General features: G+C 69.2%; 45 protein-coding genes, 1 tRNA gene and 8 pseudogenes (2 of these 54 only partly in view). 21 read left to right on the top strand and 33 right to left on the bottom strand.

Annotated features, from left to right (window positions below; translation table 11 throughout):
- Positions 1-233, bottom strand: partial view of an exodeoxyribonuclease VII small subunit gene (xseB, locus tag ACFJI0_RS05765; protein ID WP_382323745.1) — the 5' portion only. Its footprint begins 25 nt before the window's first position; the window shows 233 of its 258 coding nt (coding positions 1-233); its start codon is at positions 231-233; its stop codon lies beyond the left edge, outside the window.
- Positions 234-533: 300 nt separating this feature from the next.
- On the opposite strand from xseB, the gene ACFJI0_RS05760 reads away from it, so the two are divergent.
- From ACFJI0_RS05760 to ACFJI0_RS05745, 4 genes and pseudogenes are all read left to right on the top strand, one after another.
- Positions 534-1,682 carry an aromatic ring-hydroxylating dioxygenase subunit alpha gene (locus tag ACFJI0_RS05760; protein WP_382323744.1) on the top strand — a complete coding sequence of 383 codons (1,149 nt, stop codon included), beginning with the start codon at positions 534-536 and terminating at the stop codon, positions 1,680-1,682.
- A gap of 46 nt (positions 1,683-1,728) precedes the next feature.
- Positions 1,729-2,621, top strand: a pseudogene (locus ACFJI0_RS05755) (DMT family transporter).
- Positions 2,622-2,646: 25 nt separating this feature from the next.
- The gene (locus ACFJI0_RS05750; RefSeq protein ID WP_382323743.1) at positions 2,647-3,504 is read left to right on the top strand and encodes a sulfurtransferase; all 858 of its coding nucleotides are present in this window, start codon (positions 2,647-2,649) and stop codon (positions 3,502-3,504) included.
- A gap of 26 nt (positions 3,505-3,530) precedes the next feature.
- Positions 3,531-6,101, top strand: coding sequence for a PAS domain S-box protein (locus ACFJI0_RS05745; RefSeq protein ID WP_382323742.1), 2,571 nt, complete (start codon positions 3,531-3,533; stop codon positions 6,099-6,101).
- A 15-nt stretch (positions 6,102-6,116) separates the two neighbouring features.
- Here ACFJI0_RS05745 and ACFJI0_RS05740 read toward each other — a convergent pair.
- The 3 genes and pseudogenes from ACFJI0_RS05740 to polA form a co-directional block, all read right to left on the bottom strand.
- Positions 6,117-6,938, bottom strand: a pseudogene (locus ACFJI0_RS05740) (ZIP family metal transporter).
- A 63-nt stretch (positions 6,939-7,001) separates the two neighbouring features.
- Entirely contained in the window at positions 7,002-7,901 is a 900-nt protein-coding gene (locus tag ACFJI0_RS05735; protein WP_382323741.1) for a dienelactone hydrolase family protein, read from the bottom strand.
- Positions 7,902-7,977: 76 nt separating this feature from the next.
- A pseudogene (polA, locus tag ACFJI0_RS05730) lies at positions 7,978-10,819 on the bottom strand (DNA polymerase I).
- Between the two features lie 114 nt (positions 10,820-10,933).
- Between polA and ACFJI0_RS05725 the strand changes: the two are divergent.
- The 3 genes from ACFJI0_RS05725 to ACFJI0_RS05715 are packed head-to-tail and all read left to right on the top strand — an operon-like array spanning position 10,934 to position 13,074.
- Entirely contained in the window at positions 10,934-11,260 is a 327-nt protein-coding gene (locus tag ACFJI0_RS05725; RefSeq protein WP_382159612.1) for a hypothetical protein, read from the top strand.
- 13 nt (positions 11,261-11,273) lie between these two features.
- A complete protein-coding gene (locus ACFJI0_RS05720; RefSeq protein ID WP_382323740.1) occupies positions 11,274-12,281 on the top strand; it encodes a homoserine kinase in 1,008 nt (335 codons plus the stop codon).
- Positions 12,282-12,294: 13 nt separating this feature from the next.
- Complete coding sequence (locus ACFJI0_RS05715; RefSeq protein ID WP_382323739.1) at positions 12,295-13,074, top strand: BPSS1780 family membrane protein; 780 nt, start codon at positions 12,295-12,297, stop codon at positions 13,072-13,074.
- Here the strand turns inward: ACFJI0_RS05715 and rarD are convergent.
- Positions 13,049-13,963 carry an EamA family transporter RarD gene (rarD, locus tag ACFJI0_RS05710; RefSeq protein WP_382323738.1) on the bottom strand — a complete coding sequence of 305 codons (915 nt, stop codon included), beginning with the start codon at positions 13,961-13,963 and terminating at the stop codon, positions 13,049-13,051. The two genes, ACFJI0_RS05715 and rarD, sit on opposite strands and share 26 nt — an antisense overlap.
- A gap of 110 nt (positions 13,964-14,073) precedes the next feature.
- Here rarD and ACFJI0_RS05705 point away from each other — a divergent pair, with 110 nt between their 5' ends.
- Together ACFJI0_RS05705 and ACFJI0_RS05700 are read left to right on the top strand one after the other, a co-directional pair.
- On the top strand, positions 14,074-14,553 hold the full coding sequence (locus tag ACFJI0_RS05705) for an Lrp/AsnC family transcriptional regulator (RefSeq protein WP_382159624.1): 480 nt from the start codon (positions 14,074-14,076) through the stop codon (positions 14,551-14,553).
- Positions 14,554-14,556: 3 nt separating this feature from the next.
- Positions 14,557-15,675: a DUF418 domain-containing protein gene (locus ACFJI0_RS05700; RefSeq protein WP_382323737.1), complete on the top strand. Its 1,119-nt coding sequence runs from the start codon at positions 14,557-14,559 to the stop codon at positions 15,673-15,675.
- A gap of 53 nt (positions 15,676-15,728) precedes the next feature.
- Here ACFJI0_RS05700 and ACFJI0_RS05695 read toward each other — a convergent pair whose 3' ends face one another.
- The 3 genes and pseudogenes from ACFJI0_RS05695 to ACFJI0_RS05685 all read right to left on the bottom strand — a co-directional run.
- Entirely contained in the window at positions 15,729-17,975 is a 2,247-nt protein-coding gene (locus tag ACFJI0_RS05695; protein ID WP_382323736.1) for a PhoX family protein, read from the bottom strand.
- A gap of 116 nt (positions 17,976-18,091) precedes the next feature.
- Positions 18,092-18,439, bottom strand: coding sequence for a glycosyltransferase (locus tag ACFJI0_RS05690; RefSeq protein ID WP_382325533.1), 348 nt, complete (start codon positions 18,437-18,439; stop codon positions 18,092-18,094).
- Between the two features lie 112 nt (positions 18,440-18,551).
- Positions 18,552-19,271, bottom strand: a pseudogene (locus ACFJI0_RS05685) (glycosyltransferase); the annotation flags it as partial.
- Between the two features lie 184 nt (positions 19,272-19,455).
- Here ACFJI0_RS05685 and ACFJI0_RS05680 point away from each other — a divergent pair.
- Entirely contained in the window at positions 19,456-20,061 is a 606-nt protein-coding gene (locus ACFJI0_RS05680; RefSeq protein WP_382159636.1) for a hypothetical protein, read from the top strand.
- Positions 20,062-20,065: 4 nt separating this feature from the next.
- On the opposite strand, the gene ACFJI0_RS05675 is transcribed toward ACFJI0_RS05680, so the two are convergent.
- The gene (locus ACFJI0_RS05675; protein WP_382323735.1) at positions 20,066-21,712 is read right to left on the bottom strand and encodes an aminotransferase class III-fold pyridoxal phosphate-dependent enzyme; all 1,647 of its coding nucleotides are present in this window, start codon (positions 21,710-21,712) and stop codon (positions 20,066-20,068) included.
- A gap of 61 nt (positions 21,713-21,773) precedes the next feature.
- On the opposite strand from ACFJI0_RS05675, the gene asd reads away from it, so the two are divergent.
- On the top strand, positions 21,774-22,670 hold the full coding sequence (gene asd, locus ACFJI0_RS05670) for an archaetidylserine decarboxylase (RefSeq protein ID WP_382323734.1): 897 nt from the start codon (positions 21,774-21,776) through the stop codon (positions 22,668-22,670).
- Here asd and arsC read toward each other — a convergent pair whose 3' ends face one another.
- The gene (gene arsC, locus ACFJI0_RS05665; RefSeq protein WP_382323733.1) at positions 22,671-23,039 is read right to left on the bottom strand and encodes an arsenate reductase (glutaredoxin); all 369 of its coding nucleotides are present in this window, start codon (positions 23,037-23,039) and stop codon (positions 22,671-22,673) included.
- Between the two features lie 68 nt (positions 23,040-23,107).
- On the opposite strand from arsC, the gene ACFJI0_RS05660 reads away from it, so the two are divergent.
- A complete protein-coding gene (locus ACFJI0_RS05660) occupies positions 23,108-25,258 on the top strand; it encodes a PhoX family protein (RefSeq protein ID WP_382323732.1) in 2,151 nt (716 codons plus the stop codon).
- 10 nt (positions 25,259-25,268) lie between these two features.
- Here ACFJI0_RS05660 and ACFJI0_RS05655 read toward each other — a convergent pair.
- A pseudogene (locus ACFJI0_RS05655) lies at positions 25,269-27,693 on the bottom strand (UvrD-helicase domain-containing protein).
- Positions 27,694-27,923: 230 nt separating this feature from the next.
- Here ACFJI0_RS05655 and ACFJI0_RS05650 point away from each other — a divergent pair.
- Positions 27,924-28,901: a GMP reductase gene (locus tag ACFJI0_RS05650; protein ID WP_382159653.1), complete on the top strand. Its 978-nt coding sequence runs from the start codon at positions 27,924-27,926 to the stop codon at positions 28,899-28,901.
- A 307-nt stretch (positions 28,902-29,208) separates the two neighbouring features.
- On the opposite strand, the gene ACFJI0_RS05645 is transcribed toward ACFJI0_RS05650, so the two are convergent.
- A complete protein-coding gene (locus ACFJI0_RS05645; protein WP_382323731.1) occupies positions 29,209-30,093 on the bottom strand; it encodes an alpha/beta hydrolase in 885 nt (294 codons plus the stop codon).
- A 165-nt stretch (positions 30,094-30,258) separates the two neighbouring features.
- Here ACFJI0_RS05645 and ACFJI0_RS05640 point away from each other — a divergent pair.
- A pseudogene (locus ACFJI0_RS05640) lies at positions 30,259-31,102 on the top strand (NAD(P)-dependent oxidoreductase).
- A 26-nt stretch (positions 31,103-31,128) separates the two neighbouring features.
- Positions 31,129-31,204 (top strand) — tRNA-Ala (locus ACFJI0_RS05635).
- Between the two features lie 39 nt (positions 31,205-31,243).
- On the opposite strand, the gene ACFJI0_RS05630 is transcribed toward ACFJI0_RS05635, so the two are convergent.
- Together ACFJI0_RS05630 and ACFJI0_RS05625 are read right to left on the bottom strand one after the other, a co-directional pair.
- The gene (locus ACFJI0_RS05630) at positions 31,244-31,342 is read right to left on the bottom strand and encodes a helix-turn-helix domain-containing protein (RefSeq protein WP_382323730.1); all 99 of its coding nucleotides are present in this window, start codon (positions 31,340-31,342) and stop codon (positions 31,244-31,246) included.
- 331 nt (positions 31,343-31,673) lie between these two features.
- Positions 31,674-32,039, bottom strand: a pseudogene (locus ACFJI0_RS05625) (AraC family ligand binding domain-containing protein); the annotation flags it as partial.
- A gap of 108 nt (positions 32,040-32,147) precedes the next feature.
- On the opposite strand from ACFJI0_RS05625, the gene ACFJI0_RS05620 reads away from it, so the two are divergent.
- Positions 32,148-33,377: an MFS transporter gene (locus tag ACFJI0_RS05620; protein ID WP_382325531.1), complete on the top strand. Its 1,230-nt coding sequence runs from the start codon at positions 32,148-32,150 to the stop codon at positions 33,375-33,377.
- A gap of 15 nt (positions 33,378-33,392) precedes the next feature.
- On the opposite strand, the gene ACFJI0_RS05615 is transcribed toward ACFJI0_RS05620, so the two are convergent.
- The 9 genes and pseudogenes from ACFJI0_RS05615 to ACFJI0_RS05575 form a co-directional block, all read right to left on the bottom strand.
- Positions 33,393-34,988: an AMP-binding protein gene (locus ACFJI0_RS05615; RefSeq protein ID WP_382323729.1), complete on the bottom strand. Its 1,596-nt coding sequence runs from the start codon at positions 34,986-34,988 to the stop codon at positions 33,393-33,395.
- A 21-nt stretch (positions 34,989-35,009) separates the two neighbouring features.
- Complete coding sequence (locus ACFJI0_RS05610) at positions 35,010-35,567, bottom strand: MarR family winged helix-turn-helix transcriptional regulator (protein WP_382323728.1); 558 nt, start codon at positions 35,565-35,567, stop codon at positions 35,010-35,012.
- Positions 35,564-36,169, bottom strand: coding sequence for a carboxymuconolactone decarboxylase family protein (locus tag ACFJI0_RS05605; RefSeq protein ID WP_382323727.1), 606 nt, complete (start codon positions 36,167-36,169; stop codon positions 35,564-35,566). The genes ACFJI0_RS05610 and ACFJI0_RS05605 overlap by 4 nt, the downstream gene beginning before the upstream one ends.
- Positions 36,166-36,873 (bottom strand): ABC transporter ATP-binding protein, encoded by a 708-nt coding sequence (locus ACFJI0_RS05600; protein ID WP_382323726.1) that lies wholly within the window; start codon positions 36,871-36,873, stop codon positions 36,166-36,168. Before ACFJI0_RS05600 ends, ACFJI0_RS05605 begins: the two co-directional genes overlap by 4 nt.
- Positions 36,866-37,219 (bottom strand): ATP-binding cassette domain-containing protein, encoded by a 354-nt coding sequence (locus ACFJI0_RS05595; protein WP_382323725.1) that lies wholly within the window; start codon positions 37,217-37,219, stop codon positions 36,866-36,868. Before ACFJI0_RS05595 ends, ACFJI0_RS05600 begins: the two co-directional genes overlap by 8 nt.
- A 40-nt stretch (positions 37,220-37,259) precedes the next feature.
- Positions 37,260-37,649 (bottom strand): annotated as a pseudogene (locus ACFJI0_RS05590) (ATP-binding cassette domain-containing protein); the annotation flags it as partial.
- Positions 37,646-38,590 (bottom strand): branched-chain amino acid ABC transporter permease, encoded by a 945-nt coding sequence (locus ACFJI0_RS05585; protein ID WP_382323724.1) that lies wholly within the window; start codon positions 38,588-38,590, stop codon positions 37,646-37,648. The pseudogene ACFJI0_RS05590 and the gene ACFJI0_RS05585, both read right to left, overlap by 4 nt.
- A complete protein-coding gene (locus ACFJI0_RS05580; RefSeq protein WP_291120566.1) occupies positions 38,587-39,441 on the bottom strand; it encodes a branched-chain amino acid ABC transporter permease in 855 nt (284 codons plus the stop codon). Before ACFJI0_RS05580 ends, ACFJI0_RS05585 begins: the two co-directional genes overlap by 4 nt.
- 31 nt (positions 39,442-39,472) lie before the next feature.
- Complete coding sequence (locus tag ACFJI0_RS05575; protein ID WP_382323723.1) at positions 39,473-40,657, bottom strand: ABC transporter substrate-binding protein; 1,185 nt, start codon at positions 40,655-40,657, stop codon at positions 39,473-39,475.
- Between the two features lie 200 nt (positions 40,658-40,857).
- Here ACFJI0_RS05575 and ACFJI0_RS05570 point away from each other — a divergent pair, with 200 nt between their 5' ends.
- Both ACFJI0_RS05570 and ACFJI0_RS05565 read left to right on the top strand, forming a co-directional pair.
- A complete protein-coding gene (locus ACFJI0_RS05570; protein ID WP_382323722.1) occupies positions 40,858-41,613 on the top strand; it encodes an SDR family oxidoreductase in 756 nt (251 codons plus the stop codon).
- 69 nt (positions 41,614-41,682) lie between these two features.
- Positions 41,683-42,774: a DNA topoisomerase IB gene (locus ACFJI0_RS05565; protein WP_382323721.1), complete on the top strand. Its 1,092-nt coding sequence runs from the start codon at positions 41,683-41,685 to the stop codon at positions 42,772-42,774.
- Here the strand turns inward: ACFJI0_RS05565 and aqpZ are convergent.
- Positions 42,681-43,388 (bottom strand): aquaporin Z, encoded by a 708-nt coding sequence (aqpZ, locus tag ACFJI0_RS05560; protein WP_382323720.1) that lies wholly within the window; start codon positions 43,386-43,388, stop codon positions 42,681-42,683. The genes ACFJI0_RS05565 and aqpZ overlap by 94 nt on opposite strands.
- A gap of 136 nt (positions 43,389-43,524) precedes the next feature.
- On the opposite strand from aqpZ, the gene ACFJI0_RS05555 reads away from it, so the two are divergent.
- On the top strand, positions 43,525-43,986 hold the full coding sequence (locus tag ACFJI0_RS05555; protein WP_382323719.1) for a GNAT family N-acetyltransferase: 462 nt from the start codon (positions 43,525-43,527) through the stop codon (positions 43,984-43,986).
- A gap of 40 nt (positions 43,987-44,026) precedes the next feature.
- Here the strand turns inward: ACFJI0_RS05555 and ACFJI0_RS05550 are convergent, their stop codons facing one another.
- The 3 genes from ACFJI0_RS05550 to ACFJI0_RS05540 form a co-directional block, all read right to left on the bottom strand.
- The gene (locus ACFJI0_RS05550) at positions 44,027-45,469 is read right to left on the bottom strand and encodes an efflux transporter outer membrane subunit (RefSeq protein WP_382323718.1); all 1,443 of its coding nucleotides are present in this window, start codon (positions 45,467-45,469) and stop codon (positions 44,027-44,029) included.
- Between the two features lie 8 nt (positions 45,470-45,477).
- Positions 45,478-48,660 carry an efflux RND transporter permease subunit gene (locus ACFJI0_RS05545; protein WP_382323717.1) on the bottom strand — a complete coding sequence of 1,061 codons (3,183 nt, stop codon included), beginning with the start codon at positions 48,658-48,660 and terminating at the stop codon, positions 45,478-45,480.
- Positions 48,661-48,734: 74 nt separating this feature from the next.
- On the bottom strand, positions 48,735-50,033 hold the full coding sequence (locus ACFJI0_RS05540; protein WP_382323716.1) for an efflux RND transporter periplasmic adaptor subunit: 1,299 nt from the start codon (positions 50,031-50,033) through the stop codon (positions 48,735-48,737).
- A gap of 312 nt (positions 50,034-50,345) precedes the next feature.
- Between ACFJI0_RS05540 and ACFJI0_RS05535 the strand changes: the two genes are divergently transcribed.
- Positions 50,346-51,317 carry an SDR family oxidoreductase gene (locus tag ACFJI0_RS05535; protein WP_382323715.1) on the top strand — a complete coding sequence of 324 codons (972 nt, stop codon included), beginning with the start codon at positions 50,346-50,348 and terminating at the stop codon, positions 51,315-51,317.
- A 9-nt stretch (positions 51,318-51,326) separates the two neighbouring features.
- Here ACFJI0_RS05535 and ACFJI0_RS05530 read toward each other — a convergent pair whose 3' ends face one another.
- Both ACFJI0_RS05530 and ACFJI0_RS05525 read right to left on the bottom strand, forming a co-directional pair.
- Positions 51,327-51,839, bottom strand: a complete 513-nt coding sequence (locus tag ACFJI0_RS05530; protein ID WP_382323714.1) for a hemerythrin domain-containing protein — start codon at positions 51,837-51,839, stop codon at positions 51,327-51,329.
- Between the two features lie 76 nt (positions 51,840-51,915).
- Positions 51,916-52,620, bottom strand: a complete 705-nt coding sequence (locus ACFJI0_RS05525) for a hypothetical protein (RefSeq protein WP_382323713.1) — start codon at positions 52,618-52,620, stop codon at positions 51,916-51,918.
- Positions 52,621-52,798: 178 nt separating this feature from the next.
- Between ACFJI0_RS05525 and ACFJI0_RS05520 the strand changes: the two genes are divergently transcribed.
- The gene (locus ACFJI0_RS05520; protein ID WP_382323712.1) at positions 52,799-54,007 is read left to right on the top strand and encodes a phosphatidylserine/phosphatidylglycerophosphate/cardiolipin synthase family protein; all 1,209 of its coding nucleotides are present in this window, start codon (positions 52,799-52,801) and stop codon (positions 54,005-54,007) included.
- Here ACFJI0_RS05520 and ACFJI0_RS05515 read toward each other — a convergent pair.
- From ACFJI0_RS05515 to ACFJI0_RS05500, 4 genes are all read right to left on the bottom strand, one after another.
- Complete coding sequence (locus ACFJI0_RS05515) at positions 53,961-54,488, bottom strand: lysylphosphatidylglycerol synthase domain-containing protein (RefSeq protein WP_382323711.1); 528 nt, start codon at positions 54,486-54,488, stop codon at positions 53,961-53,963. The genes ACFJI0_RS05520 and ACFJI0_RS05515 overlap by 47 nt on opposite strands.
- Positions 54,386-54,958 (bottom strand): YbhN family protein, encoded by a 573-nt coding sequence (locus ACFJI0_RS05510; protein WP_382323710.1) that lies wholly within the window; start codon positions 54,956-54,958, stop codon positions 54,386-54,388. The genes ACFJI0_RS05515 and ACFJI0_RS05510 overlap by 103 nt, the downstream gene beginning before the upstream one ends.
- Positions 54,959-55,020: 62 nt before the next feature.
- Positions 55,021-56,235: a cardiolipin synthase ClsB gene (gene clsB, locus ACFJI0_RS05505; protein WP_382159707.1), complete on the bottom strand. Its 1,215-nt coding sequence runs from the start codon at positions 56,233-56,235 to the stop codon at positions 55,021-55,023.
- Positions 56,232-56,391, bottom strand: the final stretch of a protein-coding gene (locus tag ACFJI0_RS05500; RefSeq protein ID WP_382323709.1) for an endonuclease/exonuclease/phosphatase family protein. It continues 560 nt past the right edge of the window; the window shows 160 of its 720 coding nt (coding positions 561-720); its start codon lies beyond the right edge, outside the window; the stop codon is at positions 56,232-56,234. The genes clsB and ACFJI0_RS05500 overlap by 4 nt, the downstream gene beginning before the upstream one ends.

The following is a 56,391-nucleotide window of genomic DNA, read 5'->3' as shown; positions in this document are numbered from 1 at the left end:
GTGCCGCCTTCGAGCACCTTGATCTGGTTTTCCACGTCATCCAGCCGCGAGCGGCAGAACGCGAGCAACTCCGCGCCCCGCTGGTAACGGGTCAGCAACTGGTCCAGCGGCAGTTGTCCGGCATCGAGCTGGGCCACCAGTTGCTCCAGTTCTTCCAGCGCCGCCTCGTAGCTGGCGGGCGCATGGGGAGAAGGGGCCGCACGGGGGGCGCGGGAGGGGGAAGGTGTGGGCATGGATTCTGTGGGCTGAGGCCCTTCGCAAACCGCGGTACTTGCTTCGCCGCGCGGTGGGGCGGGCTGCATGGGCCCGGCCTTGGGGTGCTGAAGATGGCCTGGTGAAACCGGCATTTTATGCCCGGCAGGGATATTCCCCCCCGGGGTACAATCCGCTCTCTTTTTTTCTCCACACCTCTTCACTACGGACAGCCCCTGTCCGGAGGGACGCACCACCCCACCCATCCCGCGCGAATTCGTCTGACGAGCACAGCGCTTACCCTGCCCCTTCATAGGGGGAGTCTCTAGGTCAGGACCACCATGTCTGATTTAAGTCTTCAACTGCAGCAGGCCGCAAGCCAACTTCCGGTTTCCAGCTACTTCAGCGAGGCGCTGTTCCAGCGCGAAAAGGAAACGCTCTTCCAGCGCGGGCCCCGGTATGTGGGGCACCAACTCGCGGTTCCCCATGTGGGGGACTACCACGCACTGCCGCATGAGGCCGGTGGTCGCGCCCTGGTGCGCACCGACAAAGGGGTGGAGCTGGTCTCCAACGTGTGCCGCCACCGCCAGGCCGTCATGCTCAAGGGCCGGGGCAACCTCGGCGAGACCCGCAGCGGCAGCGCCGGCGGCAACATCGTCTGCCCTCTGCACCGCTGGACCTACAGTGGCACGCACGGTGAACAGGCCGGGCGCCTGCTCGGCGCGCCGCACTTCGAGCAGGACCCCTGCCTGAACCTCAACAACTACCCGCTGCGCGAGTGGAACGGTTTGCTGTTCGAGGACAACGGACGCGACGTGCAGGCCGACCTGGCGAACATGGGGCCACGCGCCGCGCTCGACTTCGAGGGCATGGTGCTCGACCACGTGGAGCTGCACGAGTGCAACTACAACTGGAAGACCTTCATCGAGGTCTATCTGGAGGACTACCACGTCGCCCCCTTCCACCCGGGCCTGGGTGGTTTCGTCACCTGCGAAGATCTGCGCTGGGAGTTCAAGCCGGCGTACTCGGTGCAGACCGTGGGCCCGGCCAACCTGCTGGGCAAGGCCGGCAGCCCGGTCTACCAGCGCTGGCACGAGCAGCTGATGCAGTACCGCCAGGGCAAGATGCCCGAACACGGCGCGATCTGGCTCACCTACTACCCGCACATCATGGTGGAGTGGTACCCGCACGTGCTCACGGTCTCGACCCTGCACCCCGTCAGCGTGGACAAGACCCTCAACATGGTCGAGTTCTACTACCCCGAGGAAATCGCGGCCTTCGAGCGCGAGTTCGTCGAGGCGCAGCGCGCGGCGTACATGGAGACCTGCATCGAGGACGACGAGATCGCCGAACGCATGGACGCCGGGCGCAAGGCCCTGCTCGCGCGTGGCGACAACGAGGTCGGCCCCTATCAGAGCCCGATGGAAGATGGCATGCAGCACTTCCACGAGTGGTACCGCCGCCACATGGCGGGCGCCATCCCGGGCTGACGCCATCGGCACCGGCATGTGCCCTTCGCCCACAGGAGCCTGATCCATGCAGGCCCTGTGGATGCTGCTCGCCTCGCTGTTCTTCGCCTCCATGGGCGTGTGCATCAAGTTCGCGTCCAGCCACTTCAACAGTTTCGAGATCGTCTTCTACCGCGGCGTGGTGGGTGCGATCTTCCTGATCGCGATGACGCGCGTGAACGGCGTGTCGCTGCGCACCAGCATGCCCATGATGCATGTCTGGCGCAGCATTGTCGGCACGATCTCGCTCACCGCCTGGTTCTTCGCCATCGCCGCCCTGCCCCTGGCCACGGCCATGACGCTGAACTACATGAGCAGCGTGTGGATCGCCACCTTCCTGCTCGGTGGCGCCCTGCTCATGCAGGGGCGCAACGCCCCCATCCGCGAGCAGGGCCCCTTGTTCCTCACGGTGCTCATGGGCTTTGGCGGCGTTGCGCATGATGCTGCGCCCCACGCTGGCCGACCACCAGGTGGTGGGCGCGCTGGTGGGCCTGCTCTCGGGCATCTTCGCGGCCTTCGCCTACCTGCAGGTGGCCGCGCTCTCGCGCGCCGGGGAGCCCGAGAGCCGCACCGTCTTCTACTTCTCGATCGGCGCCGTGCTCGCCGGCGGAATCGGCATGCTGTTCGCGGGCGTGAGCCCCTGGCATTGGCCCAGCGCCCTGTGGCTGCTGCCCATCGGCCTGCTGGCGTTGTTCGGCCAGCTCTGCATGACGCGCGCCTACTCGCGCGGCGCGACCATGGTGGTGGCGCAACCTGCAGTACTCGGGCATCGTGATCGCCGGCATCTACGGCATCGTCTTCTTCGGCGACCAGCTGCCGCTGATGGGCTGGCTGGGCATGGCGCTGATCATCGTCAGCGGCATCACCGCCACCGTGCTGCGCACCCGCACCGTGCCGAATGCACCCGCGGAAGAACACTGAGGGGCATCTGCCCCACAATGCGCGCATGCACACGACCCTGATCTCCGCACCCGAACTCCAGCAACTCATCGCCCGTGGCGCCCCGTTGCGCATCTTTGACTGCAGTTACGAGCTGATGAAGCCCGAGGCAGGCCTGGCCCAGTTCGAGGCCGAGCACCTCCCGGGCTCGGTGCACGTGCACCTGGAGCACCACCTGAGCGACAAGTCCGGCCCCGACCGCGCCAGCGGCGGGCGCCACCCGCTGCCCTCGCGCGCCACCTTCGCCGCCCGCCTGGGCCAGCTGGGCCTGGACAACAGCCAGCAGGTGGTGGTACTGGACCGCCAGGCCATCACCACCAGCGGTCGCCTGTGGTGGATGCTCAAGTGGTGCGGCCACGAGGCCGTGGCCGTGCTGGACGGCGGGCTGGCGGCCTGGAAGGCGGCCGGCGGTGCCGTGGAAAGCGGTCCCGCGAACCCTCCGAAGCCAGCGGTCTTCGAACTGCGCGAGCCGCTGGTGCAGACCGTGAGCACGGCGGACATCGCCGGCGCGCTCGGGCGCCCCGCCATGACCCTGATCGACGCCCGCGCAGGTGCGCGCTTTCGCGGCGAGACCGAGCCGCTGGATCCGGTGGCCGGCCACATCCCCGGCGCGCTCAACCGCCCTTTCGGTGACAACGCGGCGCCGGACGGTCGCTTCAAGCCCGCGGCCGAACTGCGTGCCGAGTTCGACCGCCTGCTCGCCGGCCGCGACCCCGCCACCGTGGTGCACCACTGCGGCAGCGGCGTGAGCGCCGTGCCCAACCTGCTGGCCATGGAAATCGCCGGCCTGGGCCGCGCGAAGCTCTACCCGGGCAGCTGGAGCGAGTGGTGCAACACGCCGGGCCTGCCCACGGCGCAGGGCTGACAGCGGGCGCCTGCCGACCGACCCCCATGCCTCCGACCTCCTCCCGCCTTCTGGAACCGACGGACCAGACCCCTGCGCCGGACGGCCAGCGCAAGCGGGTGCTGGAGCTGCTGGCGCTGTTGACCGGCATCGCCGCGCTGATCGTGCTGGTGATCGACCTGATGTTCGCCAGCCCGGGGCAGCGCGAAGCCTGGATCGCGGCCTGCCTGGTTCTGGTGTCGGGTGTGGCCTATGCCCTGGTGCGCTGGGACCGCATGCACTACGTGGCCCCCCTGATCGTGATGGGCACACTGGCCACGGCCGTGCTCTCGGTGGTCACCTACGGCTCGGTGCGCACGGCGGTGGGCTTCCTGTTCGTCGCGGCGGTGGCCGGCGCGGGCACCTTCCTCGGGCGCACCGCGCTCATTGCCACGGTCGCGGCGAGCGTGGGCGCGCTCGGTGTGCTGACGCTGGCCGAGGTCAATGGCTGGTTCAGCGCGACGCCCTATTTCGAAGTCGGCCTGCGCGTGTGGATCACGCACTCGGCCACCGTGATCGTGGTGGGCGTGATGGTCTATCACAGCGGGCGCCAGTTGCGCGAGGCGTTCGACCGGCAGAAGGCCGAGCTGGAGCTGCGCAAGAAAACCGAGCACCAGCGCGACCTCAACCTGGAGCGTTTCGCCCGCATCTTCCGCACCAGTCCCAGCCCCATGATCGCGCAGTCGGCCCGTTCCGGGATGATCCTGGACGTCAACCCCGCTTTCGAGCGCTGCTACGGCTACACCCGCGACCAGGCCCTGGGCCGACCCGACAGCTTCCTGTGGGCGGATCCCGAACAGCGGGAGACGTACCTGGCCACCCTGTTCGCCGCGCGGCGCGCCGAACAGTACCCCGCGCGCGGCCAGCGCGCGGACGGCAGCACCTTCGAAGGCCTGGTCTCCAGCGAGATGGGCGACGACCGCGAAGACAAGCTGGTCATCACCACCATCAGCGATGTGAGCGCCCAGAACGAGGTCATGGAGCGGCTGCGCCGCTCCGAGGAGCGCTTCGCCAAGGCCTTCCATTTCAGCCCGCTGAACATGACGATCTCGCGCCTCTCGGACGGCGCCATCATCGAGGTCAACCGCGCGCAGGACCGCGCGCAGGGCCTGCTGCCGGAAGAGATCAGGGGCAAGACCTCGGTGGAGATCGGCGCCTGGCTGACCCCCAAGGACCGGGAAGCCTTCGTGGAACAGCTGCTGTGCGAAGGCCACATCGACGGCTACGAAACCCGCATGCGCCACAAGGACGGCTCGCTGGTGGACACCCGGATCTGGGCCGAGCTGCTGGACATCGACGGCGAGCCCTGCATCCTGGCCTGCACCGTCAGCATCACCGCCGAGAAGGAGCGCGAGGCGCTGCTGCTCAACGTGGCGCGCGGCGTGGCCGCCGAGACCGGCGAAGCCTTCTTCAGCGCGCTCACGCGCCACCTCTGCGAGGCCATCGGCTCGGACATGGTGGTGGTGGGCGAATGCCGCGACGACGGCCGCGTGCGCAGCCTGGCGATCCGCCAGGACGGGCAGGCCCGGCCCAACTTCACCTTCTCCATCGAAGGCACGCCCTGCGCGCGCTCCCTGCTCCAGCAGGACATGCTCATCTGCACGGACGGCCTGGCGCAGCAGTTCCCCCAGGCCACCAGCCTCATCGAGTCGGGCTGCCAGGCCTACCTGGGCAAGGCCCTGCGCGATGCCGACGGCACCGCCATCGGCGTGATCTTCGCGCTCTGGCGCCAGCCGGTGGAACTGCGCCCGGACACGCAGGCCCTGATCGCCATCTTCGCCGGCCGGGCCAATTCGGAGCTGGTGCGCCTGCGCCGCGATCGCGAGATCCAGCGCCTCAACGAGACGCTGGAGCACCGCGTGCGCGAGCGCACCGCCGACCTGCAGCAGCTCAACGCCGAGCTCGATTCGTTCGCGTACTCCGTGTCGCACGACCTCAAGTCACCGCTGCGCGCGATCGACGGCTTCACCCGCCTGCTGGAGGAGGAGGTGGGGCCGCGCCTGAGCGCCGACGAGCGCCAGCTGCTCGACCGGGTGCTCAGTTCCACCCAGCGCATGGGCTCCTTGATCGACGACCTGCTGGCCCTGGCGCGCGTGAGCCAGGGCGTGCTGGCGCAGCAGACCGTGGACCTCAGCGCCATGGTGCAAGGCATCCTGGCGCAGGAGCAGCTCAAGCAACCCGAGCGTGTGATCGAGCAGCGCATCACGCCCGATCTGCGCGCGCATTGCGACCCCCGCCTGGCGCGCATCGTGCTGGAAAACCTGCTGGCCAACGCGCTCAAGTACAGCCGCACGAAAGACCGCTCGGTGATCGAGTGGGGCCTGCTGCCACCGGTGGGTGGCGAACCCCGGATGTTCTATGTGCGGGACAACGGCGTGGGCTTCGACATGGCCTATGCCGACAAGCTGTTCAAGCCTTTCCAGCGCCTGCACATGCCCAGCGAGTTCGAAGGCACGGGCATCGGCCTGGCCACGGTGCGGCGCATCATCGAGCGCCATGGCGGCCACATCACCGGCGAAGGGCAACCGGGTGCAGGAGCGCGCTTCTGCTTCTCGTTCGGGGACAGCGTCGCCGGCTAAAGCCGGCCAGTCTGTCTAGTGCGCCAAGCCGCTCACCACGGTCACCAGCGCGATCCCCACCAGCAACCACGCGATCTGCGCCACCGTGGCCGGCAGGCTCAGCCGCTTCTGCAGTTGCGGGATCAGGTCGGCCAGGGCCACGTAGACGAAGCTGCTGGACGCAGCGACCAGGAAATACGGCAGATAGTCCTGCAGCTGCGTGAGCAGGAAATAACCCAGCAGGCCGCCCAGCGCGGTGACCGTGCCCGCCAGCGAGACCTTGACCAGCGCGGCGCGCGAGTTGCGCGAGGTGTGGCGCAGCACCACCAGATCGCCCATGTGGTGCGGCACCTCGTGGGCCAGCACCGCCAGCGCGGCCACCACGCCCAGGCGCATGTCGGCCATGAAGGCCGAGGCGATCAGGATGCCGTCGCCGAAGGCGTGCACGCTGTCGCCGGCCAGCACCGTCCACCCGCCCGAGCGCGGCCCGTGGTCGTGACCGTGGTGGTGATGGCTGTGGCCAGGGTGGTGCGCGTGGTGGTCCTGAGGTTCGTGGTCGAGCAGGGCTTCCTCTTCCTGGCTGTGCTCGTGCCCGTGGTGCCACAGCTCGGCCTTGTCGAGCAGGAAGAAGAACACCAGACCGCCCAGCAGCATCGCGAACAGCTCGTGCGCGCCGGCCTCGCTCTCGAAGGCCTCGGGCAGCAGGTGCATGAAGGCCGTGGCCGATCAGCGCCCCCGCCGCCAGGCTGAGCATGTGCTGGGTGTAGCGCGCCAGCATGGCGTGCTCAGCAGGGCCGCCAGCCAGACGCTGCCCACGCCCGCTGCGACGGTGCCGATGAGGATTGCCAACAGGGTCATTTGCTTGTCACCACGAAAAAAGGCCGCCCCAGGGCGGCCTTCGTTGAACGGAGGGTGGCCCGATCAGGCCACGCCGTGCTGCTTGAACCAGGCCAGCGCCCGCTTCCACCCGTCTTCCGCCGCTTCCTTGCGGAAACTCGGCCGGTAGTCGGCGTGAAAGGCGTGCGGTGCGTCCGGATACACCACGAAGGTCGATGCCTTGGCCGCCGCGTTGCCGGCCGCCAGGGCGGCTTTCATCTTATCAACCGTGTCAAGGGGGATGCCGGTGTCCGCGCCGCCGTACAGGCCCAGCACGGGGCCATTGAGCCTGGCCGCCACGTCCACGGGCTGTTTCGGGTTGAGCGGGGTCGCATCGCCCACCAGGCGGCCGTACCAGGCCACGCCGGCCTTCACGGCCGGGTTGTGCGCGGTGTACAGCCAGACCTGGCGCCCACCCCAGCAGAAACCGGTGATGCCCACCTTGCCCGCGTCTCCGCCATTGGCGGCGGCCCACTTCACGGTGGCATCCAGGTCGCCCAGCACCTGCGCATCGGGCACCTTGGAGATCACTTCCGAGATGAGCTTGGCCATTTCGCCATAGCCCTGGGCATCGCCCTGGCGCACGAACAGCTCGGGCGCGATGGCCAGGTAACCGGCCCGGGCGAAGCGGTTGGCGGTGTCGGCGATGTACTCGTGCACGCCAAAGATCTCGGACAGCACCAGCACCACCGGCAGGCCGGTCTTGCCGGCCGGCGCGGCGCGGTAGGCGGGCATCTTGAAGCCGTTGACGTCGATCGTCACCTCGCCCACGGTCAGGCCATCGGTGGGCGTCTTGATCGCCGTCTGCGCCATCAGGGGCAGCGCGGAGGCCGCATAGCCCACGCCGAGCGCGGCTTTCAGGGCGGTCCGGCGGGTGGCACCGTGTTCGGTGGACTGGCCGGGCAGCAAGGCGTCGAGGTCCTGCACGTGTTGTTCTTCGAGCATCGTCGTGTCTCCTTCTTCGGGGGTTGAAAAACTACCTGACTTCGGGGCGCGCCCGAAGTTCAACCGGCGTGAGCGCTCAATGGGCCTTGTCCCAGTTGGGGCCGACGCCGACCTCGGCCAGCAACGGTACTTTCAGCGCGGCCACGCCGGCCATCAGGTGCGGGATCTCGGTCTTCAACCAGTCGACCTCGCCCTCGGGCACCTCGAACACCAGTTCGTCGTGCACCTGCATGATCATCTTCGTGCCCCGGCGCTGTTCGTCCAGCGCCTTCTGCACCGCGACCATGCTGAGCTTGATCAGGTCGGCCGCCGTGCCCTGCATGGGGGCGTTGATGGCCTGCCGCTCCAGCGCCGACAGCTTCGCGCCCTTGGCGTTCTTGATGTCGGGCAGCACCAGGCGCCGGCCGAACACCGTCTCGATGTAACCCACGTCCTTGGCCCGCTGGCGCGTTTCGTCCATGTAGCGCCGCACCCCCTCGAAGCGCTCGAAGTAGCGCGTGATGTAGTTCTTGGCCGCCGTGTTGTCGATGCCCAAGGCCTTGGCGCAGACCGAACGAGCCCATGCCATAGATCAAGCCGAAGTTGATCACCTTGGCGTAGCGGCGCTGCTCGCTGCTGACCTGCGCCGTCTCCACGCCGAATACCTCGGCGGCGGTCGCGCGGTGCACGTCCAGCCCTTCGTGGAAGGCGCGCAGCAGGGCTTCGTCGCCGCTGATGTGGGCCATGATGCGCAGCTCGATCTGCGAGTAGTCGGCGCTGGCGATCACGCTGCCCGCGGGCGCCACGAAAGCCTCGCGCACGCGCCGGCCTTCGGGCGTGCGGATCGGGATGTTCTGCAGGTTGGGGTCGTTGCTGGAGAGCCGCCCGGTCACCGCCACGGCCTGGGCATAGTGCGTGTGCACGCGCCCGGTGCGCGGCAGCGCCATCTGGGCCAGCTTGTCGGTGTAGGTGCCCTTGAGCTTGGACAGGCTGCGGTGCTCCAGGATCTTGGCCGGCAGCGGGTAGTCTTCGGCGAGTTTCTCCAGCACCTCCTCGTCGGTGCTGCGCGCGCCGGTCGCGGTCTTCTTGATGACGGGCAGGCCGAGCTTGTCGAAGAAGATCTCGCCGAGCTGCTTGGGGCTGCCCAGGTTGAAGGGCTGGCCGGCGATGGCGTAGGCCTCCTGCTCCAGCGCCACGATGCGCTGGCCCAGCTCGTTGCTTTGCGCGGCCAGCGTGGGGGCATCGATCAGCACGCCGTTGCGCTCGATGCGGTACAGCGCCTCACTGCTGGCGATCTCGAGTTCGTAGATGAACCGGAGCTTTTCGTCCGCCTGCAGCTGCGGCCACAGCACCCGGTGCACGTCCAGCGTCTGGTCGCTGTCCTCGCACGAGTACTCGGCGGCCTTGGCCACGTCCACCTGCGCGAACGGGATCTGGTGCGCGCCCTTGCCGCACAGGTCTTCGTAGTTGATGCCCTGGCGGCCCAGGTGGCGCTCGGCCAGGCTGGCCAGGCCGTGCGGCTTGTGCACCTCCAGCACGTAGCTCTGCAGCATGGTGTCGTGCACATAGCCCCGCACCTCGATGCCGTGGTTGGCGAACACGTGGCGGTCGTACTTCACGTGCTGGCCGAGCTTGTGCTTCGCCGGGTCTTCCAGCCAGGGTTTGAGCTTGGCCAGCACCTCGTCGAACGGCAGCTGCTCGGGCGCGTCGGGCCCGGCGTGGCGCAGTGGAATGTAGGCGGCCTCGCCCGGCGTCACGCTGAAGCTGATGCCCACGATCTCGGCGCGCATCTCGTCGAGCGAGGTGGTCTCGGTGTCCAGCGCCACCAGTTCGGCCGCCAGCACGCGCTGCAGCCAGCTGTCGAACAGCGCCCAGGTGAGGATGGTGTCGTAGCGCAGGTTGGTGGTGCGCTCGGCGCTGCCGCTCAGGTCGGGTTCGTCGAACAGGCCGGGCGAGCCCTCGTCCGCCGGGCCTTTGGCCTTGGCCTTCGCCTGGCTCTTTTCGATCAGCTCCGGTGGCACGTCGTGCTGCGACAGCGACTTGACCAGACCCTTGAAGCCGTAGGTCTCGCCGAATGCCTTGAGTGCCTCGCTGTCCTGCCCGTTGATCGTGATGGCCTCCAGCGAGGGCAGGCCCTCGATGTGGTCCTTCAGATCGCAATCGGTCTTGATGGTGAGCAGTTCCCGCCCCTTGGGCAGCCACTCGAGCGCGTTGCGCAGGTTCTCGCCCGCCGCGCCCTTGATCTCGCCCGCGCGCGCCACCAGCGCCTCCAGCGAGCCGTATTCCGTCAGCCATTTCACGGCGGTCTTGGGGCCGACCTTGGGCACGCCCGGCACGTTGTCCACCTGATCCCCCACCAGCGTCTGGTAGTCCAGCATCAGGCTGGGCGGCACGCCGAACTCCGCGGTCACGCCGGCCACGTCGCGCCGGCGGTCGTTCATGGTGTCGATCACGGTGATGTGCTCGTTGACCAGCTGGCTCAGGTCCTTGTCGCCGCTGGAGATGATGCAGTCGATGCCCTGCTGCGCGGCCACGTGGGCCAGCGTGCCGATCACGTCGTCGGCCTCCACGCCCGGCACGTCCAGCACTTTCCAGCCCAGCAGCTTCACCACCTCGTGGATCGGGGCGATCTGCGCGCGCAGGTCATCGGGCATGGGCGAGCGGTTGGCCTTGTACTCGGGGTACAGCGCGTCGCGGAAGGTCGGGCCCTTGGCGTCGAAAACGCAGGCGGCGTAGTCGGCGCGCACGTCCTTGCGCAGCTTCTGCATCATGTTGATCATGATGCGGATGGCGCCGGTTTTCAGGACCGTGCCATCGGGCAAGGTGGTGCTCATGGCCTCACCGCCGGCGAAGAACGCGCGGTACAGGTAGCTGGAGCCGTCGACCAGCAGCAGGGTCTTCTGGCCGGTGGGGGTGTCGGGGGTTTGGGCGTCGGGCATGGGGCGATTGTGGCGGAGATCGCGCCCCGCCCCGCCGGTCCGCGGCCCGTATCCGACGGTAACCGGCTTCCCCCTGCCGGCAGCGCACCCGGCCCGGCTTGCCTACAATGCCGCATGAACCCGATCCACCGCCATCCCCTTGCCGCCCTCGTGGCCGGCCTGTGCATTGCCCTGCCTGCCCTGGCCCAGGTGGCCCCGGCGGAAACCCCGCGCGAGCCCGCCTCGCCGCGCGACAACATCGAGCGCATCACGCACGAGGACAAACTCACCCGCATCGACGAGCTGCGCGTGGGCGGCCAGACGCAGAGCATCGAGGTGCAGCCCAAGAACGGCGCCCCGGCCTACCAGATCCAGCCCGACAACGGCCAGACCGGCGCGGGCGACAGCGGCAAGCGCACCGGCAGCGCCGGGCGCAGCAGCTGGCGCATCCTGAATTTCTGAGCGTTCCCGCCACATGGCCGTTTACACCGAAGTCGCGTTCGACGAAGCCGCTGCCCTCCTGCACACCCTCCAACTGGGCGACCTCACGGACCTCAAGGGCATCCAGGGTGGCATTGAAAACACCAACTATTTCGTGACCAGCGAGCGCGACGGCGCCACGCTGGAGCATGTGCTCACCGTGTTCGAGCGCCTGGGCTTCGAGCAGTTGCCGTTCTACCTGCACCTCATGAAGTTCCTCGCCGAGCGGGGCATTCCGGTGCCCGCACCGGCGGCCAACGCCCAGGGCGAGATCCTGCTCAAGGTGCAGGGCAAGCCGGCCGCCGTGGTGGCCAGGCTGCGCGGCAAGAGCGATCTGGCCCCCGGCGTGGCGCAATGCGAGGCGGTGGGCGCCATGCTCGCGCGCATGCACCTGGCCGGGCGCGAGTTCTCCATGAGCCAGCCCAACCTGCGTGGCCTGCCCTGGTGGAACGAGACGGCGCCGGTGGTGCTGCCCTTCCTCACCCCCAGCCAGGCCGATCTGCTGCGCTCGGAACTGGCCTACCAGAACCACGTGGCCCAGGGCCCCGCCTACGCGGCCCTGCCGCGCGGCCCGGTGCACGCCGACCTGTTCCGCGACAACGCCCTGTTCGAGGACGGTGTGCTCACCGGCATCTTCGACTTCTATTTCGCCGGCTGCGACACCTTCCTGTTCGACATCGCCGTCTGCCTCAACGACTGGTGCGTGCTGCACGACGAGGACCACGACGGCTCGCTGGACACGCCGCGCTCGCTCGCCCTGCTCGCGGCCTACCAGGCGGTGCGCCCCCTCACGGCGGCCGAGCGCAGCCTGCTGCCCGCGCTGCTGCGCGCGGGCGCCCTGCGCTTCTGGATCTCCCGCCTGTGGGACCTGCACCTGCCGCGCGAAGCGGCGCTGCTGCAGCCCCACGACCCCGGCCACTTCGAGCGCGTGCTGCGCGCCCGGGTGCGCGACACCCCCGCCCTGGCGGCCCTGGTGCGCGACGACGCGCTGCAGTCCGCCTGAGCCCGCCCCCTGCATGAAACTCCACATCGTTCCCGCCCGCACCGGCTTCCAATGGGTCAAGCTCGGAGCGCAGACCTTCTTCCGCCAGCCTCTGGCGATGGCGGGCCTGTTCTTCATGTTCATGGCCACGGTCTCGGTGCTGTCGCTGGTGCCGGTCATCGGCACCCTGCTCTCGCTCGCGCTGGTGCCGGCGGCCACGCTGGGCCTCATGGCCGCCAGCCGCGAGGCCCAGCAGGGCCGCTTCCCGATGCCGACCACCATGGTGACGGCCTTTCGCGCCGGGCCGGCGAACACCCGGTCCATGCTCATCCTGGGCGCGATGTACGCCGCCGCCCTGATGCTGGTGTTCGGCGTGGGCGCGCTGTTCGCGCCCGACGTGGCGCCGGCGGTGGAGTTGCCCGATGGCGAGGTCACGCCCGAACGGGTGCGCGCCATGTTCAACAACCCGGGCCTGTGGGCCGCGCTGGTGCTGTACGTGCCGGTGGTCATGGCCTTCTGGCACGCGCCCGCGCTGGTGCACTGGCACAAGGTGACGCCGCTCAAGAGCCTGTTCTTCAGCCTGATGGCCTGCTGGGCCAACAAGGGCGCCATGCTGCTCTACGGCCTGGGCTGGATGGCCGTGATCATGATGGCCGGCGTGGTGATGAACCTGCTGGCCGTGCTGCTGGGCGGCACCGCCCTGCTCAACCTGGTGATCTACCCCATGGTGCTGCTGCTGGCGGCCATGTTCCACACCTCGATCTGGTTCACCGTGCGCGACAGCTTCGTCACCGAGGAAGGGCCTGCGGCCTGAGGGCGCGCAGGCTCAGCAGGCCTTCGCAGGCCAGCAGCCCGATCGCGGCCCAGATGCTGCCGTAGGTGAGCCACTGGCTCTGCGCGATGCGCTCGCCCAGCAGCAGCGACACCACCACCAGCAGCGCCGGCTCCACATAGCTCAGCAGGCCGAACAGGCCCAGCTTGAGGCGCTGGTTGGCCGTGATCATGAAGGCCAGCGCCACCGCGCTGAGCACGCCCAGCACGAGGATGCCCAGCACCGGGTGCCGCAGCGCGCCTGCGCCCTCGGGCAGCGGCGCGGCGATGAACCACAGCCCCACCGGCAGGCTCAGCACCATGTCGAACCACATGCCGCCCAGGTGGTTGGTGCGCAGCACGCGCCGCAGCGCGAAATAGCAGGGGTAGCCCAGCGCCACCACGAAGGCCGGCCAGGACACCCGGGGCGCGTACAGCAGCTCGTTCACCACCCCCAGCGCGGCCAGCGCGCAGGCCACCAGCTGCCAGCGCGTGATGCGCTCGCCGAAACACACGCGACCGGTGAGCACCAGGGTCAGCGGCAGCAGGAAATAGCCCAGCGACACGTCCAGCCCATGGCCGTTGATGGGCGCCCACATGAACAGCCACAGCTGCACGCCCAGCAGCGCGGACGACAGCAGCATCGCCAGCCAGAGCACCGGGCGCTCGCGCAGGCGTTGCCAGAGCTCGGTGATCTCCGCGCCTCGCCGCGACAGCAGGATGAAGGCGCCCAGGAAAGGCGCGGTCAGCAGGATGCGCCAACCATAGATGCCGGCACCCCCCAGCGGCGCGAGCAGCGTGGCGTGGAAGTACATCAACGCGAACAGGACCGAGGCGGTGAGGGAGTAGGCGACGCCGGATGCCGTGTCGGCGGGACTGGAGGAGGAGGTCATCGGGACAAAGCGGTATCGGCTGGAACACGAAATGCTATTTCCATTCAGCGCATTCAGATTCGATAATTCGCGCCTTCAACGCAACGTTATTGCAAGCTGGACGCACCGCCATGACCGCCCCCGCCCCGCTGGACGCCTTCGACCGCCAACTCATCGCCCTGCTTCAGGAAGACTGCCGGATGCCGCAGGCCGAACTGGGCGCGCGCGTGCACCTGTCCGCCGCCGCGGTGAACCGCCGCATCAAGCGCCTGACCGAGCAGGGCGTGATCGAACGTTTTGCCGCGCAGGTGCGGCCCGAGGCCCTGGGCTACCCGCTCACCATCGTGGTGGAGGTGCAGGTGGAGAACGAGCGCATGGACCTGCTGGACGCCATGAAGCAGGCCTTCCTGCGCTGCCCCTTCATCCAGCAGTGTTACTACGTCGCCGGTGAATGCGATTTCGTGCTGATCTTCGCGGTGCGCGACATGGGCCACTACACCGAGCTCACGCGAGAGCTGTTCTTCGAGAACCACAACGTGAAGCGCTTCAAGACCCTGGTCACCATGGGCCGGCTCAAGACCGGCACGCAGATGCCGGTCGACGGGGCCTGAGCCATGCCCCCCCACAACCTCCAACGCCCCCGGGAGACGCTGCCGGACGCCCTGCGCGCCCTCGCCCTGATCTCGGTGCTGGTGGTCAACGCCATCGGCTACGCCTCCGCGCCCTGGGGGCCGACCCTGGGCTTTCGCACCCCGCCCGACAGCGCCTGGGCCTCGGTGACCCAGGGCCTCGTGGCCGCCCTGCTGCACGGCAAGGGCTACACCACGCTGGCCTTCGTCTTCGGCATGGCGCTCTGGCTCGCCGCCCGAGGCCGCCCCAGGGCCGAAGCGCTGCAGCGCGGCCAGCGGCGCCAGCGCCGCCTGCTGCAGCTGGGCATCTTCCACGGCGCGTTCCTCTACTTCGGCGACATCCTCACGCTCTACGCCCTGGTCGGCCTGCCGTTGCTGCGCCGCCTGCACCTGCCCTGGGGCGCGTTCCGCCGCCACCTCTGGCGCGCACTGGGCTGGGCGGTGCTGGCCAAGCTGGTGTTGCTGGGGTTCATCCTGGTGGCCGCCGACAGCCCGGCCCGGGCAGACACGCCCTCGCTCTCGACCGTCCAGGGCGCCTGGGCCTTCTTCCAGCTCAACGCCGGCTTCTACGCGGTGATCCAGATCGTGGCCCTGATCGTCGGCGGGCCGGTGATGTACCTGTGCATGGTGGGCGGGGTGGCCGCGGCGCGCCTGCGGCTGCTGACCCACCGCCGATGGCGGCCGCTGTGGCGGCGCGGGCTGCGGCTGGCCGGCCCGCCCTTGCTCGTGCTGAGCATCGCCTATGGCTGGGCCTGGGCGGCGCACGACGCGGCGACGGACATCAACCCCTGGATCGAGGCGCTCGGCGACCTGATCGCGCTGCCCGTGGCCGCTTGCTACCTCGCGGTCGTGGTCCTGGCGTCCGATGGGGGCCGGGCGCGCTGGTGCGGGTGGCTCGCCCCGCTCGGGCAGCGCACCCTCACGCTGTATGTGGGCCACAGCGCCCTTTGCCTGGTGCTGCTCTCGGGCGCGGGCTGGGCGCTGGCGCCCACGACGCTGCAGACCGTGCTGGGCTGCCTGGGCCTGTGGCTGCTGGCCCTGGCGGCGGCCCGGCTCAGCGGCCGCCGGCGATGGCCGCTGGAGGCGTGGCTGGCTCACCGCTGACGCACAAAAAAGCCCGGCAGAGCCGGGCTTTTTTCTTCAGTCGCCCGAAGGCGTCAGAGGCCGATCACGCCGCCGTCGGTGCGGGTGATGACGATGGTGGCCGAACGCGGGCGGCCCAGCGGGCCGTAAGGCGCGCTGGGCGAGTTGCCCGGCCACTGGCTCTGGAAAGCGAACGGACCGGCGCCCAGCGCGGGCGTGTTCTCGCCCGGGTGCTGGATGTTCACGAAGATCGCGCGGCCGTCGGCCGACTCGGTGATGCCCGTGACTTCCGCGCCCTTGGGCGAGACCATGAAGCGGCGCAGCTTGGCCTCCCCCAGCGCGGCGCCGATGAAGGTGTTCTGCGTGCCGTTGACACCGCCCAGGCTGTTGTTCACCGTGATCGCACTGCCATCGCCCACCGCGCCCGGAATCGCGGCCAGCAGCATGCAGTTGCTCTGGTCGGTGTAGGCGCCGTCGTCGGTCTGGATCCAGCAGATGCCGGTGGCCTTGCTGAACCACAGGCCGTCGGGCGACGAGAAGTCGTTCTTCGCGGTCAGGCCCGAGAGGTTGATGTTCGCGCCCGCATCGGCTTCCGCGCCGAACAGGAAGATGTCCCACTTGAAGGAGGTGGCCGAGGACGCGCCGGCGGTTTCCTTGAAGCGCACGATGTGGCCGTTGGGGTTGCCGGTCTGTGCGCGACCGTCGTTGTCGGCGTACGAACGCGGGTTGGCGCCGTTGGTGCCGGTCACCGGACGGCTGGCCGCGTTGCTGTTGGTCATGGTGAAGTAGATCTCGCCATTGGCCGGGTTCACCGCGCCCCACTCCGGGCGGTCCATCTTGGTGGCGCCGACGGCGTCGGCGGCGTGGCGCGCGTTGATCAGCACGTCGGCCTGGTTGGCGAAGACGTAGGTGGCGTAGCCGCTGATCAGCGGGTTGGCGATGTTGAGCTCGATCCACTCGCCGCTGCCGTTGTCGTTGAACTTCGCGACGTACAGCTTGCCTTCGTTGAGGTAGCGGTCACCGGCGGCCATGCCACCGCCCACGTCGGAAGCGCGCCACACGGCGGCGGAGACGAACTTGTAGATGTACTCGTTGCGCGAATCGCAACCCATGTAGAAGGCCAGCGGCTGGCCGACCACCGGAATGCCACAGACCGCGGCCTCGTGCGCGAAGCGGCCCAGGGCCACGCGTTTGGCGGGCGTGCCGCTGGTCAGCGGGTCGATCTCGACGATGTAGCCGAAGGTGTTGGGCTCGTTGCGGAAGTCCTGCGCGGCGGTGGCGCCGGGTGCCGACACGTCCCAGCGGCCGAAGCGGTTGTCGGTGGCGGCCGTGGCGGTGTTGGACCAGCCTTGCGAGCCGGCGGTGGCGCCGGCATTGGGCGCGCGCATCACGCCATAACGCAGGCGCGAGGCCTTGGTCTTGGCGTCCACGTCCACCGAACCACCGGGCATGAAGAAATAGGCAGCCCAGTTTTCTTCGCAAGCCAGGTAGGTGCCCCAGGGCGTCTTGCCGTGGCCGCAGTTGTTCAGCGTGCCGCGCGAGGTGGCGCCGGTGGTGTCGTAGGCCGTCACCATGAAGCTCTTGATGGCCGCCAGGTGCGCGGCCGGGCCGTCGATGCGCATGAGCGACTGGCCGGTGACGCGGCGGTTGTAGAGCGAGTCCAGCTTGTATTCCCACTGGCCAGCGCCGTTCTTGCCCACTTCCACCACCGACACGCCGTGGTGGTTGATTTCCTTGAGCACTTCCAGCTCGGGCCGCACGCCCAGGTCCCAGCTGTCGAACTGGCTGAACTTCTTGCCCGCCACGCCGCCCGAGGTCTGGCCGCTGGGGTGGAAGAAGTGCGCATCGGCCGAGCTCTCGTGGTTCATCACGAGCAGCGCGCGCGTGGTCTCTGTGGCCGAGTAGTTGCCGCTGCCGTTGACGTAGAACAGGTCCATGCCGTCGTGGTGGTCGCCCACGCGCATGGTCCATTCGTCGGTCTCGGTACCGAGGTTGGTGTAAGCCGGGATGCTGGAGACCAGGCGGTCACCGGTGGCGTGCACCACCTTGTAGGTGTAGCCGGCGGGCAGGATCACGTCGTCGAGCAGGCTCTTGTCGATGGCCGTGAAGCCCAGGCCCGGGGCCGGAGCGGGTGCGGGGGCCGGAGCGGGCGCATCGCTGCCGCCACCACACGCGGCCAGGAAGGGAATGGACGAGACGGCGGCCAGGCCCACGCCACCGCGGATCAGGTTGCGGCGGGACAGCGTGGCGCGTTCCAGCACCTGCTGGAAGTGTTCGTTCGGGGAGTCGTTGAGGTTTTCTTCGGGATCGTGGTGGGACATGGTCGCTCCGGGGTTACAAAAAAATGCATCCGCAGTGTGTGTGTCCCACATGACCCTTCCGTGACTGTCGCAATGACCGAGCAACGCGCTTCGGCAAACGCGTTGTCATCAAGCCTTCACACGGCGGGCAAGGTGTGGCGACGCGCGGCGACCACCGGGCTCGCCGGCGTGCCCAGCGTCTGCAGGAACAGCGCCTCCACCTGCAGCGCGATCTGCTGCCAGTCGAGCTGCGCCACCTGGGCGCACGCGAGCGTGCTGGCCTGCGCCAGGCGCGCGGGATCGCGCGCCAGGCCGGCGGCCAGGGCCGGGTAGGCCTCGTCGTCGCCCAGCGGCACCAGCCAGCCGTTGGCCTCGTGCCGCACCCAGTCGGCCGCGGCCGCGGTGTCGAAGGCCAGCACGGGCAGCCCGCTGGCCAGGGCCTCGATGGTCACGTTGCCGAAGGTCTCGGTGACGCTGGGGAACAGGAAGAGATCGGCCGAGGCGTAGTACGTTGCGCAGTTCCTCGTGCCGCCGCATGCCCGCGAACACCGCCTGCGGACAGCGCTGGCGCAGGCTCTCGCGCAAAGGCCCGTCGCCCACGAAGACCAGCTTCACATCGGGGTGGGCCGCCTGCATCGCCTCGAAGGCGCGCAGCACCATGTCCAGGTTCTTCTCGGCGGCCAGGCGCCCCACGACCAGCAGCACCAGGCTGTTGGCGGTGGCGCCCCATTGCGCGCGCAACGCCTCGCTGCGGCGGTCGGGCCGGAACAGCTGCGTGTCCACGCCGCGCGCGACCACCTGCACGTTGTTGAAGCCCCCTGCCATGAGTTCGGCGCGCAGCGCCTGGGTGGGCACCATGGTGAGCCGCGTGAGGTTGTGGAACTTGCGCAGATAGGCCACGATGGGCTTGCGCAGCCAGCCCACGCCGTAGTGCTGGCTGTAGGCATGGAAGTTGGTGCGGAAGTCGGACGTGACCGGCAGGCGCAGGCGGCGCGCGGCCTGCAGCGCCGACCAGCCCAGCGGCCCTTCGGTGGCGATGTGCACCAGGTCGGGCCGCTTGAGCGTCCAGGCCTGGATCAGCGCGCGCTTGCCCGGCAGGCCGAGCTTGAGCTCGGGGTAACGCGGGATCGGCATGCCGCGCATCAGCAATTCCTCGAAACCGGTGTGCTGCAGCGCCTCGTCCGCCCGCGTCTGGCGCGGCCGGATCAGCTGCACCTGGTGGTTGCGCGCGCACAGGCCCTGCACCAGCTTCGAGAGCGTGAGCGAGACGCCATTGATTTCGGGCGGCCAGGTCTCGGTCACCACCGACAGGCGCATCGAGGGGCTGCTGGCCGGGTATTCCTCCACCAGGATCTGATCTAAGTGCACTTCGGTCATGCGGCCATCTTCCCGGGGCATTGCAACAGTCTGATGACAGCGCGCGGCTGTCACCGGGTTTTCACACGCGCGAACCAACATGACAGGCGTTTGACGCCACCCCTAGCAACCCTCTGGAGCCACCGTGAACGATTTTTTCAAGACCCTTGAAGTCCAGCGCTGGGACGACCACCGCTATTACCACCACAGCCGCATCAACCAGACGCTGCACTTCATCAGCGCCATGAGCTTCGTGGTGGCTTATGCCCTGCTGTGGACCGACCCCGTGCTGTCGGCGCTGATCGCCTGGCTCGTGTCCATGACCAGCCGCCAGGCCGGCCATTTCTTCTTCGAGCCCAAGGGCTACGACCACGTGAACCAGGCCACGCACGAACACAAGGAAGAGATCAAGGTCGGTTACAACCTGCGCCGCAAGGTGGTGCTGATGGCCCTGTGGGCCGGCACGCCGCTGCTGGTGTGGGCCGCTCCCGGCGTGTTCGGCCTGTTCGAGCCGCACACGGACGGCATGTCGTTCATCCGCCAGGTGGGCGCGCTGTGGCTCGCGCTGGGCGTGGGCGGCCTGCTGTTCCGCACCGTGCACCTGTTCTTCATCGCTGACGTGAAGACCGGCCTGGTGTGGATGACCAAGATCCTCACCGACCCGTTCCACGACATCAAGCTGTACTACAAGGCGCCGCTGTACCTGATGCGCGGCCAGCTGATCGACCCCGGCATCGCCCAGCGCAGCTGAGCCCTCAGCGCCCCAGGTGCTGCCACATCTCGCGCAGCACCTGGCGCCGGATCGCCTTGTGCGTCAGTTCCGGCGCGCGCCACCACCAACCCTGGGTCTGCATGTCCCGCGCGGCGGCCACGAAGCGCCGCAGCACCTCCTCGAAGTCGCCGTCGTGCAGGTTCAAACCGAAGATCAGCCGCCCCGTGCCCACCCAGCTCAAGGCCAGCCCATGCCAGCGCAGGAAGTACTGGAGCATCCAGTGGTAACGACCGGGTTCGGTGTAGGTGAGCGTCCAGATGCTCTGCAGGTTCGCCGCGCGCACCGGGAAGCCCTCGGCGGCCATGGTGTCGTTGAAGCGCTTCGCGCGCGCGTCCCACTTCGTGTCCTGGTCCTCGTACAAGGCCTGGATCTCCGGCGTCTGCAGGCGGCGCAGGAAGGCGTTCATGCCACCCATCACGTAGGGGTGCGCGTTGAAGGTGCCGCGCGCGAAGCACACGTCGGCCGGGCGCTCGGGCCGAAAGCGCTTCATCAGATCGGCCCGGCCGCAGACCACGCCCACGGGGTAGCCCCCGGCCAGCGTCTTGCCGTAGGTGACCAGGTCGGCGCGCACACCGAAGTATTGCTGCGCGCCACCGGGCGCGAGGCGAAAGCCCAGGAAGACCTCATCGAAGATCAGCACGATGCCGCGCTCGGTGCAGACCTCGCGCAGTTGTTTCAGCCACGCGGTGTAGGCCGCGCGGTCGTAGCCCGCGCTGCGGCTGCCGTCCACCAGGGTGGAGTCGCCGGGCGCGTTGCGGTTCGGGTGCAGGGCTTGCAGCGGGTTGACCAGCACGCAGGCGATGTCGCGCCGCGTGCGCAGCACCTGCAGGCTTTTCTCGTCCATGTCCTTCAGGGTGTAGGTCTCGCGCGGCGGCATCGGGTTGCCGGGGCCGGGCTGCACGTCTTCCCACCAGCCGTGGTACGCGCCGCAGAAGCGCACCAGGTTCTTGCGCCGCGTGTGGTAGCGGGCCAGCCGCACGGCCTGCATCACCGCCTCGGTGCCCGACATGTGGAACGACACCTGGTCCTGGCCCGAGATCGCCTTCAGGCGCGCGATGTTGTCCGCCACGCAGGGGTGGTAGGCGCCGAGCACCGGGCCCAGCGACTCGCCGATGCGCGCGCCCTCGGCCATGCAGGCCTTGTAGAAGTCCACGCCGAACACGTTGACGCCGTAGGAGCCCGTGAGGTCGATGAAGCGGTTGCCGTCCAGGTCGGTCACGTGGCTGCCCTCGGCGGACTGCACGAAGGCGCCCACCTTGAGCCGCTCGCGCACGATGGGGCTGAACTGGAAGGGCACGCGGTAACTGCCGGTGAACTGCAGGTCGGCCAGGCCTTCGCGCGCTTCGGCGCTCAGCGCCAGGGTCTTCTCGTAGCGCTGGGCGAAGCCGGCGGCGAGCGTGTCGAACGAGGCGCGGCGCAGCTTGGCGATGTCGCCCGGCGCGCCATCGCAATCGAAGAAACGCGCCTCGTCGTAGGCGTAGCCGGGCAACCAGGTCGCCAGGCGCTTGGCGATGCGCGAATGGCCGGCCAGCGAGCGGTGTTTGGCCCGCGAAAGCTGCAGGCGCTGCCGCAGGTACGGCAGGGCCAGCACCAGCGAACCCAGGGGCAAGGCGTAAGGAAGGTAGGACATGCGGCAAGCGCTCCAGGGCGGTTGATGTGTGTCGTTTGTAGGTCTCCCACATGACGCACGTATGAATCTTTCAAGACAGCTGCAGCGCCTCGCGCTCAACGAAGACATCAACTTCCTGCTCACCAACCGCGTGCCGCGCGCGGCGCTCACGCGCTTCATGGGCTGGTTCAGCCGCATCCGCCACCCCTGGGTGCGCGACGCTTCCATGGCGGTGTGGCGCACCTTCACCGACATCGACCTGAGCGAGGCGAAGAAGACCTCGTTCCACAGCCTGCACGACTGCTTCGTGCGCGAACTCAAGCCAGGCCTGCGGCCGGTCGACCCGAGCCCCGAGGTGCTGGCCAGCCCCTGCGACGCCATCGTGGGCGCCTGCGGGCGCATCGGCGACGACCCGGGCGCCCAGGTGTTCCAGGCCAAGGGCTTCCCATACCCGCTCACCGACCTGCTGGGCCCCGATCCGCGCGCGCGCGCCATGATCGACACACTGCGCGGCGGCAGCTATGTCACCTTACGACTCACCTCCAGCATGTACCACCGCTTCCACGCGCCCGCCGCGCTGGCGCTGGAGCACGTGACCTACCACAGCGGCGACACCTGGAACGTGAACCCCATCGCGCTCCAACGCATCGAGCGCCTGTTCTGCAAGAACGAGCGCGCCGCGCTGCACGCGCGCCTGGCCGACGGCACGCCGCTGCTGCTGGTGCCGGTGGCCGCCATCTTGGTGGCCAGCATGCGGCTGCGCGCGGTGGACGTGGCGCTCAACGCGCAATACCGGGGGCCGCACGAGCTGCCCTGCGACGCGCGCTACGACAAGGGCGAGGAGATGGGCTGGTTCGAACACGGTTCGACCATCCTGGTGTTCACGCCACCGGGCTTCGCCCTGTGCGAGGGCGTGGACACGGGCCACCGCATCCGCATGGGCGAAGCCCTGCTGCGGCGCGCGGCGGCTGCCGGCTGATCAGGCCGGCGGCAGGATCTCGAGCACGGTCTCGGCCGGGCGGCACACGCGCGTGCCCAGCGGCGTGACCACGATGGGCCGGTTCAGCAGGATGGGATGCTGCTCCATGAAGTCGAGCAACTGCTCGTCGCTCCACTTCGGATCGGCCAGACCGAGTTCTTCGTAAGGCGCGGCCTTGGTGCGCACGATGGTGCGCACCGAACCGCCCGTGGCCGCCGCGAGCTGCTTCAGGGTCTGGCGGCTGGGCGGGGTCTTGAGGTACTCGATGACCTGCGGCTCCAGGCCGCGCTCGCGGATCAGGGCGAGCGTGTTGCGCGAAGTCCCGCAGGCGGGGTTGTGAAAGAGGGTGATGGGGGTGGTCGTGTTCATGGCTGTCACGGAATTTTCACACGTCTTGCACATGATGCGCCGGTACCCCCCACCCCATCAGAATCACCATGTCCCACGACCACTTCAACGACGAAGACTCCAACACCAGCAGCAACCCCGCCTTCGACAGCGTGCTGCAGGCCCGCCTGAGCCGCCGCAGCCTGCTGCGTGGCGGCGTGGGCACAGCGGGCACCGCCGCCCTGGGCGGCGCGGCGGCCCTGAGCGGCTGCGCCACCGCAGGCCCTGCCTCGCCGGTGCACAGCCTGGGCTTCACCCCCGTCGCCAAGACCATGGCGGACCAGGTGACCGTGCCCCCGGGCTACACCGCGCGCGTCATCTACGCGCTGGGCGACCCGCTCACCGCCAGCACCCCGGCCTTCAAGAACGACGGCACCGACACCGACTTCGGCCAGCGCGCCGGTGACCACCACGACGGCATCGAATGGTTCGGCCTGGACGCGGCCGGCCAGCCCTCGGACAGCTTCGCCTCGCGCGGCCTGCTGGCCATGAACCACGAAGCCACCACCGACGAAAAGCTCAGCTCCTTCTTCATCCACGCCAACGGCGGCACGGCCACCCTGCCCCGCCCGGCGGCCGAGATCGACAAGGAACTCATGATCCACGGCCTGTCCGTGGTCGAGGTGCAGACCGACGGCAAGGCCTGGGCCACGAAGCAGGCCTCGACCTTCAACCGCCGCGTGACCACCCTGACGCCCGTCGCCATCCACGGCCCGGCGCGCGGCAGCGAACACCTGGTGACCCGCTTCAGCACCGACGGCACGCAGGCGCGCGGCACGCTCAACAACTGCGGCACCGGCCGCACGCCCTGGGGCACCTACATCTCGGGCGAAGAGAACTGGTTCGGCTACTTCTTCCGCGACGCCAAGGACGACGACGCGCGCAAGAAGGACAAGCAGGTCCAGGCCCTCAACCGCTACGGCCGCAAGGCCGGCGCGGCCAGCCGCCACGGCTGGGAAAGCGGCGGCGCCAGCGACACCTACACGCGCTGGAACAACGGCGCCGTGGGCGCCAGCGCCAAGGACGACTTCCGCAACGAGATGAACACCTTCGGCTACATCGTCGAACTCGACCCCTACAACCCGGCCAGCGTGCTGCGCAAGCGCACCGCGCTGGGCCGCCTGGGCCACGAGAACGCGACCTTCGCGCGCGTGAGCGCCGGCCAGCCGGTGGTGGCCTACATGGGCGACGACTCGCGCGGCGAGTACATCTACAAATTCGTCTCGGCCGCCAAGTGGGACCCCGCCGACGCCAAGCCCGCCAACCGCCTGGCCGCCGGCGACAAGTACCTCGACAAGGGCACGCTGTTCGTGGCGCGCTTCAAGGACGACGGCAGCGGCGAATGGCTGGAGCTCTCGATGGACAACCCGGTGATCGCCGGCAGCTCCTACTTCGAGTTCAAGAACGAGGCCGACGTCGCCATCTTCACCCGCCTCGCGGCCGACGCCGTGGGCGCCACCAAGATGGACCGCCCCGAGTGGGCCGGCGTGAACCCGAAGAACGGCGAGGTCTACATCACCCTCACCAACAACAGCAACCGCACCCCGGCCACGGCCGATGCCGCGAACCCGCGCGCCTACACCGACCTGAAAGCCGGCAAGGAACAGAAGGGCAACGTGAACGGCCACATCGTGCGCCTGGCCGAGAAGGCCCCGGCGGACGCGGCCTTCCAGTGGGACATCTACCTCTTCGCGGCCGAAGCGGATGCCGACAAGTCGACCATCAACCTCTCCAACCTGAGCGACGAGAACGACCTCTCTTCGCCCGACGGCCTGGTGTTCAGCAAGGCCACGGGCGTGTGCTGGATCCAGACCGACGACGGCGCCTACACCGACAAGACCAACTGCATGCTGCTGGCCGCCCTGCCCGGTCAGCGTGGCGACGGCGCGCGCAAGACCCTGAGCCATGGCGACCGCCAAGTGACCACGCACGTGGGCAAGGCGCAGACCCCGGCCACGCTCAAGCGTTTCCTGGTGGGCCCCAAGGGCGCGGAGATCACCGGCATCACCGAAACGCCCGACGGCCGCGCGATCTTCGTGAACATCCAGCACGCAGGCGAGAACACCAAGATGGCCGACGTGAACGACCCGACGAAGTTCGAGAGCCAGTGGCCTTCGAGCGCGGGCTACGGCGCGGGCAAGCGCCCGCGTTCCGCCACCATCGTGATCACGAAGAACGACGGCGGCGTGGTCGGCACCTGAACGGCAGGGTTCAGATCGGGGTGAGCTTGCGCACGCTGAGGGCCAGCCACTTCGTGCCGTGGCGCGTGAAGTTCACCTGCGCGCGCGCGTCGTCGCCCGCGCCCTCCACCGCCAGCACCTTGCCCTCGCCGAACTTGTTGTGGAACACGGCCAGGCCGGCGCGGATCTCGGTGCCCCGGTCGGGCTCGGGCGCGGTCTGACCCAGGCCCTTGGGATCGCCGCGCTCCTTGAAGCCCGGTGACCACGAAGGCTGGAGCGCGGCCGGTGCACCGCCGAAACCGCGCCGCCCGTTCTGCCACTGACCCCCACCACCGCCGCCCATGGGCGCGGACCAGGCCGGCTGCGGCGGCGTGAGCCACTTCAGGCATTCCTCGGGCAGCTCGTCGAAGAAGCGGCTCTTGAGGTTGTAGCGCGTCTGGCCGTGCAGCATGCGCGTCTGCGAATGGCTGAGGTACAGGCGCTTGCGCGCGCGCGTGATCGCCACATACATCAGGCGGCGCTCTTCCTCCAGGCCGTCGCGGTCGCTCATCGAGTTCTCGTGCGGGAACAGGCCTTCTTCCATGCCGGTGATGAACACGCAGTCGAACTCCAGGCCCTTGGCCGCGTGCACCGTCATGAGCTGCACCGCGTCCTGCCCGGCCTGGGCCTGGTTGTCGCCGGACTCCAGCGCGGCGTGCGTGAGGAAGGCCGCGAGCGGGCTGAGCGTCTCGCCGGTTTCGGCGTCGGGCGCCAGGGGTTCGTCCACCACCGGCAGGTTCGGGTCCAGTCCCTGGCTCACCGGGCTCTGCGTGAGGGGCTTGCCCAGCTCGTCCACCGGCAGGGCCACGGCATCGCGGCCGAAGCCTTCGATGCTCACGAAGCTCTCGGCCGCGTTCACCAGTTCCTCCAGGTTTTCCACCCGGTCCTGCCCTTCGCGCTCGCCCCGGTAGTGCTCGATCAGGCCGCTGTGGGCCAGCACCAGCTCGATGATCTCGCGCAGCGTGCGCCCTTCGGTCTGCTCGCGCATCACGTCGAGCTTGGCCGACGAAGGCGCTCACGGCCACGCCGGCACGGCCGGTGACGGCACTCACCGCGTCGTGCAATGAACAGCCCGAGGCGCGCGCCACGTCCTGCAGTTGCTCGATGCTGCGCGCGCCGATGCCGCGCGGCGGGAAATTGACCACGCGCAGGAAGCTGGTGTCGTCGTGAGCGTTCTCCAGCAGCCGCAGGTAGGCCAGCGCGTGCTTGATTTCGGCGCGCTCGAAGAAGCGCAGGCCACCGTACACGCGGTACGGCACGGCGGCGTTGAACAAGGCGGTCTCCACCACGCGGCTTTGCGCGTTGCTGCGGTAGAGCACGGCCATCTCGCTGCGCGGCATGCCTTCGCGCGCGAGCTGCTTCATCTCGTCCACCATCCATTGCGCCTCGGCGAAATCGCTGGTGGCCTCGAACACGCGCACCGGCTCGCCCGCGCCCGCGTCGGTGCGCAGGTTCTTGCCCAGGCGGTGCGTGTTGTGGCTAATGAGCTGGTTGGCCGAGTCCAGGATGTTGCTCACGCTGCGGTAGTTCTGCTCCAGCTTGATCTGGTGGCGCACATTGAACTCGCGCACGAAGTCGGCCATGTTGCCCACGCGCGCGCCGCGGAAGGCGTAGATGCTCTGGTCGTCGTCGCCCACGGCGAACACCGCGTTGCCCGGGGAGGTGAGGCCTTCGAGCGGCGGCGCGCTGAACATCTTGATCCAGGCGTACTGCAGGCGGTTGGTGTCCTGGAACTCGTCGATCAGGATGTGGCGGAAGCGCCGCTGGTAGTGCTCGCGCACCGGGTCGTTGTCGCGCAGCACCTCGTAGCTGCGCAGCATGAGCTCGCCGAAGTCCACCACGCCCTCGCGCTGGCACTGCTCTTCGTAGAGCGCGTACAGCTCGATCTTCTTGCGCGTTTCCTCGTCGCGCGCGGGCACGTCGCGCGGGCGCTGGCCGTCTTCCTTGCAGCCGCTGATGAAGTACTGGATCTGCTTCGGGGGGTAGCGCTCGTCGTCCACGTTGAACTGCTTGCACAGCCGCTTGATGGCCGAGAGCTGGTCCTGCGTGTCCAGGATCTGGAAGGTGGCCGGCAGGTTGGCCAGCTTGTGGTGGGCGCGCAGGAAGCGGTTGCACAGGCCGTGGAAGGTACCGATCCACATGCCGCGCACGTTGATGGGCAGCATGGCCGAGAGGCGCGTCATCATTTCCTTGGCGGCCTTGTTGGTGAAGGTCACGGCCAGGATGCCCCCGGGCGAGACCTGGCCGCTCTGCAGCAGCCAGGCGATGCGGGTGGTGAGCACCCGCGTCTTGCCCGACCCCGCCCCCGCCAGGATGAGCGCATGCTCGGCTGGCAGCAGCACGGCGGCCGACTGCTCGGCATTGAGGCCCGCGAGCAGCGGGGAGGCGGAGGGGGCGACGGGGTCTTCGAACAGCATGGGTCGATTGTAGGAAGCGGCCCGCCCTCCGGCGGGCCATACCGGCATCCGTATACACCTCATAACAAAAGGGCTTCACCGGCGGGCCGACCCGGGTTCTCCGGGGCGTCTACAATCGGGCACCGGGCCCAAGCTTCTTGCGCCCGGTTTTTTTTGGCTCATCGCCAGAGAAGCCGGCCAGACCAAGCGCTCACCTGTTCAACAACAGCTTTCTGGAGCTTGGTTTCAAAATGGAAATCTTCGACTACGACAACGTCCTGCTTTTGCCGCGCAAGTGCCGCGTGGAGAGCCGTTCGGAATGCGACGCCGGCGTGGAGCTGGGCGGGCGCAAGTTCCGCCTGCCGGTGGTGCCAGCCAACATGAAGACGGTGGTGGACGTGCCGATCTGCACCTGGCTGGCGAAGAACGGTTACTTCTACGTGATGCACCGGTTCGACCTGGACAACGTGCAGTTCGTGCGCGACATGCGCGCCGAGGGCGTATTCGCCTCGATTTCGCTGGGCGTGAAGGCGCCCGACTACGCGACGGTGGACCGGCTGGTGGCCGAAGGCCTGGTGCCGGAGTACATCACGATCGACATCGCGCACGGCCATGCCGACAGCGTGAAGAACATGATCCGTTATCTGAAGGAGAAGCTGCCGGCGTCCTTCGTGATCGCGGGCAACGTGGCGACGCCGGAGGCGGTGATCGACCTGGAGAACTGGGGCGCGGACGCGACCAAGGTGGGCGTGGGCCCGGGCAAGGTGTGCATCACCAAGCTGAAGACGGGTTTCGGCACGGGTGGCTGGCAGTTGTCGGCGCTGAAGTGGTGCGCGCGCGTGGCGACCAAGCCGATCATTGCCGACGGCGGTATCCGCAGCCATGGCGACATTGCCAAGAGCATCCGTTTCGGGGCGTCGATGGTGATGATCGGTTCGCTGTTCGCGGGCCATGAGGAGTCGCCGGGTTTGACGGTGGAAGAGGACGGGGTGCGCTACAAGGAGTACTACGGCTCGGCCAGCGATTTCAACAAGGGCGAGTACAAGCACGTGGAGGGCAAGCGCATCCTGGAGCCGATCAAGGGCTCGCTGGCGGACACGCTGGTGGAGATGGAGCAGGACGTGCAGAGCTCGATCAGCTACGCCGGTGGCACCAAGCTCATGGATGTCCGCAAGGTCAACTACGTGATCCTGGGTGGGGACAACGCGGGTGAGCACCTCTTGATGTGATCTCTTTCGGGGCGTTTCGCGCGCCCTGCTTTCGCGGGCTCGGGAGCGTCCGGCGCTCTGCTCCGTGGGTGTCCCCCGGCGGCTGGTGCCGCCTCCTCCTTTACCCCGCTGCGCAGAACGCCCGGCACTCCTGAGCCGAAGCAATGCTGGCACGCCCACGGACCGAGTACCACGAGGTCCTCGGCGAGCGGGGTGGCCGGCGCAGCGAAGTAAAGGAGGAGAACCGGCGCAGCCGGTTCGGGGGACATGAGCGGAGCCGGCCACCCCGCTCGCCGAGGACCGGCGTCACCCGGAGAGAGAAAAAAACTCAGACGGAGAGAAGCGACCGCACCGCCTGATGCAACCGCTGCCGAGGATCGGCCAAGGCATCCACGATGCTGAAGTGGTTGAGGCCCGGAAGCGCCTCACACACCGGCACCACCCGCTCACCCCAAGCCGACTGGATCAACCGGTTGTGGCGCAGGAACTCGCTGCTCTCCAGCGCCCCCACCATGGCCGTCAACTGCCCACGCCCCTCGCGCACCAACGGCGCGGGCAGACGCGACGGACTGGCCTTGGCCACCTGCTCCGCCGACAACCGCAAAGACGCCTGCACCGATGGCGTGTGCATCACCGGCTCCAGGTCGTACAGACCCGACATGCCCAGCGCGTTCTTCACCAAAGCCAGCGGCAGGTCGTCCCCCACCAGCGACCAGTCGCACGCCAGCATCATCGCCGCGAGATGAGCACCGGCCGAATGCCCCACCACCGTGATGCGGTGCGGGTCCCCACCATGCGCCCCGATGTGGCGGTGCACCCAGGCCAGCGCACGCACCATCTGCAAGGTGATCTCGGGAATCGTCACCGCCGGGCACAGCGCGTAGTTCGGCACCACCACACAGGCCCCGCGCTGCACGAACGGCGGCGCGATGAAAGAGTGGTCGGACTTGTCCAGGCTGCGCCACCAGCCCCCGTGGATGAACACCAGCACCGGCGCCGGTGGTTTGCCGGCCTGGCGCGGCGCGGGAAAAATGTCCAGCGTCTCGCCCGCCCCATGGCCGTAGCTCACATCGATCAAGGCACGACCACCTTCACGGGCCACCGCCGAGTCGCGCGCCCAACGCTCGAAATGCACCGGGTGTTCCGGCACCCGGGCCCGGTTGTTGTACTCGCGCTCGAGCCATTCGGCGTCGTAGGGGGCTGTGGTCTTCATCGCGCGCATTGTGTCATGGGGTTTTTGCCAAGAATGTGACCCATTGCCATGCCGGGCACGTATCCTGCCGGCACCCTTTCATCCCCATCCCCAGGCCCGCACGTGAACACCGACACCACCAGCACCCCACCCCTGCCCACCCGCATCGCCGTGCTCGGCATCGGCATGATGGGCTTTCCCATGGCGCGCCGCCTCTGCGAAGCCGGTTGCCAGGTCAGCGTGTGGAACCGCTCGCGCGCCAAGGCCGAGCGGCTCCAGCCCTTCGGCGCCACCGTGGCCGACACGCCCGCCGAGGCCGTGGCCCAGGCCGACCTCGTGATCACCCTGCTCGAACACGGCGGCGTGGTGGAGGACGTGCTGTTCCAGCAAGGCACCACCGCCGGCCTGCGGCCCGGCACGCTGGTGGTGGACATGTCGTCCATCCAGCCGCGCCAGGCGCGCGAGCACGCGGCGCGGCTCGCCAGCCAGGGCGTGCGCCACCTCGATGCGCCGGTGTCGGGTGGCACGGTCGGCGCCGAGCAGGGCACGCTGGCCATCATGGCTGGCGGCGAGGCGGCCGACTTCGAGCGCGCGCTGCCGGCGTTCGAACTGCTGGGCAAGGCCGTGCACGTGGGGCCGCACGGCGCGGGCCAGCTCGCCAAACTGGCCAACCAGATGATCGTGGGCATCACCATCGGCGCGGTGGCCGAGGCCCTGCTGCTGTGCGAGAAAGGCGGCGCCGACATGGGCAAGGTCCGGCAGGCCATCAGCGGCGGCTTCGCCGACAGCCGCATCCTGCAGGTGCACGGCCAGCGCATGGTGGAACGCGACTTCACCAAGCGCGCCGCGATCGCGGTGCAGTTGAAGGACATGCGCAACGCGCTGGCGCACGGCCGCAGAGATCGGCTTCGAGGCGCCGATCACCGGCCTGTTCGAGCAGCTCTACGCCCAGGCCGGGAACCACGGCCTGGCCGACATGGACCACGCCGCGCTGTTCGTCGAATTGGCTCGCCGCAATGGCATGAACTGAGCGTTCTTGCTACCATTTCGGCCTCTGGGGACGTAGCTCAGCTGGGAGAGCGTCGCGTTCGCAATGCGAAGGTCGGGAGTTCGATCCTCCTCGTCTCCACCACCCTCCTCTGGCCGCCTGGTTCCGTCATCGCGTCGCTGTTCAGGCTTCCAGAAAAAACTGGCTCGGTGTCTGACCGAAGTGTTTGCGGAACATGGCCGCGAAGGCGCTCGGGCTCTCGTAACCGAGTGCGAGCGCCACGTCGATGACCTTCTCGCCGGTTGCGCAATCGCTCCAGCGCGCGCAGCAGCCGCGCCTGCTGTCGCCACTGGGCGAAGGTCATGCCGGTGTCCTTGATGAAGAGCCGCTGGATGGTCTTCACGTCGATGGCCAGGCGCCGTGCCCAGTCGGCCATGGTGGACGGGTCGTCCGGCCGGCGTTGCAGCACCGCGGCGATCTGCAGCAGCCGGGGGTCGGTGGGCATCTGCAGGTACAGGGGCAGCACCGGCAGGGCCCGCAGCTCGTCGAGGATGAGGCGCATCAGGCGGCCGTCGCGCGTGCCTGGCGCGTAGGGTTGCGGCACGTCCATGGCGGCGCGGATCAGCTCGCGCAGCAGGGGCGAGATGGCGACGGCCTGCGTCCTGTCCATCAACCGGGGCGCGGCCTTCGGCGCCACCATGAGGCTGCGCATGTGCACCTCGCCGACGCAGCGGATCTCGTGCGTCATGCCCCTCTGCATCCAGATCGCGCGCGTGGGCGGCACCACCCAGCGGCCGGCCTCCGCCTGCACCACCATGACGCCGCGCACGGCATAGATCAGCTGGTGCTTGGCGTGCGCGTGCGGTTCGATGTGCCAGCCCGAGGGGTAGTCGGTCGAGCGCGCGAAGATGGGTGAGTTCTGCGCGTCGATCGCGTCCAGCACGTCGGAAAGGGCCGGGGGCCGGGGTGAGATGGCCATGTCGCTTTTGAGATGGTTGTTGGTCATTCAGCGCGAGACAGGCGTTGCCGCCTCCACCACAATTCTGACAGGCCCTTCCTGCCTGATCCTCTGCCGGACCTTCATTTCATTCACGTATGCCAACGCACCCCGCCCTCGCCTCCAGCCCTGCCCGAAATTCCATGCGCAGCGCAGTGGCTGCTGAACATCGGTCACGCGATCGACCACATGTTCCTGCTGATTTTTGCCACCGCCGTGACGACGATCGCGCACGAGTTCGGCGTGGCGCGCTGGGAGGACCTGATGCCGTACAGCGTGGCGGCCTTCTTTTTCTTCGGCGTGGGCTCGCTGCCCTCGGGCAAGCTGGGCGACCAGTGGGGCCGCCGCCGCATGATGCTGGTGTTCTTCTTCGGCATGGGTGGCGCGGCCCTGCTGGTGAGCGCGACGCAGACGCCACTGCAGATGGCGCTGGCGCTGGCGCTGCTGGGCTGTTTCGCGTCGATCTACCACCCGGTGGGCATTCCCATGCTGGTGCAGGGCGCGCCGCGCCCGGGCTGGACCATCGGCATCAACGGCCTGGTGGGCAACCTGGGCGTGGCCGTGGCGGCGGTCGCCACCGGCTTCCTGGTGAAGTACTTCGGCTGGCGCATGGCGTTCGCGGTGCCGGGCGCCCTGTGCCTGCTGTTCGGCGTGGCCTTCGCGCTGCTCGCCACGCGCGAACAGGCCGCGCCCGCGAAGAAGAAGTCCGCCACCACCGTGGCGCCGGCCGATGTGTCCATGGCCAGGCTCTTCCTGGTGATGACCATCGCCGCCACCAGCGGCAGCCTGTTGTTCAACTTCTCGACCAACAGCAACTACGAGCTGCTGAGCGATCGCCTGCAGGCCCTTCTTCAGGACCCGGCGCAGATCGGCCTGCTGCTCGCCGCGATCTACGCGGTGGCCTCGTTCACGCAGTTGCTCGTGGGACACCTGATCGACCGGGTGGCGCTCAAGTCGCTGTACGTGAGCATCATCGCGGCGCAGGCCGTGCTGCTGGGCTTGTCGATGGTGCTGGACGGCTGGGCCTTCTACGCCGTGCAGTTCCTCTTCATGGCGACGATCTTCGGCGCCATCCCGTTCACCGACGCGATGATCGTGCGCTTCGTCGACGACAGCCTGCGCTCCCGCGTCTCGGGCATGCGCCTGGCGGTGTCGCTGGGCGCGAGTTCGCTGGCGGTGTGGCTGATCGGTCCGGTGGTCAAGCAGGCCGGCTTCACCGCCCTGCTCGGTGTGATGGCGGCCACCTCGGTGATCACGCTGCTGATCTTGAGCCAGCTGCCGTCCACGCCCGCCCCCACGAGCACGGGTCACGCGCCTTGATGGAGAGAGAGTGCCTCAGCCCTGTTGCACGTCCAGCGCGCCCTCGATGCCCTGCTTGCGCAGCACCGCGCGCTGCACCTTGCCGGTGGCGGTCTTGGGCAGGGCCTCCACGAACTTGACGAAGCGCGGCTTGGCAAAGCGCGGCAGTTGCCCGCTGGCGATGCGCAGGATCTCCGCACCGTCCAGCGTGGCGCCCGCCTTGGGCACGAGCGCGAGCATGACCTCGTCTTCGCCACCCGGCACGTCCGAGGGCACGGCGTAGGCGGCCACTTCCTCGATGCCCGGCAGCGCGGCCACAACCTCTTCCACTTCGGTGGCCGAGATGTTCTCGCCGCGCCGGCGGATGCAGTCCTTGATGCGGTCCACGAAGGTGACCAGGCCGTCTTCCCGCATGGTGCCGGCGTCGCCGGTGTGGAACCAGAGGTTGCGCCAGGCCTCCACGGTCTTGGCCGGGGCATTGAAGTAGCCGGCCATGAAGCCGAAGGGCACCTTGGGGCGCACGAGGATCTCGCCCATCTGGCCCGGCGGCAGGGCCTCGTCGGTCTCGGGATCGGCGATGCGCACCTCGAAGTGCTGTTCGTGCGTCCAACCCGCCGCGCCGGGCACGGAGCGGCCGATGCGGCCCCAGATGGGGATGTTGACCTCGGTCATGCCGAAGCCCGAGACGATGTCTTTCACGCCGAAGCGCTCGCGGAAGGCGGCCTCGTGCTGGGCCAGGTTCGGGGCGGTGAGCACGGCGCGCAGCGAGTGCTCGCGGTCCTGCGCCGAGGGCGGCTGGTGGATGATGAAACCGGCGGTGGCGCCCAGCAGGTTGGTCACGGTGGCCCCGTGTTCGCGCACGTCGGCCAGCCAGGCGCTGGCGCTGAAGCGGCGGCGCACGAAGGCGGGGATGCCGGCCAGCAGCGTGGCGCCCAGCTGCATGAGCAGGCCGTTGGCGTGGAACAGCGGCAGGCTGACGTAGTAGCGGTCCTGCGCCGTGAGTTCCACGCACTGGATCGTGCCGATGCCGTAGAGCGCGCAATGCGCGTGGGGCATGAGCACGCCCTTGCTCGGTCCGCTGGTGCCCGAGGTGTACATGATGCAGGCGATGTCTTCGGGCGCGGGGCCGGGGCCGTCCCAGTCGGGCTGCTGGGCCCAGTCCGGCCAGGCGAGCACCTGCCAGCGCTCGGGCAGCCTGGCGCTGGACGGCCCGCCCACCACGATGACGGTGCGCAGGTCGGGCACCTCGTCGGCGATGTCGGCGAGCGCGCCGAGCAGCTCGGCATCGACCACCACGCAACCCAGCGCGGAGTCGACGAGCTGGTGCCGCAGGAACGTGGCGCGCAGCTCGGTGTTGAGGAACACGGTGGTGGCGGCCAGGTGGGCCAGCCCCATCCATGCGGTGGCGAAGTCGCAGCCGTTGAACATGAACACGCCGACGCGGTCGGCGCGCCGCACGCCCAGGCGCTCGAAGAAGCCGGCCGCGCGCAGGCTGTGGGTGTGCGCCTGCCCGAAGCTGAGGCTCGCACCCTCGCTGTCGGTGAGCCAGGGGGCGTCGGGCGACCGGGTGGCCCGTTCCTTGAGCGCGGCGCTCAGCAGCCAGCGGCGGGGGTTGTGGATCTCGCTGTACATGTTCGGTGGTGTCGGGGTGGGTCAGGGTGGTGTCGGGAGGTCGAAGGGATGCGTGGTGACCCAGGCCATGTCTTCCGGCCGCACCATGACGGAGAGGCCGTTCCACATGCCTTCGATCTCCGCCTTGGAGAGCCGCGCCTGCGCCTGCCCGATCAGCGCGATCTGCCGCTGCGTGAGCAAACCGAGCAAGGCCTGCCCGTCGGCGGTGAGGTAGTTCTGGCGCACGCGGCGGTCTTCGGTGCTGTAGCGCTGTTCCAGCAGCCCCATGGTGGTGAGCTGGTTGGTGGTGCGCGAGAGGGCCTGGTTGCTGATGCGCAGCAGCGACATCAGCGAGCCCACGGTGATGCCGGGCGTGCGTCCCGCGAAGTGGAGCACGCGGTGGTGGGGACGGCCCAGGCCGTGGTCCATCAGCACCTGGTCGGCGATATCGGCCATCTGCAGGTGCACGAAGAACACCAGTTCCAGCGTGCGCATCGCGGCGCGCTCGGCGTCCAGCCCCGGCGCCTGGGCCTGCGTGTCGGGGGCCGCTTTGGGTGGGCGGGTCCGGCGGGTCTTGGGGGCGGTATCGGCCAGGCTCACGGGTGGGTTTCCTTCCACAGTTGTTGCAACCAGCCTACATGATGCAGCGCCTGGGCGGGCTCGGGTTCGAGGGTGGTCCGCATCAGGCTGTTCCAGCGGTTGAACCAGCCGAACAAGGCCACGATGGAGACGATCTCGATCAGCTCGTCCTCGGCGAAGTGCCGGCGCGCCTCGTCGAACGCCTGGCTGGCATCGCCCACGGGCAGCGTGGCGCCCGCGCTGGCGATGCGCAGGGCCGCGCGTTCGCGTTCGCCGAAGTGCGCGCTGTCGAGGTACTCGGGCAAGGCGGCCAAGGCCGCCCAGCCCACGCCCGCGTGCTGCGCGGCGTGCACCACATGCACGGCGCTGTAGGCGCAGCGCGCGCCCCGGCAGGCTTCGGCCCCCAGCAGAAAGCGCAGGCCGGGCTCGATCAACCCATCGCCGCGCAGCGTGGTCTGCACCAAGCCCAGCACCGCCGGCAGCACGCCGGGCTTGCGCGCCATGGTGAGCAGGGCGTGGGGCCGGTAGCCGACGAAGTTCACCAGGTCTTCGAGCTGCGGGTTCTGCGAGCGGGGATCGTCGGCGGCCAGCGGGGCGGCGCGCGCGGTGTTCGGCAGGTTCATGCGGGGATCTCGTGTTGCAGGCCGGAGAGCATGGCCTCCAGCCGGTCGTCGATCTGGTCGCGGCCGCCGCTCCACACCACGCGCCCGCTGTCGAGCAGGCAGAAGCGTTGCGCGACGCGCCGGGGCACGCGGAAGTTCTGCTCCACCAGCAGCACCGACACACCGGCGCGGCTCACGAACTCGATGGCCGCCACGATCTGCTCGATGATGACGGGCGCGAGCCCTTCGGTGGGCTCGTCCAGCAGCAGGTAACGCGGGTTGGTGAGCAGCGCGCGGCCAATGGCCAGCATCTGCTGCTCGCCGCCGGACAGCGACGTGCCCTGCGCCAGCCGCCGTTCGCGCAGGCGCGGAAACAGGGCGTACACGCGCTCGATGGTCCAATGCCCGGGCGGATGGCTCAGGCTGGCGAGCAAGAGGTTTTCCTCGGCGCTCAGGCCGCTGATGATGTCCCGGCTGTCGGGCACGAGCGCGATGCCGCGCCGGCTCGAATCGGGCAGCGACAGGCCCGTGATGTCCTGGCCATCGAGCTCGCGCTGCCCCTGCCACAGGGGAATCTGCCCCATCATCGCGCGCAGCGTGGTGGACTTGCCCGCGCCATTGCGGCCCACCAGCGCGAGCACTTCGTTGGGCGCGCAGGCGATGGAGACGCCGTGCAAGGCCTGCGCCTTGCCGTAGAACACGTCGGCGTTCTTCAACTCAAGCATGGGCCACCTCCTGGCGGTTGTCGTCGCCCAGGTAGGCACGCTTCACGCGCGGGTCGGCGCGCACTTCGGCGGGCGTGCCTCGCATGAGCACCTCGCCACCCATCATCACGACGATCTCGTCGGACAGCTTCATGACCACGTCCATGTTGTGTTCCACCAGCAGCACGGTGCGGTGCTCGCGCACGCGTTCGATCAGCTCCAGCGTGGCGGCGATCTCGTGGTGCCCCACACCGGCCAGCGGCTCGTCCAGCAGCAACACGCGCGGGTCGGCCATGAGCGCCAGGCCGAGTTCCACCGCGCGCTGGCGGCCGTGACTGAGCGTGCGCAGCGGGCCGGTCCAGCACATCGGACAGGCCGACGACGGACGCGACCTCGCGCGCCCGCTCGCCCAGCTCGCCCCACCGGTCCACCGGCCGCCAGAAGGGCTGCAGGCGAAAACGCGGCGGCTGCGCGGCCACGCGCAGGTTCTCGAAGGTGGTCATCTCCTGGAAGATGTTGATGATCTGGAAGCTGCGCCCCAGGCCCCGGCGCGTGCGCGCGGCGACCGAGAGGCGCGTGATCTCATCACCCCAGAGTTCGATGCGGCCGGACTTGAGCGGCGCGCGGCCACTGATGGCATTGAGCAGCGTGGTCTTGCCCGCGCCGTTGGGGCCGATGAGGCCCACGGTCTTGCCCGTGGGCACGTCCAGCGCCACGTTGTTGAGGGCGACGAAGCCGTCGAACTCGACCGTGATGCCCGAACACGCGATGGCTGGCGCCTGGGTAGCGGTCTTCATCGTTGGCTCCACCAGTGCAGTGCGGTACCGGCCAGCCCCTTGCGCAGAAAGAGCGTGCACAGGATGAACACCAGGCCCACCAGGCCGTACCAGTAGTCGGAATAGGCCGCGAGCACTTCGCGCAGCACCTCGAAGAACGCCACGCCGACGATGGGGCCGAGCAGCGTGCCGCTGCCACCGAGCAGTGTCATGATGAGAACGTCGCCCGAGGTTTTCCAGTTCAGCATCTGCGGGCCGGTGTACATCATCAACGAGGCCAGCAGGCCGCCGGCGACGCCCGAGAGCGCACCGGAGACGGCCATGGCGGACTGGCGCAACGGCCGCACGCCAAAACCGAGCTGCTCGGCGCGCACCGGGTTCTGCCGCACCGCCTGCCAGGCCTGCCCCAGCGGCGAACGGCGCAGCACCCAGCAAGCCAGCACCACGGCCACGAACACCACGTACACGACCCAGAAGAAGTTGGCGTTGTGGAAGAAGTCGATCTCGCCCCAGGCCGGCCGCGCCACGCCGGGCAGGCCGTCCACCCCGCCGGAGAGGCCACGCAGGCGCGTGAGCATGAGGATGGACATGAGCTCGGCCAGCATCAGCGTGAGCAGTGAGAAGAACAGGCCGGTGATGCGGCTGCCGATCAGGCTCACGGCCCAGGCGCAGGCCGCGCCCAGCAGCGCGGCGGCCACCAGACCCAGGCTGAATGGCAGGCCGCCGTGCATCTGCGCCCAGGCCATGCCGTAGGCGCCCATGCCGAAGTAGGCGGCGTGGCCGAAGGAGAGGATGCCCGTGGTGCCGAACACCAGGTCGTAAGCCAGCGCGAAGATGGACCACACCATGACCAGGCAGGCGACGAAAAGAATGCCCTCGTCGCGCGTGCCGATGCGCAGTGCCACGAGGATGGCCATGGCCAGCAGGCACAGCCGGATGTCCAGGCGTTCGATACGGCTCATGCGAGTCGCTCCTTCTTGCTGAAAAGGCCCTGCGGCCGCAGCAGCAGCGTGGCGATGAGCACGGCGTAGGTCAGCGTGTCGATCCAGTCGGGCAGGTATTGCTGGCCAAAGGCGCGGGTCATGCCGATCAGCAGCGCGCCCACCATGGCGCCGCGGATGTTGCCCAGGCCACCGATGATGACCACGATGAAACAGTCCAGGATGATGGTGCCGCCCATCTGCAGCTGGATCGGCAGCATCGGCCCGGCCATGGCGCCGCCCAGGCCGGCGAGCGCCGCGCCCACGGCGAACACCGCCGTGCGCACGCGGTCCACACGCACCCCCAGGGTGGCGGCCATCAAGGGGTGCGTGCTGCACGAACGGATCACCAGCCCGATGCGCGAGCGCTCGATGCCCAGCAGCAGCACGGCCATGGTGGCCGCGCCGACGGCGATGACGAACAGGCGGTAGCGCGAGACGTCCGTGTCGAACAGCGCGACGCTGCCCGACAACCACGGCGGCACCGCGATGCTCTTGCCGCTCAGCCCCCAGGTGGCGCGCACCACTTCTTCGAGCACCAGAATGAGCCCGAAGGTGATGAGCAGCTGGAACTCGTGCGGCGCCGAGTAGATGGGCCGCAGCGTGAGCCGCTCGATCAGCACCCCCACCAGCGCCAGCAGCACCGGCACCAGGGCGATGGCCCACCAGAAACCGGCCCACCACGCGATCTGGAACGCCAGGTAGGCCCCCAGCATGTAGAGCGCGCCGTGCGCGAAGTTGATGATGCGCAGCATGCCGAAGATCAGCGTCAGCCCCGCGGCCAGCAGGAACAGCAGCATGCCGATGCTCAGACCGATGACGAAGGTGGACATGGAGGTTGCTCGCTCGCCGGTGCGGGCCCGCTCACTGGCAGGGCTTGAAGAGGTCCTGCGCGGTGAAGGTTTCGGTGACCTTCATCGTGACGGGTGGCTGGCCCGCGCCACCGGCGACGGCGGTGCCGAACAGGCCCACCTGCTCGGCCTGGTTGTCGCAGGCGCGCATGCGCTTGGCGCCCTCCACCGAGTCGTTGCGCACGCTGTTCCTGAACGCGTCGACCCACTTTTCCTTGTCCCACACGCCGGTGCTCTCGACCACGTCGAGCCACCAGCTCATGCCGTCGTAGGCCTCGCCCGCGTACTGGCTGGGCAGCTCGCCGTATTTCGCGCGGTAGGCGGCCACGAAGCGCTTGTTGCGCGGCGTGTCCTGGGTGAAGTGGTAACGCAGCGTGGAATGCACACCGAGCGCGCCGCCGGCGCCGACCGACTGGCCCTGTGTTTCGTCCATCAGCATGGTGCCCATCACCTTCATCTTGCTCGCCAGGCCCACGTCGCCGCCCTGCTTGAGCGAGGTCACGGTGTCGCCGCCCACCACGATGAGCGCCAGGCCGTCGGCGCCGGACTTCATCGCCTTGTCCAGCAGGATCGCGTAGTCCTTGGTGCCGATCGGCGTGAAGTCGATGCCCGCGATCGCGATGCCCTTGCTCTCCATGTCGGCCTTGAGCGAGGCCCACATGTCGCGGCCCACCTGGTAGTCCGACACGATGCCGTAGACCTTCTTCACGCCCTGGCGCTTGGCGAACTCGCCGATCATGCGGTTCTCCATCGCCGCGGTGTTGGAGGTGCGGAAGGCGTAGCGCGTCTTGTCGGCACCGGTGATGCGGTCGTCCGCCGAGAGCGTAATGATCTGCGGCACCTTGCGCTGCTCGGTGAGTTTCATGATCGCCAGCGTGGAGCCCGAACTCACCTCGCCGAACAGGGTGTGCGTGTCGCGCGCCAGGACCCGCGTGGTCTTCTGCACCGCCACCTGGGTGGACGTCTCGGTGTCTTCCCACACCGCCTCGATGGGCTTGCCCAGCACGCGGTTGTTGCGCTCCTCGAAGGCGATGGTGGCGCCTCGGCGCATGTTCTCTCCCACGATGCCCCAGGCGCCGCTGAGCGGCACGATGCCTGCGATGCGGAAGGCGTCCTGCGCCAGAGCGGACGCGCCGCCCAGCAGGCAGCCCGCCGCCAGCGTGACCAGGCGCACATGCGATGCGAGTGTTCGATTCATGACTTGTCTCCTGTTTGTGATGCCGTGTTCCGGTTCGACGCGTGTCGATACACCCGATATCGAGATATACCAACATTGTTGTTATATATCCGTTGGTTGGCATAAGCACCGGGGTTTTCCCGGAGCCCAGGTGATAGAGCGCCCGGACCGCCGATTAACATGGCCCTCGCCCCATCCACCTCCACTCCCCAAGGATTCGCATGGCTTCAGAGACAACTTCCAAGATCGCCCTGGTCACGGGCGCGGGCAGCGGCATCGGCCGCGCCGTGGCGCTCGGCTTGTTGAAGGACGGTTACCACGTCGTGCTCACCGGGCGCCGCCCCGAGCCGCTGGCGGCGGTGGCGCAAGCGGGTGGGCCCAACGCGGTCGCCATCCCCGCCGACGTGCGGGACGAGCACAGCGTGCAGGCGCTGTTCGATCAGATCGAACAGCGCTATGGGCGGCTCGACGTGCTGTTCAACAACGCGGGCGTGAACGCGCCGGCCGTGCCCATGGACGAGCTGCCGGTCGAGCGCTGGAAGGACGTGATCGACACCAACGTGACCGGCGTCTACCTCTGCGCGCGCGCCGCCTTCGGCCTGATGCGCCGGCAGACCCCGCAGGGCGGGCGCATCATCAACAACGGCTCGATCTCGGCCCACGCGCCCCGCCCCTTCAGCTGCCCCTACACGGCGAGCAAGCACGCGGTGCTGGGCCTGACCAAGACCATCGCGCTGGACGGCCGGCCCTACAACATCGTGTGCGGCCAGATCGACATCGGCAACGCGCTGACCGAGCTCTCGGCCCGCATGACGCAGGGCGTGCGCCAGGCCAACGGCACCATCGCCACCGAACCCATGATGGACGTGGCGCACGTGGCCGAGGCCGTGCGCTACATGGCGGGCCTGCCGCTGTCCACCAATGTGCTCAACATGACGGTGATGGCCAGCCAGATGCCGTTCGTGGGCCGGGGCTGACGGCCCCTTCCTACACACCATACGGACGGCGCCGACACACGCCGCGCGCGGGGCGCGGACACTGGCACCATGCCCGCCCCACTCACCTACGCGCAGGACGACACCCCCGGCTGGACCCGCGTGCGCCGAGGCAAGGGCTTTGCCTATCTGAGCGCCACCGGGCGCGCGATCCGCGACGCCGCGCAGCTGGACCGCATCAAGCGCCTGGCGATTCCACCCGCCTACACCGAGGTGTGGATCTGCCCCAGCGCGCGCGGGCACCTGCAGGCCACGGGGCGCGATGCGCGGGGCCGCAAGCAGTACCGCTACCACGCCGACTGGCAGGCCAGGCGCGAACAGCAGAAGTTCGACCGCATGCGCGAATTCGGCCGCACCCTGCCGCGCATTCGCCGCGCGGTGACGCGCGACCTGCGCAGCCACGAACTGACGCTGGACACCGTGGTGGCCGCCATCGTGCGGCTGCTGGACCGCACCGCGCTGCGCGTGGGCAATGAGGCCTACGCGACGGAGAACGGTTCGTTCGGCCTGACCACCCTGCGCAACCGCCATGTGCGCACGCGCGCGGCCAGCCTGGAGATCCGATTCCGCGGCAAGAGCGGCGTGGAGCAGACCGCGCGGCTCACCGACCCGGCCACCGCCCGCATCGTGCAGCGCTGCCAGGACCTGCCAGGGCAACACCTGTTCCAGTACATCGACGACGCCGGGCGGCGCCGCCCGGTGCGCTCACAACACGTCAACCAATACCTGCGGCGCGTGAGCGGCCACGACTTCACGGCCAAGGATTTCCGCACCTGGCACGCCAGCGTGCTCGCGCTGGAGCTGACCGCCGGGCTGGCGCCCTCCGCACCCGGGGACGCGGTGGCGCCCACGCGCGCCACGGTGGTCGAAGTGGTGCGCCAGGTGGCCCGGCAGATCGGCAACACGCAGGCGGTGTGCCGCCGCTTCTACATCCACCCGGCGGTGCTGCAGGCCGTGCTCGACGGCCCGGCGAGGAAAGAAGAGAAAGCCAGCGGCACCACCGAAAGCGCGCTGTTGCGCCTGCTGTCGCGCCGCAAGAAGAAGGCGGCTCAGCCTTCGTCGCCGTCGGCCAGCAAGGCGCGCCAGATCAGCGCCCCGATGGCCGCGCCGACCAGGGGCGCGAGCCAGAACAGCCAGAGTTGATCCAGCGCGATGGCCGGGCCGAACAGCACCGGGCCGGTGCTGCGCGCCGGGTTGACCGAGGTGTTGGTGACCGGGATCGAGATCAGGTGGATCAGGGTCAGGCACAGGCCGATGGCCAGGCCGCCGAAGCCGGCGGCCGCGCGTTTCGCGGTGGCGCCGAGGATGACGAGCAGGAACACGGCGGTAAGCACCACTTCGGTCAGCAGCGCGGCCGTCATGTCGTAGCCGCCGGGCGAGTGCTCGCCAAAGCCATTGGTCGCGAAACCGCCCACTTCAAAGCCCGGCTTGCCGGTGGCGATGAGGTACAGCACGCCGGCCGCGGCCACGGCACCCAGCACCTGCGAGACCACATAGCCCGGCAGCTCGGCCGCGCGGAAGCGGCCCCCGAGCGCCAGGCCCAGCGAGACCGCCGGATTGAAGTGGCCGCCGGAGATCGGCCCGAAGGCGTAGGCGCCGGTCAGCACCGTCAGGCCGAAAGCCAGGGAGACGCCGACGAAGCCGATGCCGAGCTGCGGAAAGGCCGCCGCCAGCACCGCGCTGCCGCAGCCGCCGAACGTGAGCCAGAACGTGCCGAGGAACTCGGCGGACCATTTTTTCAGGTTGCTGTTTTTCATGCTGCTTGGAGGCGAGTCGAGAGGCAGCGAAGATAAGCAGGCGAGAGAGCCCGCGCAAGCCGATTAACAATGATTTGACACACACCCGCGCCCGGCGCTCCATCCCGCCCCTTGTTGACTTTTGAAATACCCAGGCATGGCCTTCACGCTGCACCCGTTCTCCGACATCCCGACCGAAGACTGGATGAGTCTCCTGAATCACCCGGACGTGATCCGCCACATGCCACTCGCTGATCGCCATTGGACGCGGGACGCTGCCGCGGACTGGGCCAAGGGCAAAGACGCGCAATGGCTGGAGCGTGGCTATGGGCCGTGGTCCATCCGGGTGGACGGCCAGTTTGCAGGCTGGGGCGGTTTTCAGCGCGAAGGCGATGAGGCCGACCTCGCGCTGGTTCTGCTGCCGGCCTACTGGGGACACGGTGCCGAGATGTTTCGCGGCTTCATGAACCGCCGGGCGGAACTCGGCATTGGCGCGGTCAGCATTCTGCTGCCGCCGAGTCGTTCTCGAACCCGGGGCCTGGCCAGACTCGGCTTCGCCCCGGATGGCGAACTGACGTACGAAGGCCAGCGTTTCCTGAAATTCCGGGCCTTGGGCTGATGCGGGCCGAAGGCCGGCCGCCGCTGCGGGCCGTCGGGCGTCAGGAGGCCGGCGTCAGGTTGCCGCCCAGCACCTTCCACAGCGCCACGCGGTTGGCCTGTTCGGACTGCCGCAGGGCGATCAAGGCCTGCTGCGCGGCGTACAGGCCGCGTTGCGCGTCGAGCACGGTGAGGTAGTTGTCCACGCCCGAGGTGAAGCGCGCTTCGGAGAGTTCGAAGGCGCGCGCGTTGGCGTCCACCACGGCCTGCTGCGCCGCCAGGCGGGCCTCCCATTGCGCGCGTTCGGCCAGCGCGTCCGAGGCTTCGCGAAACGCGGTCTGGATGGCTTTTTCGTACTGGGCCACCGCGATGTCGCGGTTGGCCTGGGCCACGTCGACCGAGGCGCGCGCGGCGCCGCCGTCGAAGATCGGCCAGCGGATCTGCGGCACGAAGCTCCAGGTGTTGTTGCCGCTGCCGAACAGGTTGTCCAGCTCGCGGCTGCCGGTGCCGATGCTGGTGCTCAGGCTGATGGTGGGGAACAGCGCGGCGCGCGCCGCCGCCACGTTGGCCGACAAGGCCTGCAGGTTGTATTCGGAGGCGCGCACGTCGGGGCGCTCGAGCAGCAAGGACGACGGCAATTCGGCCGGCAGCGCCATCAGCGCGGCGGGCGCGGCCGCCGGCTCGGCACGCAGGGTCTCGGCGGTGGGCAGCCATTCGCGGCGCAGGCCGCTGCCCACCAGGGCTTCGAGGGCGTTGCGGTCCTTGGCGACCTGGGCCGTGAAGGCGGCCACGTCGCCGCGCGCGGTTTCCACGGTGATGCGGTTCTGCGCCAGCACCAGGCCCGAGGTGCCCCCCAGCTGGTGGATGCGCTCGGTGAGCTGGTAGGCCTTTTCGCGGCCGGCCAGGGTGTCGCGCGCCAGGGTCAGGCGGGCTTCGTTGGCGGCCAGGTTGAGCCAGGCGTTGGTGACGTCGGCCACCAGCGTGATGCGCACGTTGCGCTGGTTTTCCTCGGACTGCAGGAACTGCTGCAGCGCCGCCTCGTTGAGGTTGCGCACGCGGCCCCAGAAATCGAGTTCGAAGCTGGTGATGGCGAGTTGCGCGGTGTACTGCGTGGAGGTGGTGGACTGGCCATTGCTGGCGAGGTCGGCCGCGGTGCGGCTGCGGCTGCCCTGCGCGGTGGCGGCGACGGTGGGCAGCTGGGCCGCGCTGGTGATGCCGTACTGCGCGCGGGCGCGCTCGATGTTGGACAGGGCCACGCGCAGGTCGCGGTTGTGGGTGAGCGCCTGCGCGATCGACTGGCGCAGGCCCGGGTGCTGCACCCAGGCCAGGCGCTGCGAGGTCTGCACGGCGGCGGCGCTGGCGTCCACCACGGCCAGCGGCTGGCCCAGCGTGGGGGCGACCACGCCTTGCACGTCGGGCTTGGCCGGGGGTTGCACGGCGCAACCGGCCAGCAACAGGAGCAAGGCGCCGACGGTGGCGGCCCGCTGGAAGGGGGGGGTCGTCATGGGGTGCATCACGCTTCTCCTCCTTGGTGCGACAGCGCGGGCGTGGCCAGGGGCGGCACGGCGGCGGCGGCCTTCGCGCGCCTGCGCTGCACCCAGCTGCGCACCAGCAGGAAGAACACGGGCACGAAGAACAGGCCCAGCGAGGTGGACAGCACGGTGCCTCCGAGCACGGCGGTGCCGATGGCCTGGCGGCTGGCCGCGCCCGGGCCGGTGCCCAGCGCGAGCGGCAGCACGCCGAAGCCGAAGGCCAGCGAGGTCATCAGGATGGGGCGCAGGCGCCGGCGCACCGCCTCCAGCGTGGCGTCGAAGATGCTGCGGCCCTGGTCCTGCAGCTGCACCGCGAACTCCACGATCAGGATGGCGTTCTTGGACGCCAGCCCCACGGTGGTCAACAGCCCCACCTGGAAGTACACGTCGTTGGACATGCCCCGGAAGTACGTGGCCAGCAAGGCACCGACGATGCCCAGCGGCACCGCGAGGATGACCGAGAACGGCACGCTCCAGCTTTCATAGAGCGCGGCCAGGCACAGGAACACGAAGAGGATGGAAATGGCGTACAGCAGCGGCGCCTGCGCGCCCGACTGGCGCTCCTGCAGGGACGCACCCGTCCATTCGTAGCCGATGCCCACCGGCATCTCGGCCATGATGGATTCGACCGCGCGCATCGCATCGCCCGAGCTCACGCCGGGCGCCGTGTTGGCGATCATCTCCATGGCCGGCGAGCCGTTGTAGCGCAGCAGCTGGGGCGCGCTGCTGGTCCAGGTGGTGGAGGTGAAGGCCGCGAGCGGCACCATCTCGCCGTTGCGGTTGCGCACCGTCCACTTGCCGATGTCCTGCGGCAGCATGCGGTAGGGCGCGTCGCCCTGCACGTAGACGCGCTTGACGCGGCCGTTGTGCACGAAGTCGTTGACGTAGGAGCCGCCGACGGCGCTGGAGAGCACGTTGTTGATGTCGTTGGTGGACAGGCCCAGCGCGGCGGCCTTGCGGTCGTCGATCACCACCTTGAGTTCGGAGGTGACGTCGAAGTCGGTGGTGCGCATGTTGGTCAGCGAGGGGTGCTGGCCGGCCAGCTCGACCACGCGGTCCTTGGCCGCCCGCAGCGCCTCGTTGCCCAGGCCGTTGATGTCCTTGAGCATGAAGTTCACGCCGGCGTCCGAGCCCAGGCCGCGCACGGCCGGCGGCATGGAGACGAAGATGCGCGCCGCGCGGATGCGCGAGAGGTCGCGCGTGGCCTTGCGCGAGATCGCCTCGGCGCTCTGCTCGGGGTTGGGGCGTTCGTCCCAGGGCTTGAGGCGCACGAAGATGTTGCCCGAGCTCTGGTTGCCGCTGTTGCCCGCGATGGAGTTGACGCGCAGCACATCGGGCTGGGCGTTGAAGTAGCGGGTGATGTCCTGCAGAACGGTTTCGAGCTGCGCGTCCGACGAGCCGGCCGGCAGCGTCACGCTGGCGGTGATGAAGCCCTGGTCTTCCACCGGCAGGAAGGAGGTGGGCAGCTTCTGGAACAGGAACACCACGCCGCAGACGAGCAGCGCGAACAGCAGCATCACGCGCTTGCTGCGCAGCAGCAGCTGGCGCACCGCGCCCTGGTAGCGGGTGGAGTTGCGGTCGAAGCCGGCGTTGAACCAGCGGAAGAAGCGGTCCACCCAGCCCAGCATGCCTTTGCGAGCGGGCGCGCCCTCGTGCAGGTGCTCGGTGGGTTTGAGGATGGTGGCGCACAGGGCCGGCGTGAGCGAGAGCGCCACCAGCACCGAGAACGCCATGGCCGAGACGATGGCGACCGAGAACTGCCGGTAGATCACGCCCACCGAGCCCGAGAAGAAGGCCATCGGGATGAACACCGCCGAGAGCGTGAGGCCGATGCCCACCAGCGCGGGTGTGATCTCGGCCATGGACTTGATGGTGGCCTCCTTCGCGGGCAGACCCTCCTGGTGCATCACGCGCTCGACGTTTTCCACCACCACGATCGCATCGTCCACCAGCAGGCCGATCGCCAGCACCATGGCGAACATGGTGAGCATGTTGATGGAGTACCCGAGCACCGAGAGCACGCCGAAAGTGCCCAGCAGCACCACCGGCACGGCGATGGCGGGGATCAGCGTGGCGCGCAGGTTCTGCAGGAAGATGAACATCACGATCACCACCAGCACCATGGCCTCGGCCAGGGTGACGGCCACTTCCTTGATGGAGGCGCGCACATAGGGCGTGGTGTCGGAACTGATGACGCCGGTGATGCCGTCGGGGAAGAAGGGCGCGAGTTCGGCCATCTTGGCGTTGACCGCCGTGGCCACGGCCATGGCGTTGGCGCCGTCGGCCAGCACGATGCCCAGGCCGGCGCCGGGCTGGTTGTTCAGGCGGGACTTCACCGTCAGGTTGTCGGCGTCCAGCTCGACGCGGGCCACGTCGCCCACGGTGACGAGCGAACCGTCGGCGGCGGCCTTGAGCACGATGCCGCGGAATTCGTCCACCGTCTTGAGCTTGGTGCGCGCCGTGATCGTGGCGTTGAGCATCTGGTCCTTCACCGCGGGCAGCGCGCCGAGCTGGCCGGCGGAGACCTGGGCGTTCTGCGAGTTCAGCGCCGAGACGATGTCCGAGGGCATCAGCGCGAACTGCTCCAGCTTGCCCGGGTCCATCCAGATGCGCATGGCGTAGCTGGTGCCGAACACGCTCACGTCGCCCACGCCGTCGATGCGCGAGATCACGTCGACCACGTTGCTGGTGATGTAGTCACCGATCGCCACCTGCGTGACCGTGGGGTCGGGCGAGGTGAAGACGTAGGTCATCAGGTTGTCCTGACCGCCCTTGTTCACGAACACGCCCCGGCTCTTCACCGCCTCGGGCAGCCGGTTCATGGCCGTCTGCAGCTTGTTCTGCACCTGCACCTGGGCCACGTCGATGTCGGTGCCGGGGGCGAAGGTCAGCTGCGTGCGCGAGCGGCCGGCGGAGTCGCTGGTCGAGCTCATGTAGAGCACGTTGTCGATGCCCTTGAGCTGCTGCTCGATCACCTGGGTGACGGAGTCGGCCACGGTCTCGGCCGAGGCGCCGGTGTAGATGGTGTTGATCGAGACGCGCGGGGGCGCGATGTCGGGGTACTGCTCCAGCGGCAGGGTGAAGATGGACATGAACCCCGCGAGCATGACCACGATGGACAGCACCCAGGCGAAAACGGGACGGTGAATGAAGAAGTGGGCCATGGTGCTGCGTGTGGAGTCCGGTTTGCTCGAAGGGGGCCGGGCTCACCCGGTCGGGGGTGGCCCGTGGGTCGCGCTCAGGGCTTGGGTGGGGCGGAAGCCGCCGGGATCTGGCCCGCCTGGCCGCCCTGCCCGGCGGGTCCGCCCTGCCCGGTGGACGCGGTGGGCTTGTCCTCCACCACGCGGTTGCCTTCCACGCGCATCGCCAGCGGCGTCACGGTCTGGCCGACACGGGCTTTCTGGAAGCCCTCGACCATCACGCGGTCGCCCGCCTTCAGGCCTTCGAGCACCAGCCACTGGGCGCCCAGGGCCTGGCCCAGCCGGATCGGCCGCTTCTCGATCTTGTTGTCGGCGTTGAGCAGCTGCACGCTGGGCTTGCCGGCCGGGTCGCGCTGCACCGCCTGCTGCGGCAGCACGATGGCGTCGCTGGCCTCGCCGGTGGACAGGCGCGCGCGCACGTACATGCCGGGCATCAGCAGGCGGTCGGGGTTGGGGAACACCGCGCGCAGGGTGATGGCGCCGGTGGTCTGGCTCACGGTGGCGCCGGTGAACTGCAGCTTGCCCGCGTGCGGGTAGCGGCTGCCGTCTTCCAGCGCCAGGCGCACCGGGGCGCCGCCGGCCTCGACCTTGCCGAAGGTGCCGGCCTGCCACTGGCGCCGCAGCTCGAGCAGTTCCGAGCTGGACTGCGTGATGTCCACATGAATGGGGTCGAGCTGGCTGATGGTGGTCAGCGCCTGGGCCTGGTTGGCGGTGACCAGCGAACCGGGCAGCACCGCGGAGAGGTCGATCTGGCCGCCGATGGGGGCCACGATGCGGCTGTACTGCAGGTTGATGCGGGCGTTTTCCAGCGCCGCCTGGGCCACGGCCACGTCGGCTGCCGACTGGGCCACCTGGGCCTGGCTTTCGTCGAACACCTGGCGGCTGATGGCGTCGATCTTCACCAGTTCGGCGTTGCGCTCGGCGTTGGTGCGCGCGGTCTGCGCGGAGGCGCGCGACTTCGCCAGGGCCGCCTCGGCGCTCTTGACGGTGGCTTCCAGCGTGCGCGCGTCGATCTGGTACAGCGGCTGCCCGGCCTTGACCACCGAGCCCTCGGTGAACAGCCGCTTCTGCAGGATGCCCGAGACCTGGGGCCGCACCTCCGCGCTCTGCGAGGCCCGGGTGCGGCCGGCCAGTTCGGTGGTCAGCCCCTGGGCCTGCACCACCACCGTCAGGTAGCCGACGCTGGGGGCGGCCGGGGCGGCGGCGGGCGCCTTCTTGTCACCGCAGGCGGCCAGCGCGAGCACCGCCGCCCCCACCAGGGCCAGGGTCCAGCGCCGTGCGCCGGGGCGCTGTCGAACCGGAGAGGGAGCGGTGGCGGACAGGGCGACGGGGGACACCCGGCGTGGCTCATCGGATGCAGCGAAGGTCAATGGCATGGAAGTCGGGACGGGCTGTGGGGTGGAGACGCGGTGGGGCAAGCGGCGGTTGCGACCGCAACATGCCATTGTGCGCATGCAAACATGTCTGGAATGTAAACGCACTCGAAGCGCTCCAAAAAAGCCCGGTTCCGAGAAAAACCGCAAAAACGTCAAACCCCTTTGCGGCAGATTCTTCCGCCGGCCGGCGCCGGTTCCCCGGCGGTCCGTTGGCACGCGCCCTGCCCCGCAAGGATTCGCCGAATCCTTTCAACCCCCATCGGGAGCACGCCCATGGCCAGCAGCCGCACACTCGAAAAACAGGCATCCATCCATGCAGAGCAGGACCGCCGCGACCAGCGCAAGAAACGCGCCCCCGCCGCGAAGAAGCGCCCGCCCCAGACCGGTGCGCGGGCCCAGCCCACGAAAATGCCCGAACAGCACCTCGATGCGGACGACCAGGAGTCTGATCTGGAACTTCGCCCTCGGTTCCTGGCGCCCGACTATTTGGGCAGCCAGAAGCTGCAGGGACAGGCGGCGCTGATCACCGGCGGCGACTCCGGCATCGGCCGGGCGGTGGCGGTGCTTTTCGCGCGCGAGGGCGCCGACGTGGCGATCGCCTACCTCTCGTCCTCGGAAGACGCCGAGGAAACCCGGCGCCATGTGGAGGAAGAAGGCCGGCAATGCCTGGTGCTGCAGGGCGACGTGAAGGACCCGGCCTGGTGTGAGGCAGCGGTGAACGAAACCGTGAAGGCCTTCGGCAGGCTGGACATCCTGGTGAACAACGCGGCGTTCCAGAAGCACGCCGAATCCATCGAGGACATCGACGACGAGCGGCTGAAGGAAACCTGGGACACCAACCTGGGCGGCTACTTCCGCATGACACGCGCCGCCCTGCCCCACCTGAAGGAAGGCGCCTGCATCATCAACACCGGCTCGGTCACCGGACTGCGCGGCAGCGCCCACCTGCTGGACTACGCCGCCACCAAAGGGGCCATCCACGCCTTCACCAAGTCGCTGGCGAGCAACCTGCTGCCGCGCGGCATCCGGGTCAACGCCGTCGCGCCCGGCCCGGTCTGGACCCCGCTCAACCCGCGCGATCAGCCGGCCGGGAAAGTGAAGGATTTCGGGGAAAAGACCGACTTCCAGCGCGCCGCCCAGCCCGAGGAGCTTTCGCCGGCCTACGTCTTTCTGGCCTCGCCCTGCTGCTCGGGCTACATCACCGGCGTGGTCCTGCCCGTCACCGGCAGCGTGGACGCGATCTGAGCGCGGCCGTCAGGGTGGGGCGGCCACCGGCGCTTCGGCGACGACCAGCTCTTCCCGGCGCTGGTCGATCTCGCCCTCCAGCCGCGCCCAGTCCAAGGCCCTGCTGTCCAGCCCGGGAAAGAGATGGGCCTCTTCCCATTTCATGTGCCCAAGCGCGCGCAGGCACAGGTCCGTGAACCGCTGGGCATGCTGGTCGTCGTCGGGCTTGAGCGTGCGCAAGGGATTGATCTGCGCGTGCAGTTCGGCGTGCTCGCGCTGGGCCGCCGCCAACAGCCCTGCGTCCGCCACGGCGGCTTCGCGCAGCGCGGGGTACAGCAGCTCCTGCTCCAGGGCGGCATGCACGGTCAGTTCGTCCAGCACGTGGGCCACCAGGGCGCCGCGCTCCAGGGCGGCCGTCTGCGGATCCAGCTCCTGGAACCGGCGGTGGGCCTGTTTCACGCGCAGGTGATCCCCCTTGAGCCCGTCCACGATGTGGCGGCGGGCGGCGTCCGAGATCTCGGCGGGCGTGGCATCGGATCGCATGGGCGTCTCCTTGCGGAAGGGCTTCAAAAAAGCCGGGAGGGGCGTTGGCCTCTCCCGGCTTCAGGCGCCAGCGGCGTCAGCTGTTGTCCTTGTTCTGCTTGCCCGACGGCGGTGACCCGCTCTCGTTCTTGCCCGTGCCGGCGGTCTGCTGGCGGCTGGAACGCCAGGTGGAGAACTCGTCGGAGAACTTCTTGAAGCGGTCCTGGCGCCACTGGTTGTAGTCGTCGTCCAGTGCGCGCATCTGCTCACGGCGCCATTGGCTGTAGTCCGGGTCGAACTGCTGCTCCTGCGGGTCGCCTCGACCGCTGTAGCCGGACTGCGAGCCGCTGTAGCTGCTGCCCATGCCACCGCCGTATCCTCCGGGGCCGGCGTAACCGGCACCCCGGTAGTCGCGGTCCAGGCCGCTGGGCCGGTTGAAGCGCTCGCGCTGCTCCTGGCCGTAGCGGTCGTCGTCGTTGTCGCGCAGCCCGTACTGGCCGTACCGAGGCGCGTCACCGCGGTATGGGCCGGAGCCGCCGGGGCCGTAGCGGTCGTCCTGGTCGCGCTGACCGTAGCCGCCCTGGCCGTACGACGTGTCCTCATCGCGGAAACTGCCAAGGTCGCGTTGTTGTTCGCGGCGCCAGTCGCTGCCGCCCTGCCAGGCGTCATCGCGACCCCGACCGTGGTCGCCCTGCGGTTGGCGCGGCGACTCGTACCCACCGCCTTGCTGGCGGTTTTGCGAGCTGAAAGCCTCTTGCTGGTAACCGCCCCGCTGGCGGTTCCGGTTGTCCTGTTGTGCCATGGGTGTGTCCTTTCAATGATCGGATGCATGAAACGGATGCGGGCGCCGTTCGCCGGCCCTCGGCATCCACGGCTGGTTGGGCAAAACGCGTTCCCGCTGTGGGTGCCGCGACGCGCGCGCCGGCACCGGGCACGCTGTTTGCCCCAGGCGCAGGTCGCCACCCCAAGCCCACGCCACCATGAGCCTGTCCTTCCCCGCCCCACCCGTCCCCGCGCACGTGGCCCATGCCCACGAACTGGTGCGCCGCCTGGGCGAACCCCTGCTCGGCGGCAACCACGCCGAGGTGCTCGGCGATGCGAGGGCGGCGCGCGCCGCGCTCGTGGAGACGCTGATCGGCGCGCGCGACCACATCAACCTGGACGCCGCCCTGCTCGAGGTGGGCGAAGCGCAGGACGGCCTGCTCCATCGGCTGGTGGCGCTGTGCCGGCAGGGCGTGCGTGTGCAGGTGCTGGCCGCCAACCCGCGCCAGGAAGCCGAGCTGGGCCCGCTGCGCCGGGCCGGCGCCACCGTGCGCATCCTCGAACGGCCCGGCGGCCTCAGCGGCTGGGTGGCGCAGCGCTTCCAGTCCATGCAGCGGCAGCTGGCGGTGGTGGATGGCCGCACGGCCTGGTGCGGCCCGGGCTCGCCATCCACCGGCGCGGGGGCTCAGGGCCCGCACCTGCGCGTGCGCGGCCCCATCGTCCAGCGCGTGCAGCGGCTCTTCCTGGACGGCTGGAAGACCGCCGAACCCCGCCTGCCCGCGCCGCCGCCGCAGCACTTTCCGCCCATCGCGCTCGCGGGGCGCCAGCGCATGGGCATCGCCACGCGCGCGGGATCGGCGCAGCCCGCCCCGGCCGCCGGCTGCCCGCTCATCGGTGCCGTGGAAACGGCGCGCTTCAGCGTCTTCATCGCCCTGGCGCGGCGCGCGCCCTCGCGCCGGTTGGTGCAGGCCATCGCTGGCGCGGCCGGCCGGGGCGTCAATGTGTCGGTGCTGCTGCAGCACGGCGGCGCGCCCCACGCCTGGCCCTGGCGCGCGAGCTGCGCCGAACTCATGCGGGCCGGCGCCTGGCTGTACCAGGCGGACGGCAGCCAGCCCCTGCCAGCGCACAGCACCGTGGACGGCGTGTGGTCCAGTGTGGCGATCGACGGCGGCTCGGGCTGGCACAGCGGCGACGTGATCGATGCGGCGCAGCTGCTCGTGCTCGATGCGGCGTTCGCGAGCGAACTCGACGACGTCTGCCAGGCGGCCATGGCGCACGCCCTGCTGCTCGATGCCCATTCCCTGGCCGGCCCGGCGCCCTTGCGCCGTTGGTTCGGCCCCACGGCCCCGGCGCGGGCACCGGTGGCCGATCACAGCAGCCTCACGTCGGTCGGCCGCCCCGTCGAAGGGCCGGGCCTGAGTCCTTGACGCCCTGGCGGCCCTGGGCGCCGCCGCGCCGCGCCGCGGCCTCGCTCCAGGCGTAGGCCGGCAGCGCCAGGGCGAGCGGCAGCAGGTAGTAGGCCGCGCGGTAGGCCAGCACCACCGCGAGCACCTCGGTGGCGGGCAACACGCCGCCCAGCGTGGCCACGAACACCGCCTCCAGAACCCCCAGGCCGGCCGGCACGTGCGTGATCACGCCGGCCACGGCGGCCATCAGCAGCGCACCCAGCACGAGGGCGAAATCGACCCGCCCCTCGAACAGCACCCACACGATGGTGCCCATCAGCAGCCAGTTCGCGCCGCCGGCCAGCGCCTGCACCAGGGCCAGGCGGCCGCCGGGCAGCGCCAGTTCGTGCTCGCGCCACTTCAGCGTGCGGGGGCGCGAACCGCGCACAGCACCAGGTAGGCCAACGCCAGCGCCACCATCGCCGCGCCGAGGGCGCGCAGCACGGTGTCGCCCGGCGCCCACCCACCCGGCAACGTGGGCGGCGACCACAGCAGCACACCCCCGCTCACCCACAGGTAGCCCAGCCAGTTGGTCGTCATGCTCAGCGCGATCACCTTGGCCACCGTGGCCGCGGCCACGCCCCAGCGCGTGTACAGGCGCAGCCGCATCGCGAAGCCGCCCACCAGCGCGCCGAAGTTGAGGTTGAAGGCGTAGCTGATGGCCGCCGTGCCCAGCGTGCGCGGCACCGACAGGCCGTGCCGCGTCAGGTGGCGCCCCACCAGGTCGAAGCCGGCGTAGACCCCGTAGCTCAGCGCCGCGAGGCCGGCCGCCAGCGCCAGCCGCCCCGCCGACAGCTGCCGCAGCGACACCCACACCTGCGGCCAGTCCACCGCGCGGGCCTGCTGCGCCACCAGGGCCAGCACCAGCGCGGCCAGGGCCCACGGCGCGATCCGTTTCGTCCACCGCCAGAGGCGCTGCCGTGCAGGGCTCACGGAAGCACCTTCGTCCTGCGGACCGCGGGGCGAGCTTGCCTGGGGGCGGCCCTGCGTTGCGCTCATGAAGGGTCCGGGTCGACGGTCATGGCCACCACGCGCGGCTCGCGCGCCGTGGTCTGCCGGGTCCAGTCCGGGAAGCGCCTCAGCGCGTGGAACACCACCATGCTGCGCACCGCGATCCAGGCCGACCGCAGCCGGCTCGGCGTGGGCAGCTCCACGCGCTGGCAGCAGGTCTGCAGCAGCTCGTCGATGCGCCCGCAGAGGTGGCGCGCGAAGGCCTCGTCGCGCACGATCACGTTGGCCTCCAGGTTCAGGCTCAGGCTGGTGGGGTCGAGGTTGCTGGAACCCACGGTGGCCCAGAGGTTGTCCACCACCGCCACCTTGCCGTGCAGCGGGCGTTCGTTGTACTCGTAGATGTTGATGCCCGCGCGCATCAGGTGGCGGTACAGCAGCTCGCTCGCGCGCTTGACCCACAGCATGTCGGGACGGCCCTGCAGGAAGAGATCCACCTGCACCCCGCGCCGGGCCGCGCGGCGCAGGTCGCGCAGGAAGCGGTAACCGGGGAAGAAATAGGCGTTGGCGATCAGGATGCGGTGGCGCGCGCTGCGGATCGCCGCGCGGTAGTGGCGTTCGATGTCGCTGCGGTGTTCGTTGTTGTCGCGCGTGACGAAAGCGGCGAGCGCGCCTTCGCCCGTCACCTCGGCCACGCCTTTGCGGCGCAGGCTCGAGCGCCAGCGCCGCAGCCATTGCCCCCGCGCGGGCTGGGGCGACTCGACGTTGGCGCGGCAGAAGGCCTGGATCTGGCCCACGAGCGGGCCTTCGATCTGCACCGCGTAATCCTGCTTGGAGAGTTCGCCGAACTCCATCAGATGGTCGATGGAGTAGTTGATGCCGCCGACGAAGGCGATCCTGCCATCCACCACCACGATCTTGTGGTGCATGCGGCGCAGCAGGTTGACGCGCGCGCCCAGCACGCGCTGCACCGGCTCGAAGGCGCGCAAGTGCACCCCGGCCTCGAGCAGCGGCTGCGTGAACGAGGCCGGCAGATCCGGCGAGCCCCAGCCGTCCACCAGCACATGCACCTGCGCTCCGCGCCGCGCGGCGCTCAGGAGCGCCTCGTGCAGCTGGCGGCCCACCTTGTCGTCGAACAGGATGAAGGTCTCCAGCAGCACTTCCTTTTCGGCGTTGGCGATCGCCTCGAACACGGGCGGGTAATAGCCTTCGCCGTTCTCCAGCAGCGTGATCCGGTTGCCGGGCACCCAATGCGAGTTCATGGCGCGGTCTCCAGGTGGATTTCAGCGGCCAGCGGTGCGTGGTCGGACAGCCGCGCCCAGGGACGCCGCGGCATGGGAACGGGCAAGGCGCGTGCCACCCCACGCACGTAGATGCGGTCCAGCCGCAGCACCGGAAAGCCCGACGGGAAGCTGCGC

The sequence above is a fragment of the Hydrogenophaga sp. UC242_53 genome (assembly GCF_042696965.1).
Taxonomy (GTDB): domain Bacteria; phylum Pseudomonadota; class Gammaproteobacteria; order Burkholderiales; family Burkholderiaceae_C; genus Hydrogenophaga.
This window is presented reverse-complemented; position numbering and strand designations above follow the sequence as displayed.

Excerpts from the sequence above, each read along its gene's own strand:
- ACFJI0_RS05525 (WP_382323713.1), bottom strand. The coding sequence starts at position 52,620 with ATGGCACAACAGGACAACCGGAACCGCCAGCGGGGCGGTTACCAGCAA.
- asd (WP_382323734.1), top strand. The coding sequence starts at position 21,774 with ATGAATCTTTCAAGACAGCTGCAGCGCCTCGCGCTCAACGAAGACATC.
- ACFJI0_RS05595 (WP_382323725.1), bottom strand. The coding sequence starts at position 37,219 with ATGTGCTGGACCGGCCCGCTGCGCACGCTCAGTCACGGCCGCCAGCGC.
- ACFJI0_RS05675 (WP_382323735.1), bottom strand. The coding sequence starts at position 21,712 with ATGTCCTACCTTCCTTACGCCTTGCCCCTGGGTTCGCTGGTGCTGGCC.
- ACFJI0_RS05600 (WP_382323726.1), bottom strand. The coding sequence starts at position 36,873 with ATGCTTGAGTTGAAGAACGCCGACGTGTTCTACGGCAAGGCGCAGGCC.
- ACFJI0_RS05705 (WP_382159624.1), top strand. The coding sequence starts at position 14,074 with ATGACCGCCCCCGCCCCGCTGGACGCCTTCGACCGCCAACTCATCGCC.
- ACFJI0_RS05615 (WP_382323729.1), bottom strand. The coding sequence starts at position 34,988 with ATGTACAGCGAGATCCACAACCCCCGCCGCTGGCTGCTGAGCGCCGCG.
- ACFJI0_RS05575 (WP_382323723.1), bottom strand. The coding sequence starts at position 40,657 with ATGAATCGAACACTCGCATCGCATGTGCGCCTGGTCACGCTGGCGGCG.
- ACFJI0_RS05645 (WP_382323731.1), bottom strand. The coding sequence starts at position 30,093 with ATGAAGACCACAGCCCCCTACGACGCCGAATGGCTCGAGCGCGAGTAC.
- ACFJI0_RS05585 (WP_382323724.1), bottom strand. The coding sequence starts at position 38,590 with ATGAGCCGTATCGAACGCCTGGACATCCGGCTGTGCCTGCTGGCCATG.
- ACFJI0_RS05545 (WP_382323717.1), bottom strand. The coding sequence starts at position 48,660 with ATGGCCCACTTCTTCATTCACCGTCCCGTTTTCGCCTGGGTGCTGTCC.
- ACFJI0_RS05520 (WP_382323712.1), top strand. The coding sequence starts at position 52,799 with ATGAGCCTGTCCTTCCCCGCCCCACCCGTCCCCGCGCACGTGGCCCAT.
- ACFJI0_RS05530 (WP_382323714.1), bottom strand. The coding sequence starts at position 51,839 with ATGCGATCCGATGCCACGCCCGCCGAGATCTCGGACGCCGCCCGCCGC.
- ACFJI0_RS05550 (WP_382323718.1), bottom strand. The coding sequence starts at position 45,469 with ATGACGACCCCCCCCTTCCAGCGGGCCGCCACCGTCGGCGCCTTGCTC.
- ACFJI0_RS05565 (WP_382323721.1), top strand. The coding sequence starts at position 41,683 with ATGCCCGCCCCACTCACCTACGCGCAGGACGACACCCCCGGCTGGACC.
- ACFJI0_RS05570 (WP_382323722.1), top strand. The coding sequence starts at position 40,858 with ATGGCTTCAGAGACAACTTCCAAGATCGCCCTGGTCACGGGCGCGGGC.
- ACFJI0_RS05760 (WP_382323744.1), top strand. The coding sequence starts at position 534 with ATGTCTGATTTAAGTCTTCAACTGCAGCAGGCCGCAAGCCAACTTCCG.
- ACFJI0_RS05700 (WP_382323737.1), top strand. The coding sequence starts at position 14,557 with ATGCCCCCCCACAACCTCCAACGCCCCCGGGAGACGCTGCCGGACGCC.
- ACFJI0_RS05555 (WP_382323719.1), top strand. The coding sequence starts at position 43,525 with ATGGCCTTCACGCTGCACCCGTTCTCCGACATCCCGACCGAAGACTGG.
- ACFJI0_RS05650 (WP_382159653.1), top strand. The coding sequence starts at position 27,924 with ATGGAAATCTTCGACTACGACAACGTCCTGCTTTTGCCGCGCAAGTGC.
- ACFJI0_RS05535 (WP_382323715.1), top strand. The coding sequence starts at position 50,346 with ATGGCCAGCAGCCGCACACTCGAAAAACAGGCATCCATCCATGCAGAG.
- ACFJI0_RS05725 (WP_382159612.1), top strand. The coding sequence starts at position 10,934 with ATGAACCCGATCCACCGCCATCCCCTTGCCGCCCTCGTGGCCGGCCTG.
- ACFJI0_RS05750 (WP_382323743.1), top strand. The coding sequence starts at position 2,647 with ATGCACACGACCCTGATCTCCGCACCCGAACTCCAGCAACTCATCGCC.
- ACFJI0_RS05715 (WP_382323739.1), top strand. The coding sequence starts at position 12,295 with ATGAAACTCCACATCGTTCCCGCCCGCACCGGCTTCCAATGGGTCAAG.
- ACFJI0_RS05695 (WP_382323736.1), bottom strand. The coding sequence starts at position 17,975 with ATGTCCCACCACGATCCCGAAGAAAACCTCAACGACTCCCCGAACGAA.
- ACFJI0_RS05580 (WP_291120566.1), bottom strand. The coding sequence starts at position 39,441 with ATGTCCACCTTCGTCATCGGTCTGAGCATCGGCATGCTGCTGTTCCTG.
- ACFJI0_RS05605 (WP_382323727.1), bottom strand. The coding sequence starts at position 36,169 with ATGAACCTGCCGAACACCGCGCGCGCCGCCCCGCTGGCCGCCGACGAT.
- arsC (WP_382323733.1), bottom strand. The coding sequence starts at position 23,039 with ATGAACACGACCACCCCCATCACCCTCTTTCACAACCCCGCCTGCGGG.
- aqpZ (WP_382323720.1), bottom strand. The coding sequence starts at position 43,388 with ATGAAAAACAGCAACCTGAAAAAATGGTCCGCCGAGTTCCTCGGCACG.
- clsB (WP_382159707.1), bottom strand. The coding sequence starts at position 56,235 with ATGAACTCGCATTGGGTGCCCGGCAACCGGATCACGCTGCTGGAGAAC.
- ACFJI0_RS05720 (WP_382323740.1), top strand. The coding sequence starts at position 11,274 with ATGGCCGTTTACACCGAAGTCGCGTTCGACGAAGCCGCTGCCCTCCTG.
- ACFJI0_RS05745 (WP_382323742.1), top strand. The coding sequence starts at position 3,531 with ATGCCTCCGACCTCCTCCCGCCTTCTGGAACCGACGGACCAGACCCCT.
- rarD (WP_382323738.1), bottom strand. The coding sequence starts at position 13,963 with ATGACCTCCTCCTCCAGTCCCGCCGACACGGCATCCGGCGTCGCCTAC.
- ACFJI0_RS05660 (WP_382323732.1), top strand. The coding sequence starts at position 23,108 with ATGTCCCACGACCACTTCAACGACGAAGACTCCAACACCAGCAGCAAC.
- ACFJI0_RS05735 (WP_382323741.1), bottom strand. The coding sequence starts at position 7,901 with ATGCTCGAAGAACAACACGTGCAGGACCTCGACGCCTTGCTGCCCGGC.